This is a genomic window from Leisingera sp. ANG1, from assembly GCF_000203975.2.
Classification (GTDB): Bacteria; Pseudomonadota; Alphaproteobacteria; order Rhodobacterales; family Rhodobacteraceae; genus Leisingera.
This window is the reverse complement of the sequence record NZ_AFCF02000001.1, coordinates 450,038-505,599: the sequence shown is the minus strand read 5'-3', so window position 1 is coordinate 505,599 and position 55,562 is coordinate 450,038. Positions and strand designations below refer to the sequence as shown.

The window sequence follows — 55,562 nt, the reverse complement described above, 5'->3', positions numbered from 1 at the left end:
GTTCCCGCACCTGCGTCATATGGAGCTGCCGGTGCTGTGCAAGATCGACGAGATCGATTTCTCCGGCATCGACCTGTGCTTCTGCGCGCTGCCGCATAAAACCAGCCAGGAAGTGATCGCAGGCCTGCCCAAGACCCTGAAGATCGTTGACCTGTCGGCAGACTTCCGGCTGCGCGACCCGGCGGAGTATGAGAAGTGGTACGGCAACCCCCATGCCGCGCTGGAGCAGCAGGAAGAGGCGGTTTACGGCCTGACCGAATTCTACCGGGAGGAGATCAAGTCCGCGCGGCTGGTAGCGGGTACGGGGTGCAACGCGGCCACCGGCCAGTTCGCTCTGCGGCCGCTGATCGCGGCGGGCGTTATTGATCTGGACGACATCATTCTGGACCTGAAATGCGCCGTCTCCGGCGCCGGCCGCTCGCTCAAGGAAAACCTGCTGCATGCAGAGCTGAGCGAGGGCTACCACGCCTATGCCATCGGCGGCACCCACCGGCACCTGGGCGAATTTGACCAGGAGTTCAGCAAGATCGCAGGCCGCCCTGTGAAGGTGCAGTTCACCCCGCATCTGCTGCCGGTGAACCGCGGCATCCTGGCGACCGTCTATGTGAAGGGCGACGCCAAGGCGATACATGATACCTTTGCCAAGGCTTACGCCGATGAACCCTTCATCGAACTGCTGCCCTTTGGCGAGGCGCCAAGCACCCACCACGTGCGCGGCTCCAACTTCTGCCATATCGGCGTGGCGCAGGACCGGATCGAAGGCCGCGCCATCGTCATCGCAGCACTGGATAACCTGACAAAAGGAAGCAGCGGCCAGGCCTTGCAGAACGCCAACCTGATGTTAGGTGAGGAAGAGACCGAAGGCCTGATGATGGCGCCGCTGTTCCCCTGATCCGGGGGCGGCGCTGGCTTGGGCTTGAATTGAGGACACCATGAAGAACCTGAAGAAACAGCGCCGTATCCAGGTGATCGCCATTGCCGCGGTGGCCCTGATCGTAGCCACCGCCTTGATCGGCTATGCCCTGCAGGACGGGATCAACTATTTCCGTTCGCCCAGCCAGGTGGCGGAGGAACCGCCGAAACCCTCCGAGGTGTTCCGCATCGGCGGGCTGGTGGCCGAAGGCTCTTTGCAGCGCGGCCAGGGCATGACCGTGCGCTTTGACGTGACCGACGGCGGCGCTACGGTGCCCGTCGCCTATACCGGCGTGCTGCCCGATTTATTCGAGGAGAACCAGGGCATGGTCGGCACCGGCAGCTACGTCAATGGCGTGTTCGAAGCCACTGAAATTCTGGCAAAACATGACGAAACCTACATGCCCAAGGAAGTCATGGACGCGCTGAAGGAACAAGGCGTTTATCAGGAGCCCGAAACCTAAGCCCGGTCATGGAAGCAGAGCGCTCCCGCCCCAAGAACGCCTCCCTCACGGGGGGCGTTTTGCGTTGGGCCGGGCGCCGCGCAATGCGCGGCGCGGCAGCGCCTTGGGCAGGTGTTGCGTATCCTGCGTACGGTGGTGTCAGGAGATCTTAGGCCCTGTGCGGCAGTATTGCCCGAACCGGAAAGTGGTGAGGTGACATGCTGACAGTGACTGAGATTGCAGAACAGATCGTGGCGCGCGAAGGCGGCTTTGTGAATGACCCGGCTGACCCGGGCGGCGCAACCAAATACGGTGTGACCATCGGCACGATGCGGCGGCTGGGGCTGGACCTGACCGGCGACGGGCGGGTGGGAGTTGCGGATGTGCAGGCGCTCAGCCGGGCGCAGGCGGTGGAGATTTTCATCCGCCATTATTACGAGGCGCCCCGCATCGCCAGCTTGCCAGCCGGCCTGCAGGCGACTGTCTTTGACATGTATGTGAATGCAGGCAGCAATGCGGTGCGCATCCTGCAGCGGCTGTTGAATGAAATGGGATTTGGCGTGGTTGTGGACGGCGCCATCGGCCCGGAGACGGCATCGGCGGCCGAGCAGGCGGCATTGGTTGACGCGGGCGCCCTGCGCGACGCCTATGGCATAGCGCGCCGCAATTACTATTTCCGCCTTGCTGACCGCCGCGCCGCCAGCCGCAAATTCGCCCGCGCCCGTGATGGAACCAAGGGCGGCTGGATCAAACGGGCGGAGGAATTCATCTCTGCCCAGTACCACCTGAGCCGGCAAGCATTTCAGCGGAGGACGGCAGAATGGGGCTGATCACAGATATTCTGGGATTGATTTTCGGAACCCAGCGCAACGTGTTGCGGGAAACTGTTGAAGTTTTCCGGGAAAACGCCGAAGCCGGTGCAGAACGGGCGTACGCAATGCAGGGCGCCGCGCTGGAGCAATTGGCGGCTGAGTTTCAATATGGCGGCAAGAGCCGGTTCGACCGCTTCATGGACGGTGTGAACCGTCTGCCGCGGCCCTTGCTGGCGCTTGGAACTCTTGCGCTGATGGGGGCAGCTCTGACAGATCCGGTCTGGTTTGCTGCAAGAATGCAAGGGCTGGCGCTGGTGCCGGAACCCTTGTGGTGGCTGTTGGGCGTCATCGTCTCCTTCTACTTCGGTGCGCGCCATCAAATGAAAAGCCAGGAATTCCAGCAGGGGCTGGCCGCCAGCATGGCAAGGGCGCCGCAGGTGGCCCGCAATATCGCGGCACTTGAAGGTTTGCGGGCAGACTCACCGGCTGTCGCGGCAACCGGCACCGATGCCGCCGCCCGGCTGGATGCCACCGAAACGGAGGTCAACCCGGCCCTGAGGGCCTGGAAAACCAGCCGCGGCTGATCACAATTTGCCTTCTGCGGCGGCGTGGCGCGGCGTTTGCCATTGGCCCTCCCGGCAGACAGGCGTATAGGAAACCCATCCCTGAAGACCATGCATGGACAGACCGGCACATGATCACAGAACTCGGACATTTCGCCCTAATTCTCGCCTTCATGATCGCCATCGTGCAGGCCGTTATCCCCTTGATCGGCGCCCATAAACGCTGGCCCGGCTGGATGGCCGTGGCGGAACCGGCTGCACAGGCGCAGTTCCTGTTCACAGCCTTTGCCTTTGGCGCGCTGATGTGGGGGTTCATCACCTCTGACTTCTCGCTGAAGCTGGTGACGCTGAACAGCCATTCGGCCAAGCCGATGCTCTATAAAATCTCCGGCACCTGGGGCAACCACGAGGGTTCGATGCTGTTGTGGGTGCTGATCGTCAGCCTGTTCGGCGCCATGGCTTCGGTCTTCGGCGGCGGGCTGCCCCCGACACTCAAGGCGCGGGTGCTGTCGGTTCAAGCCGCCATTGGTGTGGCGTTTTTTGCCTTCATCCTGTTCACCTCCAACCCGTTCCTGCGCCTGACGGTGCCGCCGTTTGACGGCCAGGACCTGAACCCGCTGCTGCAGGACCCGGGGCTGGCGTTCCATCCGCCATTCCTCTACCTCGGCTATGTGGGCCTCAGCATGGCGTTCTCCTTTGCCGTGGCCGCCCTGATCGAAGGCCGCATCGACGCTGCCTGGGGCCGCTGGGTGCGGCCGTGGACGCTGGCGGCCTGGGTGTTCCTGACCATCGGCATCGCACTGGGGTCCTGGTGGGCCTATTACGAGCTGGGCTGGGGCGGTTTCTGGTTCTGGGACCCGGTAGAAAACGCCTCCTTCATGCCCTGGCTGCTGGCTGCCGCTCTGCTGCACTCTGCCATCGTGGTGGAGAAGCGGGAGGCCCTGAAAAGCTGGACCATCCTGCTGGCAATCCTCGCCTTCGGCTTCTCGCTGATCGGCACCTTCATTGTGCGCTCCGGCATCATCACCAGTGTACATGCCTTTGCCAACGACCCGGAGCGCGGCGTGTTCATCCTGTTCATCCTGGCCTTCTTCACCGGCGGCGCGCTGACGCTGTTTGCCGCCCGCGCCCAGGCGATGGAGGCCAAGGGGCTGTTTGGCATGGTCAGCCGCGAAACCGCACTGGTGGCCAACAACATCCTGCTGGCCGTCAGCTGCTTTGTGGTGTTCTTCGGCACCGTCTGGCCGATCATCGCGGAGATGGTCTTTGCCCGCAAGTTGAGCGTCGGCCCGCCGTTCTTCAATTCCGCCTTCACCCCGTTCATGGTGGTTCTGGGGCTGATCATGCCCATCGGGGCGATGCTGCCGTGGAAGCGCGGACGCATCGGCCGGGTGGCCTGGCAGCTGCGCTATGTTTTCGTGCTGGCGGTATCGCTGGGCGTCTTGGCCTGGGCGATGCAGACCGGCAAATCGGCGCTGGGGCCGGTGGGACTGTTCCTGGGTTCCTGGATGGTCTTTGGCGCGCTGGCTGACCTTTGGCTGCGCAGCGGCAAGGCGAACCGCCTTGGCCGGATGCTGCGGCTGCCGCGGGCGGACTGGGGCAAGGCGGTGGCCCATGGCGGACTGGGTATCACCATCTTTGCCATCGCGGGCCTCACGGCCTGGGAGCAGGAAGACATCCGTGTTGCCCAGCTGGGAGAGCCGTTTGATGTCGGGGCCTTCACCCTGAAGCTGACGGATGTCAGCCGCGAGCAGGGGCCGAACTATTTCACCACCAAGGGCCGCGTCGAAGTCACCCGCAATGGCCGCCCCGAGGCGGTCATGTTCCCGGAAAAACGCGACTACCCGGTTGCCAAGATGCCCACCACCGAGGCGGCGATTGATTACCGCGTGACCCGTGACCTCTATGTGGTGCTGGGGGATCAGCAGGCTGACGGCAGCTGGACCATGCGGACCTATATCAAGCCCTTTGCCAACTGGATCTGGGCAGGCTGCATCCTGATGTCGCTTGGCGGGCTCCTCAGCCTCAGCGACCGGCGGTTCCGGGTGGCCGCCGGCGCGCGCAAGACACCATCAGCGGGAGTGCCAGCGGAATGAAACAGATGCGTTTCCTGATCCTTGCCCTGGCGGCGCTGGTGGCTGTTGCATTCTTCGTTCCGGCCCCGGTGCTGGCGGTGGAGCCGGATGAGGTGCTGGAGGACCCGGCGCTGGAGGCCCGGGCCCGCGAGCTGTCCGAAGATCTGCGCTGCCTGGTCTGCCGCAATGAGAGCATTGATGACTCCAATGCCGACCTGGCCCGCGACCTGCGGGTCCTGCTGCGCGAGCGGTTGGTGGCCGGGGACAGCGACCGGGAGGCGATGGATTTCATCGTCGACCGCTATGGCGAGTATGTGCTGCTGAATCCCACGGCGCAGGGCGCCAACCTCCTGCTTTGGGCTGCGGGTCCATTGATGCTGCTGGCAGCGCTGGTGATCGGGATCTTCTATGTCCGCGGCCGGGCGCGCACGCCAAAGGCGGCAGAGCAATCCCTGAGCGCGGAAGAGCAGGAACGGCTCAAGAAAATCCTGGAGGATTGACGCCGGGTCTGTCTTTCCGGCCCGCGCGCTTTGCGTCACCATGCCTGCCAACCGGCTGCGCAGGCGGACAGATCGCGCGGCCCAAGGCTATTGTTAGATGGGGCACTCCGATGGAATACAAAGAAATCCTGTTTTCACTGCAGGACGGGCTGGCGGTGATCACGCTGAACCGGGAGGCGCGCAAGAATGCGCTGACCAGCCGGATGCGGTCGGAAATCACCCATGCGATGCGGCTGGCCGCAGCTGAGGCACGAGCAGTGGTGCTGACGGGCGCGGGCGATGCGTTTTGCTCCGGCCAGGACCTGAGCGATGCAGGCAGCACCGGCGGCGCGCTGGATCTGGAGCGCACCCTGCGGGATGAATACCTGCCGATGCTGCAGGCGATCTATGATTGCCCGGTTCCGGTAGTGGCCGCAGTCAACGGTGCAGCAGCCGGGGCAGGGGCCAACCTGGCGCTGGCGGCGGATGTGGTGATTGCCTGCGAAAGCGCGTTCTTCATGCAGGCCTTCACCAAGATCGGACTGATCCCCGATGCCGGCGGCACCTGGTTCCTGCCGCGCCAGATCGGCCTGGCCAAGGCGACGGGTGCGGCGCTGTTTGCCGACCGCATCAGCGCGCAGCAGGCCAGCGACTGGGGCATGATCTGGGAAGCCGTGCCGGACGCGGAATTCGACGCCCACTGGCGCGCGCGGGCGGCCTATCTGGCCGAAGGCCCGACCAAGGCGCTGGCGGCAACCAAAACCGCCCTGCGTGACAGCTATACCCGCACCCTGGCAGAGCAGCTGTCGGAGGAAGCGCATCTTCAGGGGCAGTGCGGCAAGACGCGGGATTTCCTGGAGGGTGTCACCGCCTTCATGGAAAAGCGCCCCGCGAAATTCGAGGGGCGCTGACAAGTTCTGATGAGCCGCTGCTGTGATTTTGTGCCTCAGCTTATCTGAGGCACATTTTTTCAGACCAGTGTTGATCCGCTGCCCCCCCGGTCGACGATGGAGACGTCGCCTAGGGAAAATTCTTCTCCGACACCAGGCAGGCGGGCAACCAGAACATTGTCAGCAAACAGAAGAGCTGTTCCCTCTCCATCGAAAAGATGGTTCACCGAAAGCTCAGGCGTCGGACCTTCTCCATCATGCGAGTACACAAGGACATCTTCGCCTGGGTCAAAATCGGTGACCGTCACCGGGTCATGATTTGAAACAACCCAATCGCCGACACCCAGAGTGTCGCTGCCGCTGCCAAGCGTCACTGTGTCTCCGTCGCCGGCAATGACCGTGTCGTCGCCAGCACCGCCGAAGACCTCGTCAGCCTGTGCATCCGTGTCGGTATCCGGCGTGTAATACTGATTCAATTCGGTGAAATCGGTGATGCTGCCATCGCTGACACCGCGGGCAAAGTTGACAATGCCTTCGCCATCAACCGCTGTCGTCGCGAAGATCAGGTCATTGCCGCCGTCACCGTAGATCGTATCAGAACCCGCATTGTCGACAAGCGTGTCGTCTTCCGACCCGCCTCGCAAGAAGTCGTCCCCTTCGCCGCCGACAATGACGTCCTCGCCGTCGCCACCAAAAATACGGTCGTCGCCGCCACGCCCTTCCGCAACGTCGTTGCCGCCGCGCAGGAAAATTGTTTCATCCTGATCGCTCGCTGTGAAATCGTCGTCACCGTCCGAGGTTGTGATGCTGCTGCCATCTTCCGTGAGGGACTCCGGCATGGGTTCGGAAGAGATGCTTTCTTCCTGCGCCTCATTATCATCATCATCCAGCGCAATCGCCACACCGCCGATGGTGAGGCCGATGCCGAGCAAGATCAAAAATTCCATGTCATCAATCCCGTAGTCAGCTGGCAGACGGCGTTCTGCAGTACCTCGCGCGGGGAGGCGGTCTGCCAAATTGAGTAAACTCCTCAGTTCAGTATGAGGTTGTGTGAGTTTAGTCAAATACTCTTAAATATTGAATTTTCAGAAGAAACAGTCCCGCGGGAAACCGGTTATTGTCCCGGATCGCCACCCTTCCCGCGGTCTGTCCCGCAGCGTTCGGGACGGCCGTGTGCGGAGTGAGCACAAAAGAAAACGCCCCGCAGTCAGCGGGGCGTTTGAAATGTTTTGAACCGGCGCTCAGCGCTGTTCGATGTCGACGTAGTCGCGCAGGGTTTCGCCCAGATACAGCTGGCGCGGGCGGCCGATCTTGTTCTGCGGATCGGCGATCATTTCCTTCCACTGCGAGATCCAGCCGACGGTGCGCGACAGCGCGAAGATCGGAGTGAACATCGAAGTCGGGAAGCCCATCGCCTCCAGGATGATGCCGGAGTAGAAGTCGACGTTCGGGAACAGCTTCTTTTCGATGAAGTAGGGGTCGTTGAGCGCGGTCTGCTCCAGCTCCTTGGCGACCTGCAGGAGCGGGTTGTCATCGACGCCCAGGAGCTCCAGCACTTCATCGGCGGACTGTTTCAGCACGGTCGCGCGCGGGTCGGTGTTCTTGTAGACGCGGTGGCCAAAGCCCATCAGGCGGAACGGGTCGTTCTTGTCCTTGGCGCGGGCGATGTATTCCGGAATGCGGTCGACGGTGCCGATTTCCTTGAGCATCTCCAGGCAGGCCTGGTTGGCGCCGCCGTGGGCCGGGCCCCAGAGGCAGGCGATGCCGGCTGCGATGCAGGCGAACGGGTTCGCCCCGGAGGAAGACGCCAGGCGCACGGTGGAGGTGGAGGCGTTCTGCTCGTGATCTGCGTGCAGGGTCAGAATACGGTCCATCGCCCGGCTGAGGATCGGGTTCACATGGTATTCCTCGGCCGGAACAGAGAAGCACATGTGCAGGAAGTTGGCCGCGTAATCCAGATCGTTGCGCGGATACACAAACGGCTGGCCGATCGAATACTTGTAGGCCATTGCGGCGATGGTCGGCAGCTTGGCGATCAGGCGCACGGCGGCAACTTCGCGCTGCCAGGGGTCGGTCACGTCCAGCGAGTCGTGATAGAAGGCCGACATTGCGCCGACAACACCCACCAGGGTCGCCATCGGGTGCGCATCGCGGCGGAAGCCGCGGAAGAAGTTGTGCATCTGCTCATGCACCATGGTGTGACGGGTCACACGGGTCTCGAAATCCTCGAGCTGGGCTGCGGTCGGCAGTTCACCGTAGAGCAGCAGGTAGCAGACCTCGAGGTAATGCGATTTGGACGCCAGCTGGTCGATCGGGTAGCCGCGGTGCAGCAGCTCGCCTTTGTCGCCATCAATATAGGTGATGGTGCTGTCGCAGCTGGCGGTGGAAGTGAAGCCCGGGTCGTAGGTGAACACACCTGCCTGCGCGTAGAGCTTGCGGATGTCGACAACATCGGGCCCGGCCGTCGGCGAGAAAATGGGCAGCTCAAAGCTTTCGCCATCCAGCGTGAGCGTGGCTGATTTCTGTGTGTCGGTCATAAATGTCCCTTCCTGTTGCAGGCACGAATACCGCCCGGTCCGGGTGCATTCATGCGGGCAGCGCCTGCGCGGTTTCGCGCAGGGGTTGTCGTATCAAAACAGGCTTTCCCGGGCGTTAAGACCGCAGTCAGCCTGTTGCGTCCTTGAGCCGGGCGAGGGTTTCCTCGCGGCCTAGAATCAGCATCATGTCGAACACCGAAGGCGTTACCGCCCGGCCGGCCAGCACTGCCCGCAAGGGGCCTGCCAGTTTGCCGAACTTGGTATCATGGGCTTCTGCAAATCCGTTCAGAAGCGCCTCCAGATCGTCACGGACCCAGCTAGCATTTTGCAGCTGCGGCGTCAATTCTTCCAGTATACCATCGGATACAGAAGTCAGAGCCTTTTCTGCCTTCGCGTCCCGGTCAAGAGGCCGTGAGGCAAGGATAAAATGCGCTTTTTCAAGCAGTTCAGGGAAGGTGCGCGCGCGGTCCTTGAGGCAATACATCGCACGCTCCAGACCTAGTGACTGCGCGTCAGTCAGGGCGGGTTCCCCGGCAGCCGCCAAATAGGCGCAGATTTCCTGCCGCAGTGCGGCATCTTCGCCGATGGCAATGTGCTGGCCGCAGAGATTCTCCAGCTTCTTGGTGTCGAACCGGGCCGGGCTTTTGCCGATGCCGCCGAGATTAAACCACTCTTTGGCCTGCGCGTCCGTAAAAAACTCGTCATCGCCGTGTGACCAGCCGAGACGCGCCAAGTAGTTGCGCATGCCGGCAGCCGGATAGCCCATCGCCTGGTATTCCTGTGCGCCAAGCGCGCCGTGGCGCTTGGAGAGCTTCTTGCCATCGGCGCCGTGGATCAGCGGGATATGCGCCCAGACCGGCACGTCCCACCCCATCGCCTGATAGATCATCATCTGGCGGGCGGCGTTGTTCAGGTGATCGTCGCCGCGGATCACATGGGTCACGCCCATGTCGTGGTCGTCGACCACCACCGCCAGCATATAGACCGGGGTGCCGTCGGAGCGCAGCAGAATCATGTCATCCAGCTGGTCGTTGCGGATGGTAACGTCGCCCTGCACCTCATCCTGGATCACGGTGGCGCCGTCCTGCGGCGCCTTGATGCGGATCACATAAGGCGCGTCCGGGTGGCTGGACGCGTCCGCGTCGCGCCAGGGAGAGCGATAGAGCGTCGATTTGCCCTCAGCCTTGGCCTGATCGCGGAAGGCGGCGATTTCTTCCTGGGTGGCAAAGCACTTATACGCCTTGCCTTCGGCCAGCAGCTGTTTCGCCACTTCGGCGTGGCGGTCCGCGCGTTCAAACTGGCTGATCACCTCGCCGTCATGGTCCAATCCCAGCCATTCCATGCCCTGCAGGATGGCCGCGGTGGCCTCCGGCGTGGAGCGTTCGCGGTCGGTATCCTCGATCCGCAGCAGGAACTTGCCGCCACGGCCGCGGGCATAGAGCCAGTTGAACAGCGCGGTGCGGGCGCCGCCGATGTGCAGATAGCCGGTGGGAGAGGGCGCGAAGCGGGTGACAACCGGTTGGGTCATGTGCAGGATTTACCTTTTGGAAACCATGTGAGGCGTAGAGTTTCCGCCTGTCTACCGGGCCAGAAGGCGGGGGGCAAGCATGGGGCTTGGAACTGCAGTCAGCGACGCTCTGCAAGGTCAGCGCGGCAACCTGTTTCCCTGGGTGCCGGTGTTTCTGGGTGCCGGGATCGGAGCCTATTTCAGCCTGAAAACCGAACCGGGCACCGCGGCAATAACCGCGTTGGGCTGTGCGTCGCTGCTGCTGGGGGCTTGCGCGCTGTTGCGGCGGCCTATGGCCTTTCTGTGCTGGGTTCCAGCGCTTCTGGCGGCGGGGATTTGCCTGGCGTTTGCACGCACCCATCTGGTGGCCGCTCCGGTACTGGACTTCCGCTATTACGGACCGGTTGAGGGTCGGGTGGTGACTGTCGACCGCTCTCCCACGGACGCGCTGCGGCTGACGCTGGATCAGGTGCGCCTGGACCGGGCTGCGCCGGAGGATACGCCCGCGCAGGTCAGGGTTTCACTGAAGGGGCAAGCGGACATACCGCCGCCAGGCGCGCGGGTGATGACCACCGCGCATCTCTTGCCGCCGCAGGGGCCGGCGGAACCGGGCGGTTTCGACTTCCGCCGCCATGCCTGGTTCAAACAGCTGGGCGGGCTGGGATATACCCGCGTGCCGGTGCTGCTGGCCGAAGCCCCCGGTGAAGACAAACCAGTTGAGCAGCTGCGCAGATCGCTGGCGCAGTATTTGCAAAAACAGCTGCCGGGCGAGGCCGGCGGGTTTGCCGCGGCTGTGACAGCCGGCGACCGCAGCGGCGTGGGTGAGGAAACACTGACCGCGCTGCGGCAGAGCAACTTGGCGCATCTGCTGGCAATTTCAGGCCTGCATATGGGGCTGCTGACGGGCTTTGTCTTTGCAGCGCTTAGAACTCTGATGTGCATGGTACCCTGGGTTGCGTTGCGCTGGCCGGTCAAGAAACTGGCCGCAGTTGCTGCGCTGGCCGCGGGGGCCGGGTATCTGCTGCTGTCGGGCGGCAATGTCGCGACAGAGCGCGCCTTTGTCATGGTGGCGGTGATGTTCGGCGCGGTGCTCTTGAACCGGCGGGCGATCACCCTGCGCGCGGTTGCGGTGGCGGCGGTGATCGTGCTGCTGAGGCGGCCGGAAAGCCTGCTGAGCCCTGGTTTCCAGATGAGCTTTGCCGCCACCGCAGCGCTGGTGGCCGTATTTGCCGCGCTGCGGGACGGGCAGGTGCCGCTGGGGCCGCGCTGGCTGCGGCCTGTCTTGGCGCTGGTTGTCTCCTCCGCGGTGGCCGGGGCGGCAACGGCCCCCTTTGCGGCGGCGCATTTCAACACCATTCCGCATTACGGCCTGCTGGCAAACCTTCTGTCGGTGCCGGTGATGGGCACGATTGTGATCCCCGCTGCGGTGCTGGCGCTGTGCCTGGCACCGCTGGGGCTGGAGTGGATCGGGCTGACAGTGATGCAATGGGGCTTGGACTGGATCCTGATGGTGGCCAGTACCGTATCCGGCTTTGACGGCGCAGTGTCGCATGTGGCGGCGCCAGTGCCCTGGGTGCTGCCGCTGCTGGCCGGAGGGTTCGTCTTTGCGGTGGCCTGGCAGGGGCGGTTGCGGCTGGCAGGTCTGCTGCCAGCCGCAGCAGCTTTTGCTCTCTGGACCTCATCCGGGCGTCCCGACATCCTGATTGCCGACTCCGGCGGGCTGATCGGGGTGATGGAAGCAGATGGCCGTGCGCTGTCGCGCGCCAAGGGGCAGGGGTTCACAGCGGAAATCTGGCTGGAGAATGACGGCGATCCGGCAACCCAGCCTGTTGCCGCTGCCCGCTGGGAGGAAGGGCTGGACCGGATTCCGGTCTGGCAGGGCGCGGGCTACCGTCTGCTGCACGCGCCGGGAAAGCGTAAGCTGGCGGCTGTAAGCGGCTGCAACGAAAGGGACATAATCATTTCCACTGTGCCGGACGACGGCAATTGCCTGCTGCTGACACCGGAGGTGATGCGGCAGACCGGCAGTATTGCCATGACACGCGAAGGTGAGATCCTGACAGCGCGGGAGGCTGCAGGCGAGCGGCCCTGGACCGGCTGGCAGCCGGAGGGGCGGGAAATCCGCCGCCTTCGGCAGCTGCTGAGTGGAGCTGGAGGTCAGTAGGTGCGGATCAGGCCGACCAGGCGGCCCTGGACCTGAACCATGTCTTCGGGATAGCGGCGGGTTTCATAGGCCGGGTTGGCAGCTTCCAGCGCGATCATCGACCCCTCGCGGTAGTAGCGTTTCAGCGTTGCCTCCTGGCCTTCGACCAGCGCCACCACGATGTCGCCGTTGTCGGCGGCAGCGCTTTCGCGGATCACCACGATGTCGCCATCGTTGATACCGGCCTCAATCATGGAATCGCCCTTCACTTCCAGCGCGTAGTGCTGGCCGCCTGTGGCAATCATGCCCCCTGGCACTGCGACCTGATGCGAGACCTGGCTGATCGCCTCAATCGGCACGCCGGCAGCGATGCGCCCCATCACCGGAAGTTCAACCGCCGCCTGACGCAGCGGGTCCGCCGAAGCGCGGGCAGGAGCGGTGGTTTTGGCCTGACCGCCGTCAATCACCTTGGGGGCAAATCCCTGCGGTTCGCCAGTGCCGCCAAGGCTTTCTGGCAGGCGGATAATTTCAATGGCACGCGCACGGTGAGGCAGGCGGCGGATGAAGCCGCGTTCCTCCAGCGCCGTGATCAGCCGGTGGATGCCCGATTTCGACCTGAGATCCAGTTCCGTCTTCATTTCGTCAAAACTGGGGGGCACGCCATCGCGCTGCAGGCGTTTGTGAATGAATTCCAGCAGTTGAAGTTGCTTCTTTGTGAGCATCGCCGCTCCCTCCGTGCCTCAGGTTTTCTTTTGTTCTACGCATGTTCACGTTTTGTGTCAACATGGCTGTATCTGAAGAATGGCAGCGGCAGGCCCGGAGGCTGCCGCCACCGGTTTGAGTATTAGTGCAAAGAAGAAGCGGGGTCAGACGGGCAGGTATTGCACCGCTTCGCCTACCGCACGGGCGCTGTCATCTGGTGCACGCACCAGGAGGGCGTTGGCCTCTGCTAGCACGGTGAGGAGCGAGCTGTCCTGGTTTTCAAAGGCTGTCAGCTGGCCGTTTTCGACCTGCGCCCGCATGTAATGCTCCCGCGGGCCGTTTTCCGGCAGGGCAGCCGCCAGGGTGGCCGTGCGCAGCTGCGCGGCCTCCGCCGGCAGTCCCAGCATGGTACGGATCACCGGCGCCAGGAACACGTGGCCGCAGACCATGGCGGAAACCGGGTTGCCGGGCAGGCCGACCATTGCAGCACTGCCCATGCGGCCGGCCATCAGCGGTTTGCCGGGGCGCATGGCAACCTTGTAGAAGCTGCGCTCCATCCCGAGGTCCTGCGCCACCTTTCCTACCAGATCGTGATCGCCGACCGAGGCGCCGCCGATGGTGACAACCAGGTCGGCGCCCTCTGCCAGTTCAAACGCGGTGCGCAGGGAGCTTTCGGTGTCGCGGGCGATGGGAAGGATGCGGGCGCGGGCGCCCAGTTCCTCGAGCATCGCCTTGAGGCCAAAGGTGTTGGAGGCGATGATCTGGTCCGGTCCTGGCGTGCCGCCGGGCATCACCAGCTCGTCGCCGGTGGAGATCAGCGCGACCTCCGGGCGGCGGGTGACGGGGACCGAGGGAATGTTCATCGCGGCCAGCAGGGCAATGTCTGCAGGCGTCAGCAGCCGCGGCGCGCTGACGGTCTGGCCATCGGTGAAATCGCCGCCGCGGGGGCGGATATTGTGGTTGCTGCCGGGCGCATCGGTGATGGTGATGAGGTCGCCGCTGCGGGTCACATCCTCTTGAATGACAACGAAACTTGCGCCCTCCGGCACCGGGGCGCCGGTGAAGATCCGCACCGCCTGGCCTGCGCCCACACGGCCAGCGAAAGCGTGGCCGGCTGCGGCCTCGCCGATCACCTTGAACATGGCGTGCAGCTCAACTTCGGCGGCGTTCACCGCGTAGCCATCCATGGCGGAGGCGGAGAACGGCGGCTGGTCGCGGCGGGCCTGGAGATCGCGGGCAAGCACCCGGCCTGCGGCCTCCGCAAGCGGAACTTCCTCGGTTTCAAGCTGGCTGACAAGCGCCAGAAGATGCGCGCGGGCTTCGCTGACAGGGATCATTTACGCCTCGTACCGGCCTGATTTTCCGCCATCTTTCAGAGTCACGCGGATTCCACCGATCTGCATTGCCTTATCCACGGCCTTGGCCATGTCATAGACCGTGAGCGCGGCAGTGGAGACGGCGGTGAGCGCTTCCATCTCGACCCCGGTCTGGCCGGTGGTTTTGACAGTGGCCTCGACCCGCACGCCGGGCAGGTCCGGGTCCAGCGTCAGTTCCACCGCGACCTTGGTCACCGGCAGCGGGTGGCAGAGCGGGATCAGATCCGGTGTCTTCTTGGCCCCCATGATACCGGCCAGGCGCGCCACCGACAGCACGTCACCCTTTTTGGCGCGGCCTTCGGCAATGATATCAAAGGTTTCCTGCGCCATGGTGATGTGGCCCTCGGCGGTGGCGATGCGCGAGGTCACTGCCTTGTCTGAAACATCAACCATATGGGCGTCGCCCTTGGTGTCGAAATGGGTGAGGCTCATGAGGCTCTCCTTACATCATGCCCGGCATCAGCGGGTTGGCGAGCAGCGCGCGGGTGGCGCCGGCCACATCATCCTGCCGCATCAGGCTCTCGCCGATCAGGAAGGTGCGGGCGCCGTAGCGGGCCATATCGCTGAGGTCCGCAGGGGTGAACAACCCGCTTTCGCAGACGATGGTGCGATCGGCAGGCACCATGCGGGACAGCGTGCGGGTGGTGTCCAGCGTGGTCTCAAAGGTCTTGAGGTTGCGGTTGTTGATGCCCATCAGCGGTGATTTCAGGTTGCAGGCGCGTTCCAGTTCTTCCGCGTCATGCACTTCCAGCAGCACATCCATGCCCCATTCAAAGGCACTTTCCTCCAACTCCTGCGCCTGGGCGTCGGAGACGGAGGCGAGGATGATCAGAATGCAGTCAGCCCCCAGCGCGCGGGCTTCGGCGACCTGGTAGGTGTCATACATGAAATCCTTGCGCAATGCGGGCAGGGAGCAGGCGGTGCGGGCCTGGGTAAGGAACTCCTTGGCGCCCTGGAAACTGGGAGTGTCCGTCAGCACCGACAGGCAGGTGGCGCCGCCGTCTTCATAAGCCTTGGCGAGTTCCGCAGGTTCAAAATCGGGGCGGATCAGGCCCTTGGAAGGACTCGCCTTCTTGATCTCGGCAATCAGGCCGTAGCCGGAGCGGTTAGCTTGCATCAGGCTTTTGGCGAAACCGCGTACCGGGGAGGCATTCTTCGCCTCGGCCTCGACCGCCTCAAGCGGTTTGGCGGCCTTGTCCGCGGCCACTTCCTCGAGCTTGTAGGCCTTGATCTTGTCGAGCACGTTTTCGGTCATTCCAGTTCCACTCATGCCTGGGCCTCCGTTCCTGCGTTCCAGTCTATGGCATCCTCGCCGCGGGCGGTAAGCCAATTGTTCACTTTTGAAAAGGGTCGGGACCCGAAGAAACCGCGCTGCGCCGACAGGGGCGAGGGATGGGCGGTTTTCAGGATCAGGTGATCGCCCGGTTTGATATGTTTTTCAAGCTTTTGTGCAGTATTTCCCCAGAGAATGTATGCGGTGGGGCGCACCGATGTCAGCTCCATCACCTGATGCACCAGGTGATGCCAGCCAAGGTGCTTGTGGCCGTTCGCTTCGCCTGCCGGGACTGACAGGGCAGTGTTCAGAAGAAGAACGCCCTGGCGCGCCCAGCCGCGCAGATCCGCGTTGGGTCGGGCGACGCCAAGATCGTCTGCCAGCTCCTTGTAAATATTGGACAAGGACCGGGGAAGGGGGCGCACATGCGGTTCTGCCGAGAAGGCCAGTCCGTGGGCGTGGCCGGGTGTGGGATAGGGATCCTGGCCCAGGATCACCACGCGGGTGTCCTGCGGCTGGGTCAGTTTCAGCGCCGCAAACCGCTGGTGCGCGGGCGGCAGAATGTCCCGGGCGTCCGCTGCGATCGCGGCGGCAATGCCCGGCCATTGATCCTGAAAGAACGGCAGGCTGGACCAGGCGCCCAGCCCTGCGGGCAGACCGGTCATGCGGCTGAGGTGATCCGGGCCAGCGCCTCGACCTTGGCCTTGGCGGCGCCGCTGTCGATCGACTCGGCGGCCAGCGCAGCGCCTTCTTTGAGGTCTGCGGCCTTGCCTGCGACGACCAGTGCGGCGGCGGCGTTCAGCAGCACAGCGTCGCGGTAGGCCGAGGGCGTGCCCTGGAGGAGCACACGGAAGGCCATGGCGTTTTCTTCCGGCGTGCCGCCGATGATCTTGTCAAAGGAATGCACCGGCAGGCCCGCGTCCTCCGGGTGCAGCTCCACGTCGCGGATGCTGCCGTCCTCCTCCAGCGCGGAGACCCAGCTGACGCCGGTGATGGTCAGCTCATCCGTGCCATCGGAGCCGTGGACCAGCCAAGCGCGATCTGAGCCAAGCGCCTTGAGGGTTTCCGCCATCGGGCGGATCATCTCGCGGCTGAAAGCCCCGGTCAGCTGGCGTTTGACGCCGGCCGGATTGGTGAGGGGGCCGAGGATGTTGAAGATGGTTCGGGTGCCGAGCTCTGCCCGGGTCGGCATCACATGCGCCACCGCCGGGTGGTGCATCGGCGCCATCATGAAACCGATCCCGGCCTCATTAATTGCCTTTTCAACCACTTCCGGGCCGACCATCACGTTGATTCCCATTTGAGACTGCATGTCGGCAGTGCCGGATTTCGAGCTGAGGTTGCGGTTGCCATGCTTGGCAACCACAACACCGGCGCCCGCTGCGACAAAGGCAGTTGCGGTGGAGATGTTTAGGGTATTCTTGCCGTCGCCGCCGGTGCCGACGATGTCCATGGCGCCTGCAGGCGCCTTAACCGGATTGCATTTGGCGCGCATCACGGCGGCGGCAGCGGCGTATTCATCAACGCTTTCGCCGCGGGTGCGCATCGCCATCAGCAGGCCGCCGATCTGGCTGGGCGTGGCTTCGCCCTCAAACAGCAGGGTGAAGGCTTTCTCGGCTTCTTCGCGGCTCAGGGAACGCTCGGCGGCTGCACCGATCAGCGGCTTCAGCTGGTCGCTCATGCCGGCACCTGCATCACGTCGAGGAAGTTTTTCAGCAGCGCATGGCCGTGTTCAGAGGCGATGGATTCCGGGTGGAACTGGACGCCGTGGATCGGCAGCTCCTTGTGCTGCAGGCCCATGATGGTGCCGTCTTCCAGCTCAGCCGTGATTTCCAGGCAATCGGGCAGGCTTTCGCGCTCCACCACCAGGGAGTGGTAGCGGGTTGCCTCAAAAGGTGTCGGTAAACCCCTGAAAACGCCGGTATCCTTGTGGTGCATCATGCCCATCTTGCCGTGCACGATCTCGTGGCAGCGGACCACCTTGCCGCCAAAGGCCTGGCCGATGGTCTGGTGGCCAAGGCAGACACCCATCAGGGGCGTCTTGGTCTCCGCCGCGGCTTCTGTCAGGGCGAGGCAAATGCCGGCCTGATCCGGGTCGCACGGGCCGGGCGACAGCAGAATGCCTGCGGGCTTCATCGCCATCGCTTCCTGCACGTTGATGGCGTCGTTGCGGTGCACTTCCATTTCGGCGCCAAGCTCGCCGAGGTAATGGACGAGGTTGTAGGTGAAGGAATCGTAGTTATCGATCAGCAGCAGCATCTTGCGGGCTCTTTTAAGGGTGGCGGGCGGGGTGCGCGCCGCAGTATAGTGGTTGCAACATACTTGTTCAGGGATACGGGGCAGCGTCAAGGGCAGGAAAGGCGAATGCAGGGGCGAACCGGCACAAGGATCGCGCAGGCAGGCTGATACGGCGCAGCACCTCAGAAAGATTGAGAGGCAAAACAGGCATGCGTGGATTTCTGGGCGGCGTGAGTGTCGGGGCATTACTGGCGGCTGGCGGGCTGGCGATGCTGTCATTGTCAGTGCCTTTGCCGCAGATGGCGGCCAAGCCGGAACAAGCGCCAGAGCCCGCCGAAGAGACCGCAGGCGGCACATCTGAACCAGCGGAAAATACGGGTTCAACGGAACTTGAAGCGGTTTCGCATGACCCCGGCGATGCGCCGCAGATGCCCAATGGCGGAAGCGGCGAAGCAGACGTCCCCGGCAATGGCCAAGGACGGGACGCAGACCTGGCTGAAGTTCAGCCAGAAGTGCCCATCAGCGGGACTGCACAGGATGATCTGAGCGCCCTTGCGGGTGCTGATACCGCGCCGGCGCAGAAACCAGCAGTTGGGCTGTCCACCTCCGCAGAAGGCTCGGAAAGCCTAGCATTGGCCGAAGCACCGGTCACGGCGGAAACTGCGTCTGTACCCCAGCCGCAGGCTGTGCTGCCTGCGGTGCCTGAAGCACCGCGCAGCGAAAGCGCGGTTGTGGCCGCGACGGAGCCTGCGCCGGAACCGGAAGGCAACGGTGAAACGGTGGTAACTGCGACGATTGGGGCCCAGGAACCTGAAACGGCGCCCAAGACAGTTGGAGCACCGGATACCCGTACCGTTCAGACCCCGGATATCGGTTCCGCTCCGCAGGCGACCACATTGCCGGTTATCAGCGCAGCCCCTGCTGTGCCAGACGCATCAGAGAACGGCAGCGGTGCGGCTGAACCCGGCGCAAATGAGCCGGAAGCTGCCGCAGAAGCCGCAGAACCTGCTTCGCTGACACCGAGCATCGGAACACCGGTTGTGCCGCTTACTGAGCGGGACGAGCAGGAAGCAGTTTCTGCTGCAGGCGGACCAGACGCCACCCCCTTTTCGGCCAATTCCGAACCGTTCTTCAATCCCGAGGACCGGCCCCTGATGTCGATCGTGCTCATTGACGATGCGGGCGCTGTCGGATCGGAGGCGCTGGCGGAATTCCCCTATCCCCTGAGCTTTGCCATTGATCCCGAAGACCCGGAGGCCGCCGGGAAAATGGCGGCGCGCCGGGCTGCCGGGTTTGAAGTTCTGATGCTGGCCGACCTGCCGCGCGAAGCCTCGCCGCAGGACGCGGAAACGGCATTTGAGGTCTGGAGGAGCAAGCTGCCCGAGGCCATGGCGATCCTGGAAGGGGTGGAGACCGGCGTGCAGGGCAACCGGGCGCTGGCGGATCAGGTGGCCGCATATGCCGCCGCTGCCGGCTATGGGCTGCTGACCCAGGACAGCGGTCTCAATACCGTGCAGAAACTGGCACTGCGCGATGGCGTGCCGGCCGGGGTGGTGTTCCGCGACTTTGACGGTGCGGGTCAGGATCCGCGGGCAATCCGGCGGTTCCTGGATCAGGCGGCGTTCCGGGCCGGGCAGGAAGGTGCAGTCATCATGCTGGGCCGTCTGCGCCCGGATACGATCTCAGCTTTGCTGTTGTGGGGGCTGCAGGACCGGGCAGAGCGGGTTGCACTTGCGCCAGTCTCGGCCAGCCTTGAGTCGCTGCTGCCCGGCAAGTGAGTACTGCCAAATGAAAACGGCGCCCTGAAAGGGCGCCGCTGCCTCCGGCGGGGGTATTTTCAACCAGAAAGAAGCCGCAGCGCGGCAAGCCTGTGCATCAGCTATTGCCGCTGCCAGTAAAGCGTGCGGCATCGGCGGCTGCGCGGCGGATGGCGTTGGATTTATGGACGGTCTCCATATATTCCGCCTCCGGGTCGCTGTCGTACACAACGCCGCCGCCGGCCTGGATATAGAGGTTCTGATCCTTGACGATGGCGGTGCGCAGGGCGATGCACATGTCCATGTCGCCGCCAGCCGAGAAATAGCCGACGCCGCCGCCGTAGATGCCGCGCTTTTCCGGTTCCAGTTCGTCGATGATTTCCATCGCCCGCACCTTGGGCGCGCCGGAGACGGTGCCCGCGGGCATACCGGCAAAGAAAGCGTCGAGCGCGTCTTTGTCCTCAGCCAGCTCGCCCACGACGTTGGAGACGATGTGCATGACGTGGCTGTAGCGCTCGATGATGAACTTCTCGGTCGGGCGCACGGTGCCGATCTTGGCGACCCGGCCGGTGTCGTTGCGGCCCAGATCCAACAGCATCAGGTGTTCGGCCAGTTCCTTCTTGTCGGCCAGCAAATCCGCTTCCAGCGCCTTATCTTCTTCGGGTGTGGCGCCGCGCGGGCGGGTGCCGGCGATCGGGCGGATGGTGACCTCCTGCCCGAAAACACGGACGAGGATTTCCGGTGATGCCCCGACAACCTGGAAGCCGCCGAAGTTGAAGTAGAACATGAAGGGCGACGGATTGGTGCGGCGCAAAGAGCGGTAGAGCGCAAAAGGCGGCTGGCGGAATTCCTGGGTCCAGCGCTGTGCCGGAACGACCTGAAAGATGTCGCCCGCGCGGATATATTCCTTGGCCTTCTCCACCGCGGCCATGTAGCCGTCCTTGGTGAAGTTCGAGACCGGCGGGGAAACTTCGTGCGCGTCGCCGAGGTCGCGGCTTTCGGCGGGCATGGCGCGTTCCAGATCGCGCACCGCGTCCATCACCCGTTCGGCGGCCTGGGCGTAAGCCGCCTTGGCGGTCTGGCCGTCGCTGGACCAGACGGGGGATACCACGGTGACCTCACCCTTGACGCCGTCCAGAACCGCAATGACCGAGGGGCGCAGCATCAGCGCATCGGGCAGGCCGAGCGGGTCGGGGTTCACGTCCGGCAGATGTTCCACCAGGCGGATCATGTCATAGCCCAAGTAGCCGAACAGCCCGGCCGCGGCCTGGGGCAGATCATCGGGCAGGTCGATCTTGCTCTCGGCAATCAGGGCCCGCAGATTGTCCATCGGGTTGCCGTCCTGGGGCGTGAAGTCATCCGAATCAAACCGCGCCGAGCGGTTCAGGGCCGACTGCTCCCCGTGGCAGCGCCAGACCAGATCCGGTTTCATTCCGATGATTGAGTAGCGCCCGCGCACCTCGCCGCCGGTGACGGACTCCAGCATGAAGGCGTCCTTCTGGGCGCCGGTCAGTTTGAGCATCAGCGACACCGGCGTGTCGAGATCTGCAGCAAGGCGGGTGTAGACGACTTGGTTTTCGCCGGCCTCATAGGCTTTGGCGAACGTGTCGAAATCGGGGGTCAGGGCCATGGATCTGGTGCCTTGATTACTGGAAGTTCGCCTGCGCTGCGTTCAGCGCCTGCTGGTCTACACGGGGTTCGGCGCGGGTCTGGACGTCCTGCGTATAGGCCTGGAACAGCTCCTGCGCCAGCGCTTGGTCCAGCTGCGCCTGAAGTGCCTGGGTCAGCAGGGTCATGTCGTCGCTTGCCTCAGGCGGCAGGATGGCGTCGAGGCGGACAACAACGGCGGATTCTGCATCCTGCACCAGGCGGAAATCGCCGGTTTCCATTTCGAAGACGCCTGCGACCAGACCGGCCGGCACGGTGTCGATATAGGCTGTGCGGGTGAGGCCGGTTTCTGTTTTCACTTCGGTGTCCTCAGCAAAACCATCTGCTGCCTCCGCCTGCGCCAGCAACGCTTCGCCTTGTTCTTTCAGCGCCACAGCAAGCCGGTCCGCCTGCCAGGCGGCCAGGATCTTGTCCTTGGCATCACCAAAGGGTTCCGGGCGTTCCGGCAGGGTGTCATCCAGGCGGAGGGCAAACAGGCTGCCGTCCTCAAGGAAGCCAACCTCGGGGAAGTCGTCTGCAGTGACGGCAGCGGCGGCGGTGCGGAAGCCCTCATAGGCTGCAATGTCATCGCTGCTGTCCTCGGTCCAATTGATCTGGGCCAGCTCCAGGCCGCTGTCGGTTGCCAGCTCCTCCAGCGTGGCGCCGCCGGCCAGCATGTCGTCAATGTCCTCGGCCTGAGTTTCCACCAGGCGGCGGGCGCGGTCGGAGGCCAGTTCCTCCACCAATTCCGGTTTGGCGTCTTCGAAGGTGGTGATCTGCGCCTCAAGCCGGCCGTTAACACGGTAGAGCGCCGGGCCAAGGTCAGAGGGCAGGGGGCCTGCCACGGTGCCCACCTCAGCAGCAAAGACATCAGTGCCGGCCGCGCCAAGGTCGCCCATGGTGACGTCGCCCATGTCGATGTCCTGAAGTGTCAGGCCGCGGGTCTCGACCAGGCTTTCGAAGGTGGCACCGCCGGTTTCCAGCTGCGCCTTGGCGCTGGCGGCAGCTTCCTCATCGCCAAACACCAGACGTTCGACCAGACGGCGTTCGGGAACCTGATACTGATCAGAGCGGTCCTCGAACAGGCGCTGCAGCTGGGCTTCGTCCACTTCGATCTCATCCAGCAGCATGGAAGGGCGCAGGGCGGCGTAGGTGATGACCTTGGTTTCCGGCAGCATGAACTGGTCCTGATTGGCCTCGTAGAAAGCTTCCAGGTCCGCGTCCGATGGCACCTCAGCTGTCAGGGCGATTTCCGCGGCATTGATCTGCACATAGGAGAAGCTGCGGCGGGCGCCGATGTAGCTGGTCAGGGTTTCGGTCAGGGTATCGGGCATTTTTGCGCCGGACAGTACCGCACTTTGCACGATGGTGCGGGCGGCCTCGCGGCGCAGGTCTTCTTCGAATTCCTTTTCAGTGAGGCCGGCATTGCGCAGAGCAAAGCTGTAGGCCTCGCGGTCGAACTGTCCGTTCACACCCTGGAAGGCGTCGATGGCGGCAAGTTCCTCGATCAGGTTTTCATCACCCAGCGACAGGCCAAGGCTTTTAGCCTCGTGATCCAATGCCGCGAGGGAAATCAGGCGGCCCAGAACCACCCGGTCGAGGCCGAAAGCGGTCATCTGCGCCATGGACATGGCCTGACCGGTCTGCGCCTGCAGGGCACGCTGCTCGCGCTGCAGCTCACGCACATAGGTGCCAATGCTAACATCCTCGTCACCGACCTGAGCGACGGAGGAAGAGGAGCTGGAGAAATTCACGGCGCCAAAGCCGGCAAGGCCGACAATCAGCATCCCCATCAGGATCCAGACGAAGGTTTTGGATAGATGTTTCATGCCTGCGGCCATGATGCCCTCTTTATTGTTCTGCCGCGCAAGGGGGTGCCTTGCAGCGGGAAATGCCGCTGACTGAATACGCGGCTGCCCGCAGAGGGGCAAGATGATTGCAGCGCAAACTGCTGGATGATCAGGGATTAAAGGCAGCTAGGCGTTCAAACAGCGTGTGAATGCCTGCGCGGTCCACATTGGCAAAGGCAATGCGGAACTGGCGGGCACCGTCCGGGTCGCCCTCGGGCATGAACATTGAGCCCGGCAGCATCAGGATGGACGCCTCCTTTACCAGCTTGCGAGCAATCTGGTCCGCGGGCTGGTCGAACGGGTGTTCGACATAAGCGAAATAGGCGCCGCAACCGAGGAGTTTCCAGCCGTTTGCGGCCAGCACCGGAAAGCCTTCCTCAATCGCGAGGCGGCGGTCGAGGATCTCCAGTCGTTCGCCTGCCAGCCAGTGATGCAGGTTTTCAATGCCCCACAGCGCGCCGGCCTGCCCCAATTGCGAGGGGCAGATGGTGACGGTGTCCAGAAATTTCTCCATCTCAAACAGGAGGTCCGCTGAGGCGGCGATGGCGCCGACCCGATGGCCGGTCAGCCGGTAGGCCTTGGAGAAGGAATAGAGGTGGATCAGGGTGCTGTCCCAGTCCGGCATCTGGAACAGCCCATGCGGGGCGCCGCCGCGGCTGTCGAAATCGCGGTAGGTTTCATCAACGATCAGCGCGAGGCCGCGGCTGCGGGCCAGGCTGAAGAAGGACTGAACCAGACCGCTGGGGTATTCCACGCCGCATGGGTTGTTGGGCGTGACCAGCACGACGGCGCGGGTGCGGTCCGTAATCAGCGCCTCTGCCGCGGCCAGATCCGGCAGCATGCCATCGCCCACATGCAGCGGCACGGCAGTAACGCCTGCCATGTCCAGCCACATTTTGTGATTGAAGTACCAGGGGACCGGGATGATCACCTCATCGCCCTCACCGCAAAGGGCGGCAATGGCGGCAGCAAATGCCTGGTTGCAGCCGGACGTGATGCCGACCTGCTGCGGCAAGACCTCTGCCTGATAGTGGCGGCACATCTGCTGCGCCAGTGCCCGGCGCAACGGGTCGTTGCCGAGGACGGGACCGTAGAGATGCGCGGAGACGTCATTGAGAGCGGCCTCCGCCAGCGCCTGACGCAGACCTTCCGGCGGCGCCTCTGCCGGGGCGGCCTGGCTCACATTCAACAGCGGGCGGTCCGGCGGGAAATCCGCCCCGGCCAGCCAGCGGCGCGATTCGACGATGGGCGAGACAAAGGTGGCTTGGGTGCGGGGCAGGGGCATGGGCGGCTCCGGGCTGCAGCGAAAGTTCAGGCGCATCCTGGTGCGCGCCGGGATATGTCTGGCACGGCGCCCGTTGCGGCTCAAGCGGGAAGGGCGCACGGGTTTGCCCTAAGGCCGGTCCAACCAACGAAAAAGGCGCGCTGTGACGCGCGCCTTTGGAATTCTGCAGGCTGGACCGCTTCAATCAGTGCCGCGATAGGGTTCGACGTACTGCAGGGCCATATCCCAGGGGAAGAAGATCCAAGTGTCCTGGCTAACCTCAGTAATAAAGGTGTCCACCATCGGCCGGCCCTTGGGCTTGGCGTAGACCGTTGCGAAATGCGCCTTGGGGTACATTTGGCGCACCAGTTCCAAAGTTTTGCCACTGTCGACCAGATCGTCAATGATCAGCACGCCCTCGCCGTCACCCATCAGGGCTGCATCCGGCGCCTTCAGCACCTCGGCCTCGCCCTGGGCCTGGTGATGGTAGGAGCGGACAGAAATGGTGTCGACGGTGCGGATGTCCAGCTCGCGGCTGACGATCATCGCCGGCGCCATGCCGCCGCGGGTGATCGCCACAACGGCGCGCCAGGCGCCATCGTCGGGGCCTTGCCCGTCCAGGCGCCAGGCCAGGGCACGGCTGTCGCGGTGGATCTGGTCCCAGCTGATGTGAAAGCCTTTTTCGTGCGGCAGACGATCAGTCATTTTATGTGCTCCCCGCGGTATCGCGTCAGCTTGCCGGAGCCCGGACCGATGCCCGGGCCTCCGTGTTTTCAGTTACTTGGAGATATCCGGTGCATCCACCGCCTTCATGCCGACGACATGATAACCCGCATCCACATGCAGGTTTTCGCCGGTGACGCCGGAGCTGAGGTCGGACAACAGGTAGAGCGCGGACTTGCCCACATCGTCGATGGTCACGTTGCGGCGCAGCGGCGAGTTGTACTCGTTCCACTTCATGATGTAGCGGAAATCGCCGATACCCGATGCAGCCAGGGTCTTGATCGGGCCGGCAGAGATCGCGTTGACGCGGATTCCGTCCTTGCCCAGGTCCTCGGCCAGGTATTTGACTGAGGCCTCGAGCGCGGCCTTGGCAACACCCATCACGTTGTAATGCGGCATCACTTGTTCGGCACCGTAATAGGTCAGGGTCAGCAGCGAGCCGCCGTCCTTCATCATCTTCTCGGCGCGGTTTGCCACGGCGGTAAAGGAGAATACTGAGATGTCCATGGTCATCTGGAAGTTGCTGCGGCTGGTGTCGACGTAACGGCCGCGCAGTTCATTCTTGTCGGAGAAGCCGATGGCGTGAACGACGAAGTCCAGCTTGCCCCATTTTGCTTCCAGTTCGGCAAACAGCGCGTCGATCGACACTTCGTCCGAGACGTCGCAAGGCAGGACGATGTTGCTGCCCAGTTGCTCTGCCAGCGGGTCGACCCGCTTCTTCAGCGCATCGCCCTGATAGGAAAAGGCAAGCTCGGCCCCGGCATCGGCGCAGGCCTTGGCAATGCCCCACGCAATGGATTTGTCGTTGGCCAGGCCCATGATGAGGCCGCGCTTACCGGCCATCAGTTGACTAGACATGCAGGTTCTCCGCCTGTGATCTGATAATTTAGCGGTGTTTATAATGCCGCGCGGGGCGCTTCAAGGGTGCTTACCCTTGTAGGCAGAAACGAAGCTGCCTAGGTTGCGTTCAAATTCCCGTTTGAGGTGCTCATGTCCGACCGCACAGGTATATTCGCAGGCGACGACCCCTTTGCCATAGCCAGGTCCTGGCTCGAAGAGGCAGAACGGTCCGAACCCAACGACCCGAACGCCATCGCGCTGGCCACGGTGGATGCGACTGGGCTGCCCAACAGCCGCATGGTGCTGCTCAAGGAAATAGAGGACGGCGCCTTTGTCTTTTATACCAACTATGAGAGCGCCAAAGCGCAGGAGCTGGATCATGCAGGCAAGGCAGCCTTTGTCATGCACTGGAAATCCTTGCGCCGCCAGATCCGGGTGCGCGGAACCATCACGCGCGAGGACGGGCCGCAGGCGGATGAATACTATAGATCCCGCTCACTCAAGAGCAGGCTAGGCGCCTGGGCCTCGAAACAGTCTCAGCCGCTGGACAGCCGCGGCACGCTGATGGCGGAGGTCGCGAAGGTGACGGCGATGAAGGGACCGAATCCGGAACGGCCGCCGTTCTGGGGCGGCTACCGTCTGGTACCTTTGGAAATCGAGTTTTGGGCCGATGGCGCCTTCCGGTTGCACGACCGGTTCCGCTGGCGCCGCGATGACGCATCTGCAGCATGGAATATTAATCGCCTTAATCCCTGACAGGAATCGTCAGTTTACCTTGGGTCAAGTCGTCTTTCGTGACATTTTCAAGACTTTTTAGCTTGAATTCCAAGGTCAGTTTGGCGCATCAGGGCAGCATCAAAAAAACAAGAAACGCGGTAGGGAAAATCCAGTGGCAGAAGATCTCAGCAGCTTGCAGCAAGTTCAGGGGCTGGTGAAGTGGTTCGACCCGGCGAAAGGGTATGGCTTTGTCGTTTCCGACGCTGGCGGCCCGGATATCCTTCTGCACGTGAATGTACTGCGTAATTTCGGGCAAAGCTCTGTCGCGGACGGCGCCCGGATTGAAATCGTAACGCATCAGACCGGCCGCGGCGTTCAAGCGGTTGAGGTCATCTCGATCCAGCCGCCGGAACGCGAAGACACCCCGGTGCTGAGCGACTTTGCCGAATTGGACATGGTCAGCCTGCAGAACGAACCGCTGGAGCCTGCGCGGGTCAAGTGGTTCGACAAGGGCAAGGGTTTCGGCTTTGCCAATGTGTTTGGCCGGGATGAAGATGTGTTCCTGCATGTTGAGGTTCTGCGCCAGTCCGGCTTGGCGGACCTGCAGCCGGGCGAAGCATTGGCGATGCGGGTGATTGACGGCAAGCGCGGCCGCATGGCGGTCGAAGTTCTTGCATGGGAAGCCGCATTGGCGGCCGGCAGCCAGGTCTGATCTGGTGCCGCGGCGTCTTCTTAGCTGGAGTTTCGCCGCCGCCGCATTTTCCGTGATTGCCGCCCCGGTCTTTGCCGGGGATTGCAAGCCCGGCAGGGTAGACCTGCGTGGCAGCTGGGGGCAGACCGGGTTCTCTGTTGAAATTGCCGATGACGAGCAGGAGCGCGCCCAGGGGCTCATGTTCCGCGAGACGATGCCGCGCGGGGCAGGGATGCTGTTCGTCTATGAGCACCCCCAGCCGGCGGCGTTCTGGATGAAGAACACGCTGATCCCGCTGGACATCATTTTCCTGGATGAAAGCGGACGGGTCACTTCGGTTCATGAAAATGCCAAACCCGGCGATCTGACGCCAGTCCCAGGCGGCGATGAAGTGTTTGCCGTTCTCGAAATAAACGGTGGATTGGCCCGCCGCTACGGTATCGCCCCGGGCAGTCAGATGCGGCATGAAATTTTTTCCGCCAGAGGCGCAGTTTGGCCCTGTTAGGGGTTTTCAAATCACTTCGCCGGAGATAGGAAGGCGCACGGTCCGGGGCGTGGCGCAGTCTGGTAGCGCACCTGTTTTGGGTACAGGGGGTCGTGAGTTCGAATCTCGCCGCCCCGACCACTTCTCTCCATAAAATTGCAGCGAATCTTTGCCAGGTAAAACCGCCTGAAGGATTCGGTTCCCGCTTTTGGGGAGGGTAATCGACTTGATGCAATCATGAGTGTTAATACTTTCTTAATGCACTGTTAACACTCCCTTAACCAACTGCCGCTGAACCGCATCAGTTTGTTAAGGACGCCACAGGGTCCAATGCTGCAGCGCCATGATACCATCGGAAGATCACCGTAAAGTTGTTTGTGCATGCCACTTGCCGCTGGCCGCTCAAGGGATGTGAATCATTGCCCGAATGAGCTGCCGCTCCGGCGCCTCTGCGACGCGGCAAGTTACTTGCTTGGCATAAGAAATCCGGGTTGCCCGCAAACTGGATTTTTACACCGCCGGACGTGGCAGCCTGTGGATGAATCAATGGCCGTCGCCGGACCCTTGAAACCGCGAATAGCGTCAACAGCAAAGATCGTTGCCAAGGGGTAAATTTAACGTTGACCCTTTGTGTGTGAATACGCCAAATTGTGGACACCGGTTGCGATGGCACTAAATCTGGTGGGTTAAGGGGCCACAGCAACAACGCTGAAGACAGCAGACAGTCCTTTGTAGAATGGCCGGCGAGGGCCGCAAGTGCGCCGTATGCGGCGTGCGCTGGGTATCTGCGTGTTGCGTGGCCGGGACATTTGGTGCGGGGGCACCGTGACACTTGACCGATGTGTGCTTGAGAAGGGGCAGAGCATGAAGATCGAACGGAAATTCACCAAACCCGGGCAGGATGCTTATGCCGATCTGGCTTTTGTCTCCGCCACCTCGGAGATCCGTAACCCGGACGGGACCATTGTTTTCCGGCTCGATAACATCGAAATCCCGTCTTCTTGGAGCCAGGTCGCAAGCGACGTCATTGCTCAGAAGTATTTCCGCAAGGCCGGTGTGCCGTCCCGGCTGAAGAAAGTCCGTGAAAAAGACGTGCCCGAGTTCCTGTGGCGCTCTGTCCCCGATAAGGGCGCGGAATTTGGCGGTGAGACGTCCTCCAAGCAGGTTTTCGACCGTCTGGCGGGCGCCTGGGCCTACTGGGGCTGGAAGGGCGGCTATTTCTCCTCCGAGGAGGATGCGCGCGCTTACTACGACGAGATGCGCTACATGCTGGCGACCCAGCGCTCGGCCCCGAACTCGCCCCAGTGGTTCAACACCGGCCTGCACTGGGCCTATGGCATCGACGGCCCGGCGCAGGGCCACCACTACGTCGACTACAAGACCGGCAAACTGACCAAGTCTGACAGCGCTTATGAACACCCTCAGCCGCATGCCTGCTTCATTCAGTCGGTCTCCGATGACCTGGTGAAGGATGGCGGTATCATGGACCTGTGGGTGCGTGAGGCGCGTCTGTTCAAATACGGCTCCGGCACCGGCACCAATTTCTCCCATCTGCGCGCCGAGGGCGAGCCGCTGTCCGGCGGCGGCAAATCCTCCGGCCTTATGGGCTTCCTCAAAATCGGCGACCGCGCAGCGGGCGCCATCAAATCAGGCGGCACAACCCGTCGGGCAGCAAAAATGGTGATCGTTGACGCCGATCACCCGGATATCGAAGACTTCATCCAGTGGAAGGTGATCGAGGAGCAGAAGGTCGCGTCCATCGTCGCGGGCTCCAAGATGCACGAGAAGATGCTGAACGGCATTTTCGAGGCGATCCGCAGCTGGGACGGGGCTGAGGCCGACGCCTACGACCCTGCGGTCAACGGCGGGCTGAAATCGGCCATCCGAGAGGCCAAGAAGGTGGCGATCCCGGAAACCTACATCAAGCGGGTGCTGGATTACGCCAAGCAGGGCCACACCTCGATCGAGTTCCCGACCTATGACACCGACTGGGATTCCGAGGCCTACAGCTCTGTCTCCGGGCAGAACTCCAACAACTCGATCCGGGTGACCAACGCCTTCCTGCATGCGGTCGAAAAAGACGCCGACTGGGAGCTGTTCAACCGCACCGACGGCAAGGTTGCCAAGGTGATCCGGGCGCGCGACCTGTGGGAGAAAGTCGGCCACGCAGCCTGGGCCTGTGCCGATCCCGGCATCCAGTTCCACGACACCGTGAACGAGTGGCACACCTGCCCGGAAGACGGTGAGATTCGCGGCTCAAACCCTTGTTCGGAATACATGTTCCTGGACGACACCGCCTGCAACCTGGCATCTCTGAACCTGCTGAGCTTCCTGAAGGATGGCCAGTTCCAGGCAGATGACTACATGCATTGCTGCCGCCTGTGGACGCTGACGCTGGAAATTTCGGTGATGATGGCCCAGTTCCCGTCCAAGGAAATCGCACAGCGCTCCTATGACTTCCGCACCCTGGGTCTGGGCTATGCCAATATCGGCGGCCTGTTGATGAACATGGGCTACAGCTATGACTCGGATGAGGGCAGGGCGCTTTGCGGTGCGCTGACCGCGCTGATGACCGGTGTGGCCTATGCGACCTCCGCCGAGATCGCCTCCGAACTGGGTGCCTTCCCGGGCTACGCGAAAAACGCAGATCACATGCTGCGTGTGATCCGCAATCACCGCAATGCTGCAAAGGGCAATGCTGACGGATATGAGGCGCTGTCCGTGAAACCGGTGCCGCTGGATATCGCCAGCTGCCCTGATGCGCTGCTGACCGATCTGGCCGCCAGCGCATGGGACGAAGCACTGGAACTGGGCGAAAAGCACGGCTACCGCAACGCCCAGACCACGGTGATTGCACCGACCGGCACCATTGGCCTGGTGATGGACTGCGACACCACAGGGATCGAGCCGGATTTTGCCCTGGTGAAGTTCAAGAAGCTCGCTGGCGGCGGCTACTTCAAGATCATCAACCGTTCGGTTCCGTCGGCGCTGGAGGGTCTGGGCTACAGCTCCTCGCAGATCGAGGAAATCGTGTCTTATGCGGTGGGCCATGGCTCCATCGGCAACGCGCCGGGCATCAACCACACCTCGCTGGCAGGCCACGGTTTTGGCCCGAACGAACTGGCCAAGGTGGATGCGGCGCTGGAATCGGCCTTTGACATCCGCTTCGTGTTCAACCAGTGGACCCTGGGTGAGGATTTCTGCACCGGCGTGCTGGGCATCCCGGCAACCAAGCTGAACGATCCAACCTTCGATCTGCTGCGCCACTTGGGCTTCACCAAGAAGGACATCGAGGCTGCCAACGATCACGTCTGCGGCACCATGACCCTGGAAGGCGCACCGCATCTGCAGGAAGAACACTATGCGATCTTTGACTGCGCCAATCCGTGCGGCAAGAAAGGCAAGCGTTTCCTGAGTGTTGACAGCCATATCTGCATGATGGCGGCGGCCCAAAGCTTCATCTCCGGCGCGATCTCCAAGACCATCAACATGCCGAACTCGGCCACTATCGAGGACTGCCAGAAAGCCTATGAGCTGAGCTGGAGCCTGGGCATCAAGGCGAACGCGCTCTACCGCGACGGCTCCAAGCTGAGCCAGCCGCTGGCAGCGGCGCTGGTCGAGGATGACGACGATGCGGCTGAGGTGCTGGAAAGCGGCGCGCCGCAGGAAAAGGCGGCGGTTCTGGCCGAGAAGATCGTCGAGAAAGTGGTCATCAAGGAGGTGCTGAAATCGCACCGCACCAAGATGCCGCAGCGGCGCAAGGGCTATACCCAGAAGGCAGTTGTCGGCGGCCACAAGGTGTACCTGCGCACCGGCGAATATGAGGACGGCAACCTCGGCGAGATCTTCATCGACATGCACAAGGAAGGCGCAGGCTTCCGGGCGATGATGAACAACTTCGCCATCGCGGTGTCGGTCGGCCTGCAGTACGGCGTGCCGCTGGAGGAGTTTGTCGACGCTTTCACCTTCACCAAGTTCGAACCCGCGGGCATGGTCCAGGGCAACGACTCGATCAAGAACGCGACCTCGATCCTCGACTATGTGTTCCGCGAACTGGCGGTGTCCTATCTGGACCGCACTGATCTGGCGCATGTGAAACCGGAAGGTGCCACCTTTGACGATCTGGGCCGGGGCGAGGAAGAAGGCGTGTCGAACCTGTCGGAGCTGAGCGAAAGCGCCGCGACCCGGTCGCTGGAAGTTCTGAAGCAAATTTCCTCAACCGGTTATCTGCGCAAGCGTCTGCCGCAGGATTTGGTGGTGCTGCAGGGCGGCCAAACCGACGCCGGCGTGCTGGGAACTGGAACTGATCCGGTGGCGGCGCTGCAAACCCTGGTTCCGGAGACCAGTGCAGCACCGGCGCAAAATACTAGCGGCATGGACGCGCGTACCAAGGCAAAAATGCAAGGCTATGAAGGCGAAGCCTGCGGCGAATGCGGCAATTACACGCTGGTGCGCAACGGGACCTGCATGAAATGCAACACCTGCGGGGGAACCTCCGGCTGCAGCTGAGGACCTTCGCTTGCGGCGCCGGTCTTACCCCCGACGGCGCCGCACCCAAACACTGCAGGCAGGCTGAGGGCTGCTTGTGACGACATCAGGAACGGGTGCGCCCGTTCTGAACACCGGGATGGCCCAGGTAAGAAAAAACTTTCGGGCAGTCAATGAAGGAGCCTGACCGGTGACAACTGGCTTCCTCTGGATCAGAGGGAGCCATTTTCTTTTTGGTTTCTCGTTAGGAACCGTTGCTATTCGCTGATCTGGATATCTTATAATCAGAATTATGGTAAATATGGCGGAAGACAAGACACGAAAGCCAATCACTTTCAAATAAGATCAACGCCTTATAGGCCGCAGTAAACCCTCCTGGGCAACACTGGCCACCAATTGTCCATCCTCGGAAAAGATAGAACCGCGATTGAACCCGCGAGCTTTGCCTGTAAATGGCGCGTCCATCGAATACAAATGCCAGTTCTGCAACTGCACCGGTGCATGGAACCACATTGCATGGTCCAGGCTGGCGGTCATCGCTTTCGGATTGTGAAACGTCAGCCCGTGCGGACGCATCGAGGATCCCAGCAGCCCGAAGTCCGACACATACGCCAGCAAAATGTGCTGCAGTTCAGGCCCTGCGCCCTGTGCCGCTTCCATCCGGATCCACATCTGGTTGGCATCACTGGTTTCTTCCGGTGACAAAGGATCGCGCGGCTCAACCTCCCGGATCTCAAACGGCCGTGCCCGCAGCAGTTCAGCCTGCCGCTCCGGTGCAAACCGGCTGGCGTTCCGCTTGAGGATCTCGTGCCGCGGCTCCAAACTGCCCGGCTCCGGAACATCCGGCATAGCGTGCTGAAAGTCCCAGCCGTCTTCTTCAGCATGAAACGACGCCGCAAGGTTGAGGATCTGTTTGCCGTTCTGCATAGCCACCACCCGCCGTGTGGTGAAGCTGCGGCCATCGCGAGCTGGATCGACTTCATAGATCACTGGTCTTGAAGGATCCCCGGGCCGGATGAAATATGCGTGAAGAGAGTGGCATAACCTTCCGGAAACACTGGCATATGCTGCTGCCAGTGCCTGGGCGATCACCTGGCCGCCGTAAATGCGTGTCGGAGTTTCGCCGCCGGATCCCGACCCGCGGTAGAGATTGGTGTCCAGCGTTTCGAGGTCCAGAAGATCCAGCAGGATTTTGGCAGTATCAGACATTTACAGTGTTTTCCTTTGACCGGCCGTCATTTTGGCAGGGTTTGCGCCCGGACGCTATTCTGTGAAGGCTCCATACACCAGCGCCTTGAGCTCTGGCCGTGACGGATAGGAGCTGGATGGCGCGAGCTGGGTCAGGAATACCACCGAGGTTTCAAGCTGCCGGTCGACCCAGAAAAAGGTCGATGCAATCCCGCCCCAGCTGAAATCACCGATGGAGCCTGGACAGCGCGCGCGCGCCGGATTGAGCACTACAGCACCGCCAAGGCCGAAACCCATACCCTCCATCGGCTGTTCAGCGAAACTGCTTGGCCCCATTGAAGCGATGTCGCCATCAAGATGGTTTTGCATCATAAAATCAGCGGTTTGAGGGCTGATAATGAAGCCATCTCCACAGCGCCCGCGGCGGCGGAGCATCTCAGCGAATTTCATGTAATCGTCAATTGTTCCGATCAGCCCGCCGCCGCCGGAATGCATAGTTACCTGTTCAAACGGCGAACTGCCGTAGCTGTCGGTCAGGCGCAGGCTGTCACTGCCGGCATCAGCTGAATTGAGCGCCATCGCGTCACCTGCCAGCGGGGTGTAGAGAGAGGCAAAGCGGTTCCCTGCCCCTTCAGGCACCTGAAACGCGGTTTCAGTCATGCCCAACGGCTCAAAGATTTCAGCAGCCAGAAAGTCGCCCAGGGGCTTGCCGGACACAACCTCAACAACCCGGCCCAACACGTCAGTTGCCACAGAGTATTCCCAGCGGCTTCCGGGCTTGAACGCCAGCGGCAGCTCCGCCAGACGTGCCACCATGGCGGACAGCGGTCCGTGGTCCGGTTTGAACAGAAGATCCTCTTGCTCCATTGCCTCCGGCAGCAGTCCGGGGTTGAACGGATAGCTCAACCCGCTGGTATGTGTCAGCAGCTGATGCAGCGTTGGTGTCTGGCACGGTTCAGTCTGATCTAAGTCAGTTGCCCCCGGCACCAACGCCCGCATGGTGCAGAATTCCGGGAGAAAGTCGCTTACGGGGGCATCCAGGTGAAACAGGCCCTGCTCAAGAAGTTTCATAACGGCAACTGATGTCACCGGCTTGGTCATCGAATAGAGCCGCACCAGGGTATCACGCGTGAACGGCAGGTTTTCTTCGACATTGCGCTGTCCGACTGCATGGAAATAAATTTCTTCGCTGCCGCGCCGGATCAACAAGGCGCTGCCTGGATATTTCCTTTGATCTACATAGCGCTGCTGCCAGGATTTGATCCTGTGACTGCGGTCGGATTTCATTGCTGCCCCTCTCTTCTTTGCGGCAGGCCGGCCGTCTCGGGTTCTCCGCAATATGCGCTGCCGCGCAGACCGGGTCGAGCGAAATACATGGTAACAGTGCTGGGAGTTCAGCCAGCGGCAGCGCAAAGGCTGTCCGCCATCCAATTCACCGCAAACGTTCAACCCTAAGCTGGTTACGCCAAGTTTTTTTCCTCCAAAGACGTTTGCCTATTCGCTTTCGAAACAAATTTGTCTTAGAAGTTCAAAGGGAAAGACGGTAAGGACATAAATCTTATGGCGAGTATTCTGGTATTGAACGGACCCAATTTGAACCTGCTTGGCACCCGCCAGCCGGAAGTTTATGGTTCTGTTACTCTGGCGATGGTAGAAGACGCCTGCACCGCCCACGCGCAAAAGCTGGGGCTGGAAGTTTCCTGCCTGCAGTCAAACCATGAGGGCGCGCTGATTGACGCCATTCATGACGCAAGAGGCAAGCACCAGGGTATCATCCTGAATGCCGGAGCCTATACGCACACGTCGATAGCGCTTATGGATGCGCTGATTTCCGTGGAAATTCCGGCAGTTGAAGTTCATCTCTCCAACATTCATGCGCGCGAAGACTTCCGCCATACCTCTTACATCTCCAAGGCAGCTCAGGGGCAAATCTGCGGTTTTGGCGCCCAGGGCTACTTGCTGGCGCTGGACGCATTGGCCGCGCGTTTGAAAGAGGCCGGCACGGCATGAAGCTCCAAAAGTATCTGAATTTCCTCTGCGGTGCGCAGAGCCTGGAGGAGCTATGGCATGGGCACGTCCAGCAGATGGCGGAATATGGTTTTGACCGGCTGATCTATGGATACACCCGCTATAAGACGGAAACTTCGCTTGGCGATCCGGACGACTTTGTCATCCTGTCGAACCACAACAACGCGTATCTTGAGGGTTTTTTGCACAGGGGGCTCTATTTTCACGCGCCGATGCTTCGCTGGGCGCTGGAGAATGAAGGCGCCGGCAGCTGGCGGATTGTGCAAGAAATGGCCGCCAATGGAACGCTGGGGCCTGAAGCCCGAAAGGTGCATGCGTTCAATCAGGAACTGGACATGACGGCTGGCTATACTGTCAGCTTCTATTCCACTTCCCCGCGCTATAAGGGGGCAATTTCGCTGGCGGCGCGGCCGGGCCTTTCTCAGGATCAGGTGGATGCCCTGTGGCAGGAGCTGGGCGAAGATATCGTGCTGATGAACAACGTTGCGCACCTGAAGATCCTCACTCTGCCCTATACGGCCCCGAACCGGAGCCTGACCAAACGGCAACGGGAGGTGCTGCAATGGGTTGGCGACGGCAAAACTACTCAGGATATTGCCCTGCTGATGGGGCTGACCCCTGCAACAATTGAAAAACACCTGCGGCTCGCCAGGGAATCCCTTTCTGTGGAGACCACTGCGCAAGCAGTTCTGAAGGCAGCCTTGCATAACCAGATGTATGTGATGGACACCTGAACCTGGCAGGCGGGCACACTGGGCACGGCCCAAACTTCACGGGCTTATAAATCTGGATCTTCTTCCAAAATTTGGTTTCAGTAAAACGCTTTAGCGTGGCTGCCTCCGGCTGCAATGTCCACACGACGCCAATTAGCGTCAAGAAGTATGGTATTCAGTACTACCGTTAAAGGATAATTCATTGCAATTTGCACATGTTCCGTGAGTGGTGGCTTTGGCCAAGGAACTTTGGGTATTGAACCTTGCGATTACAGGGCTCTCCTACCTGATCGGGGGCAGGCACGTATAGATCCGTGTCCTGCCCCGATATCTGAGGGGTCCTGCCCATCCCCATCAGCGGGGCCCCTCGCACCTTCTCCCGGACCAACAGACCAGACCAGACCATTACTGGCGCGTCCCGACGCGCGCTGCCAGGGTTCAGCCATTGCACCGGGCACAAAAAAACCGGCAGGAGTTCCTGCCGGTTTCAATTTTCAGACTGGAGGGCTGATCAGCCCTGAGCTGCCTTTGCAACTTCGGCTGCGAAGTCTTCCTTCTCAACTTCGATGCCTTCGCCGACTTCAACCCGGACAAAGCCGGTGATGGTGGCGCCAGCTTCCTTGGCGGCGGCTTCGACGGTCAGGTCCGGGTTCACCACGAACTGCTGGTTCAGCAGAGTGGATTCCGCCACGAATTTCTTCATGCGGCCTTCGATCATCTTTTCGATCACCTGCTCCGGCTTGCCGGATTCACGTGCGATGTCGATCTGAACCTGCTTTTCCTTCTCAACGATGGAAGCATCCAGGTCAGCCTCGGACAGCGCAGCCGGGTTCACAGCTGCGATGTGCATCGCAACCTGCTTGCCGATGGCTTCGTCGCCGCCGTTCATCGCAACCAGAACACCGATCTTGCCCATGCCTGCGGTGGCCGCGTTGTGGACGTAGGACACAACGGTCTCGCCTTCCAGCGCTTCCATGCGGCGCAGAGACATGTTTTCGCCGATGGTGGCGATCTTGTCGGTCAGAGTGTCGGCAACGGATTTGCCGCCCAGATCTGCTGCGGCCAGGCCTTCGATGTCTGCAGCGCCCAGAGCTGCGGTGGCGATTTTGCCAACCATTTCCTGGAACTCGCCGTTTTTCGCAACGAAGTCGGTTTCGGAGTTCACTTCAACAGCAACGCCTTTGCCGCCTTCGACGACAACGGCCACCAGGCCTTCTGCGGCGGTGCGGCCGGATTTCTTGGCGGCTTTCGCCAGGCCTTTGGTGCGCAGCCAGTCAACAGCGGCTTCCATGTTGCCGTCGTTTTCGACCAGCGCTTTCTTCGCGTCCATCATGCCTGCGCCGGTGGATTCGCGCAGTTCTTTCACCATTGCTGCAGTGATTGCCATCTCTTGGCTCTCCTCAATTCAAAAACAGATTTGGGGCAGGTGATACCCTGCCCCGCATGTCAGTTCCGTGACAGGACGGATCAGGCTTCGGCTGCTGCTTCTTCAGCAACGGCTTCTTCTGCCGGTGCTTCTTCCAGCGCGCCCAGGTCAACGCCTGCAGCGCCCAGCTGAGCCGACATGCCGTCCAGAGCGGCGCGGGCAACCAGGTCGCAGTACAGCGAGATGGCGCGCGAAGCGTCGTCGTTGCCCGGGATGATGTAGTCAACGCCATCGGGGGAGCAGTTGGTGTCGACAACAGCCACAACCGGGATGCCCAGTTTCTTGGCTTCGGCGATGGCCAGTGCTTCTTTTTTCACGTCGATGACGAACAGCAGGTCCGGCACACCGCCCATTTCGCGGATGCCGCCCAGGGAGGCCTGCAGCTTCTCCTGGTCGCGTTCCATGCCCAGACGCTCTTTCTTGGTCAGGCCTTCGGCGCCGCCAGCCATCTTCTCGTCGATTTCCTTCAGGCGGTTGATCGACTGGGAAACGGTTTTCCAGTTGGTCAGGGTGCCGCCGAGCCAGCGGTGGTTCATGAAGTACTGAGCAGACTTCTCAGCAGCTTCGGCAATCGGTGCAGCTGCCTGGCGCTTGGTGCCGACGAACAGGATGCGGCCGCCTTTGGCAACGGTGTCACGGACGACTTGCAGCGCCTGGTCCAGCATCGGAACAGTCTGGGTCAGGTCCATGATGTGGATGCCGTTGCGCGCGCCATAGATGAAGGGCGACATGCGCGGGTTCCAGCGCTGAGTCTGGTGGCCGAAGTGAACGCCAGCTTCCAGCAGCTGACGCATGGTGAACTCAGGAAGAGCCATGCTATTATATCCTTTCCGGTTTCTATCCTCGGCGGGGGTTCAGAGCGGATGCTCCAACCGGGGGTCCGTCAGGGATGTCTCCCCTGATCAGGCCAAACCCCGCCTGCGGGTTCGTAGGCGCGCCTATAGATCAGAAACCGCCAGCTGGCAAGAGGCGTCCCGCAGAAATCGGCGCCCTACCCCGGATTTCAGGCTTTCAAGGCGTCCTGATGGCCTTTGCGCACCATTTCCTCAGCCCGGGCCGCCAGCGCCTTGCGGTCCGGAAAGTCCGCTACTTTCAGAGGTGGGTGATAGATCAGCTCAACCGTGCCCTGGCGCGCGGCGGCCAGAACTTTAAGAAGGTGCGGCCCGAAGTCCATGTCGCCCCACCAGCCATAAAAGCGGGCGGGGGCGCCTTTGGGGGCGTGATACACCACCGAAACCGGCTGAACGTACAGGCCGTTGCGGAGCTGATCGGTGAAAAACGCGGCAAAAAGTGTTGTTTTGAAACGCAGAACGCGCAACCCGTCAGTCGACGTGCCTTCCGGGAAGAACAGAAGTTTATGCCCGGCCTGCAGCCGATGCTCGAACAGTTCCGCCTGCTCTCTGGCTTTCTTGGGATTCCGTTCGATAAATACGGTGCCGGTGGCCCGCGCCAGCCAGCCGATGCCGGGCCATCCGGCAACCTCGGCCTTGGACACGAAATAAATCCGCTTGCGCGCGTTCAGGGCAAAAATGTCCAGCCAGGAGGAGTGGTTGGCAACAACCGGCCCGCGCTGCCGCATCAGCGTGCCGCGGGTCTGATAGCGGATCCCCATAATCCGGAACGCATTGCGGCAAACAAACTGGGTTATAAACGGCGTGACCGGCCGCTGGAGCCCGAACAGCGGCCGCTCTGCCAGCCGCAGAAGCAGCAGTACCAGCAGCCCTCCGAAGACCAGCAGTGCCAGCGGCAGGCCGCGCAACAGCACCAGAACCCAGCCCAACGGGTTGATCCGGACCGGATCAGGCCTGTCCTCACTGTGCCAACTGATGCTCATCCGCGGCCTCCGGCATAGATCCGGCGCTGCCGCTCGTTCATCCTTGCCGTGTCAAGCACCAGGCAAACGTCAGTTGTGTTGAATGCCCTATCAATGTAGGCGCCTTCTCCGACAAAACCTCCGAGCCGCAGATAGGCTTTTATCAGCGCTGGAGTTTCGACCATGGCGCGCTTGCGATCGAGATCATCAATGACAACTAAGTCCATGCTTTGAAATGCTTTTGAACGCACGCGCAGATCCGGAGGTGCCAGATGGTTGTGATGCAGCATGGCCAACGGACTGGCCAGGGCCTGCGGATCCGTTCCATGAAAACTGGCAACACCGAACAACACCTCTATACCGTGCTGTTCGACGTAATCCGCCAAGCCGGACCAAAGGTGAAACATCGCCATACCGCCACGGTAGTCCGGGTGCAGGCAGGAACGACCCAGTTCCAGCAGCCGGCGGCCCGAGGCCTTCAATAAGGTCAGGTCATATTCATCCTCAGAATAAAACTGCCCCGCCCTTGCCGCCTGGTCATCCCGCAGCAGCCGGTAAACCCCAACTACCGCGCCCTTGGCCACATCCGTCACCAGCATGTGGTCGAAGTAAGGATCAAAACGATCCCGTTCCAGCCCGGCCTCATGATCGACCATCTCACCGCCACCGCCCAGTTCGCGCACGAACACGTCATAGCGCAGCGCCTGCGCAGCCCGCAGTTCTTCCTCTGTTTCCGCGATTTTCACGGAAAATTCCGGGATGGTGTCTGCCATTCGGTCACCTTCGTGTCGTTCAGGCTTGAGCGCTTTGCATCAATAAGGCAAAGAGCCCGAAGAAAATGGGATGAATTTGAGGGATTACGTTAACCCTTCATAAACCGTTATGGATCAAAGACGGGAATAAGGGAGACACGCGCTCCGTCAATCACAAGCTTGCCCTGATCGGGAAAGTTCACAGTGATCTTGCCGCCCGCGTTCGACTGCACCTGGCCAACGCCCCATTCAGGGTGATCCGGGTGCCGGACATACATGCCGGGGGCTAAAATAGCGTTGAGGTCATTCATAGGGGGATGGCCCAGTTCGGAGGAAGTAATAGTTATGGGTGTAGATAACGCCAATCTGGCCGCATTGGTAGGGTCGCGGATCTGTCATGATTTGATCAGCCCGGTCGGCGCCATCAACAACGGTCTGGAACTGCTGGGCATGGCCGGCAGCATGTCGGGGCCGGAGCTGGAATTGATTTCCGATAGCGTCGCCAATGCCAATGCGCGCATCCGCTTCTTCCGCATCGCTTTTGGAGCCGCCGGCGACCAGCAAACACCACGGGCCGAAGTCGTTTCCGTGCTCGAGGACGTCAGCAAAGGCGGGCGCATCAAATACCAATGGGCGCCGCTGGAGGGCTGCACCCGCAGCGAGGCACGGCTGGCGTTCTTGTCGGCGCTGTGCCTGGAAAGCGCCCTGCCCTATGGCGGCACGGTCAAGATATTCTGTGCCGACGGCAAATGGACGGTGGTGGGCGAAGGCCGCAAGGTCACGGTTGATGATGAGCTGTGGGCCCGCGTGAGCGGCGGCAGCTCAAACGCCGAGATTACCCCGGCATTGGTTCAGTTCGCCTTGCTGCCGGAGGCCGCCAAGGAAGCAGGCCGCACGGTGCGGCTGGAATTGAACCTGGAAAATATCACAATGCAGTTCTGAACACTGCATTCTGACCAAAGAAACGCCGGGCAATCCGCCCGGCGTTTTGCATTTCTGAGGGTCAGGCGCGTGTCGTTCCGTTGCCCCGTACCAGGTATTTGAAGCTGGTGAGCTGAGTTGCGCCGACGGGTCCGCGGGCATGCATCTTTCCGGTGGCAATGCCAATCTCTGCCCCCATCCCGAACTCGCCGCCATCCGCAAATTGGGTTGAGGCGTTGTGCATCAGGATGGCGCTGTCGAGTTCAGAAAAGAACTTCTGAACCGCCTCTTCATCCTCTGTAATGATGCAATCGGTGTGCTGGGAGTGATGCGTGCGGATGTGCTGGATCGCTTCATCTATGCCCGCCACCTGCTTTGCAGCAATGATAGAATCCAGGTATTCCTTACCCCAGTCATCGGCCGTAGCGGAGATCATGCCGTCCGGTCCGGGCAGCCCTGCCTCGGCGCGGATTTCAACGCCGGCAGAGGCCAGCGCGTCCAGAACCATCTTGCCCAGCGTCGGCGCAATGTCCTGATGAATCAGCAGGCACTCGGCAGCACCGCAGATACCGGTGCGGCGGGTCTTGGCGTTCAAGACCACATCCAGTGCTTTCTGCGGATCGGCAGCCTTGTCGAGGTAGATGTGCACGATGCCCTCAAGATGGGCAAAGACCGGCACCCGTGCCTCGCGCTGGACAAGCCCGACCAGCCCCTTGCCGCCGCGCGGCACGATGACGTCCACATAGTCCGTCATGGTCAGCAGTTCCTGCACCGCAGCGCGGTCGCGGGTCGGGACCAGTTGCACGGCGTCTTCAGGCAGACCTGCCGACTTCAGCCCCTCTGCCAGGCAGGCATGGATGGCTTGCGACGAATGGAAGCTTTCAGAGCCGCCGCGCAGGATCACCGCGTTGCCCGATTTCAGGCAGAGCGCGCCGGCATCCGCCGTCACATTGGGCCGGCTTTCATAGATCACGCCAATCACGCCCAGCGGCGTGCGCACGCGCTGGATCTTCAGGCCAGTGGGCTGCTCCCACTGCTCCATAACCTCGCCAACCGGATCGCGCTGTTCCGCTACCGCGCGCAGGCCATCAACGATGCCCTGAATGCGTGACTCGTCCAGCATCAGCCGGTCCATCATAGCGTCCGACAGGCCCTTGTTCCGGCCAAACTCAAGATCCTTGGCGTTGGCCGCGATGATCTCCGCCCGGCGGCTCCAGACCGCTTCTGCTGCACCAATCAGCGCTGCATGTTTGCGTTCAGCGTTGGCCGTCGCCAGGACTTGCGCCGCTTGCTTTGCACGTTTGCCAAGCTCCGCCATTACGGCGGGAATATTTTCATTGTCTTTCATATGTCTCGTGCCCTTGCCGGTCCCTGTCTGGCACTGGGTGCCGTCCCGGCTAGAATAAACTATCAGGTGGTACCGTCAAAGCGCCATATCATCGCGGTGGATCAGCGCAGCGCGACCGGGATAGCCCAGCGTCGACTCGATCTCCTGTGACTGGCGTCCCTGGATGGCACGGGCCTCTTCGGCGGTATAGCGCGACAGCCCTTGCCCCAGTTTGCGCCCGTCTGGGCCAAGGATGGCCAGCGGATCACCGCGGCCAAAGTCACCCTCCACATGACGGACGCCTGCGGGCAGCAGGCTTTTGCCGGACATCAGCGCGCGGGCCGCGCCTTCGTCGATGGTCAGAACACCGCGGGTCTTCATCGCCGCGATCCAGCGCTTGCGCGCGGCCTGCGGATCACCCTGCCCGGTGAACCAGGTGCAAGGCGTGCCTTCCTCCAGCGTTTTCAGAGGGTTCAACGGCGAACCTTCAGTGATCGCCATAGCACAGCCAGCGGCGGTTGCCATCTTGGCAGCCAGCAGCTTGGTGATCATCCCGCCCTTCGAGAGACCGGAGACGCCATCGCCCGCCATCGCCTCGATCTCAGGTGTGATCTCATCAATGCGGTCGTAGCGCTTGGCATCCGGGTCCAGCGCCGGGTTGGCACTGTAAAAACCATCCACATCGGACAGCAGAATCAGAGCGTCAGCCCCGACCGTCACTGCAACCTGCGCCGCCAAACGGTCGTTGTCGCCATAGCGGATCTCATCCGTGGCGATGGTGTCGTTTTCGTTGACGATGGGCACCGCACCCATTCCGAGCAGCGTTTCCAATGTCGCGCGGGAGTTGAGGTAACGGCGGCGGTTTTCGCTGTCTTCCAGCGTCACCAGCACTTGCGCGGTGGTGATCCGGTGCGGCGCCAGCGCCTCCTCATAGGCGCGGGCCAGTCGGATTTGACCTACGGCAGCCGCAGCCTGCGACTGTTCCAGAGGCAGGTCGGCGCGCGGCAGCCCCAGCACACCGCGGCCCAGAGCGATGGAGCCAGAGGACACCAGCACAACATCGGTACCGCGCGATTTCAGCCAGGCAACGTCGTTAGCCAGCGAATGCAGCCAGCCGGCGCGCAGCTCGCCGGTTTCCCGGTCCACCAGCAGCGCCGAGCCGATCTTGACGACAATGCGTTTTGCCGACGTCAGGGCTGCCAAGTTTCTTCCTCCTCGGCGGGTTTCATCCGCAAGCGGTCATCGTCAATCTCGTTGCGCAGCGCGCGCAAGACCTCGTTTACGCCCTGACGGCTAACGCCGGACATCAGATAAACCGGACCGCCAACGGCTGCTTCCAGGGCCTTGCGTTTCTCGTCCAGCTCCTCCGGATCGATGGCGTCGACCTTGTTGAGTGCCGTGATCCGGGTCTTGGTGGCCAGCACGCCGCCATAGGCCTCCAGCTCGCCGATGATGGTCTCGTAATCCTCAACCACAGTTTCGGAGGTGCCGTCGATCAGGTGCAGCAGCACCGCACAGCGCTCCACATGGCCAAGGAACCGATCGCCGATCCCTTTGCCCTCATGCGCGCCTTCAATGAGGCCCGGAATGTCTGCAACCACAAACTCGGTGTTGTCGATGCCGACCACGCCCAGGTTCGGGTGCAGCGTGGTGAACGGGTAATCCGCGATCTTGGGGCGGGCGTTGGAGGTCGCAGACAGGAAGGTCGACTTGCCCGCGTTCGGCAGGCCCAGAAGACCCGCATCCGCGATCAGCTTGAGCCTCAGCCAGATGGTGCGCTCGACGCCCTCCTGCCCTGAATTGGCGCGCCGCGGCGCCTGGTTGGTGGCAGATTTGAAATGCAGGTTGCCGAAACCGCCATTGCCGCCCTTGGCCAGCAGCACACGCTCACCCGGAACTGTCAGGTCCGCCAGAACAGTTTCCTGATCCTCGTCCAGGATCTCCGTCCCCACGGGAACACGCAGAATAATATCGTCGCCGTCCTTGCCGGTACGCTGGCGGCCCATGCCGGACTGACCGTTTTTGGCGAAGAAGTGCTGCTGATAGCGGAAGTCGATCAGAGTGTTCAGCCCCTCGGTGACCTCTGCCCAGACAGAGCCACCCTTGCCGCCGTCGCCCCCGTCCGGACCGCCGTATTCGATGTATTTCTCGCGGCGGAAGCTGACGCAGCCGTTCCCGCCGGCGCCCGAGCGGATGTAGACCTTTGCCAGATCGAGGAATTTCATGTCAGCTCCTTAATACGGCAGGCCCCTGCCCGTCCGCGCAGTATAAGTGTCCCGCCAAGGCCCGGAGCCTTGGCGGGACTGTTTCGATTGCCTTACCGCAAAGCGCGTGCCGCGCCAATCACAGTTTTCGGCTGTAGGTCCAGGTCGGGACAGAGGCGTCGCGCGCCACCGAATAGCTTTCGGCGTCGCCCAAATAGTCAAAGCCGCAATGGATCAGCACCCGGGCCGAGGCCGGGTTATCCTGAAACACAGAGGCAAACATCGCGTCGTTCTTCTGCGGGTTGGCATCGACCAGCGCCTTCAGCGCAGCAGAGGCCAGCCCTGTGTTCCAGAACGGCGGCGCAGTCCAATAGGACACTTCCGACTGGTTGCGGTCCATCCGCTTGAGCCCGATCACGCCCTTCAGCTCGGAGTCACCCTCGATGGTGCCGTCGATCACCCAGACGTCCTCATCCCGCTCTTCAGCCATGGCTCGGGTAACAAAGGCCTCAGCCGCGCCGGGCGGCAGCGGATGCGGCACCGAGCGGGTCATGCGGGCGACGCGTTCGTCGCTGACATAATGCTCAATCAGCCCGGCGTCTGACTTGCGCAGCGGGCGCAGAATAAATCGGTCTGTCTCAATCGCCTGCTGGTTCACGATTTGCTCCAGGTTCATGGAACTGCTCCTCCTCAGCCCTTGTTCTTGCAGCTGCAAGTTTGAAATGTGCCTGCACAGCTGCCACGGCAATAGATACCGCGTTCAAATTGTGCAAAATTTCCCGTTGGCCGGTTGTGAGCAATCCTTGCTCGTGTCCGAACGTCGGTATTTCCGGGCAAACTCATCACATTCTCACAGACAAAAACAGCAAAGGGGACCGGCTGTGTAGCCGATCCCCCTAAAGATTTCTTTACCCTTCGGGTCGGCTTACTCAGCGGCCTCCGCCACTGGGAGAACCGATACAAAGGTGCGGCCTTTCAGGCCCTTGCGGAAGCTCACAGCACCGTCAGCAGTTGCAAAGAGAGTGTGGTCTTTGCCCATGCCCACGCCTTCGCCGGCCCAGAATTTGGTGCCGCGCTGACGCACGATGATGTTGCCTGCGATGGCAGCCTGGCCACCGTACAGTTTCACGCCAAGGCGGCGACCAGCAGAGTCGCGGCCGTTACGGGAGGAACCGCCAGCTTTTTTATGTGCCATTCTCTCTCTCCTTAGCCTTTAGCCAGTTCTTTGGCCTGCTCAACCCACTCGGGCTTCACTTTGATCGCCTCGATACCAGCAATGTCGTCTTCGGACAAGGCTGCGATCTGAGCGAAAGTGGTCAGGCCTGCTTCTGCCAGTTTCTTGGCAGCTGCGGGACCAACACCGGTCAGGGCGGTCAGGTCGTCCGAACCTGCGGCAGCTTCAGCAGCCGGAGCAGCTTTGGCTTTGGCAGCAGCTTTCGGTGCGGCTTTGGTTGCGCCCGATGCCAGGATCTCGGTGACCCGGACCAGGGTCAGCTTCTGACGGTGGCCTTTGGTACGCTTGGAGGAGTGCTTCCGGCGGCGCTTGACGAAGTGGATCAGCTTTTCGCCTTTGATCTGCTCGATCACTTCAGCTTTGACGGCTGCGCCGTCAACCAGCGGAGCACCGACAACCGGAGCGTCGCCGCCCAGCATCAGAACTTCGTCGAATTGGATGGTGTCGCCGGCATCTGCAGCAAGTTTCTCAACGCGGAGCACGTCGCCCGCCTGAACCTTGTACTGCTTGCCGCCAGTCTTGAGGACCGCAAACATGTGCGTCTTTCCTTTTCTAACCGCGTCCTACGGCCCCCTTACGGGCGTTTCGGCATATGCCGCCTCGAACAGCGCGCCCTTGAATGGGCGTATGACAAATAAACCCCGGCGCACGGATTCCGGGCCGGGATGCGGGCTTATGGTTCGGATCGGCATGTATGTCAACCGTTTTCCACAGGCTTTTCAGGCGCTCTGCGGAAATCAGATGTCCTGTCCCGGTGTCAGCTCCGCCATGCGGTGGGCAAGTTCCTCGAACCGGTTGGCAGTGATCTCGTACTGGACCGCATTCAGCAGTTCATAGACCCGCTGCATTGGCTCCTCCTCCAGCGCCTCGACATAGGCCTGCACTTCTGCATCCGAGAACTCCTGATAGGTATAGGCAGAGGCCGCCAGGCTGGAGGCCTGCAGGCTGAGGCGCAAGTCGCCCTCCTGCTCTTTCATCAGCGCGCGCAGTTCGTCGGCGTCGAGATCCAGGTCGATCACGCCAGCCGCGGACGCTGCCATCAGGAAGCGGAACTGGATCTGCTGCAGCGCCTTTACACCATTGCCAGCAGCGTCAATTGCACTGCCCATACGCTGGTACATCGCCACCCGCTTGCTGCCTGCCTTGACCAAATCAGAGATGATGCGGTTGCCAGCCAATTGCTTCACCTCGTCATCCTCGATCAGATGCGAGGAATTCTCCGCCCGCACCAGCCGTTTCCCCAGATCACTGGCATAAAACTCGGAGGCGTGATCCAGAGCCTCATCGTCCAGAGTGTTTTCCAAGATATCCAAGGCCAAGCCGCGCATCTCTGCGGTATCAAAGACTTCTTCCGACATTTCGGTCCACTGGCTGCCGAAGGCGCCGGCATCAACGCCTAGCATGTCCGGAGCGCTGGAGGCAGACAGCGCGATGCTGTCAAGCGCCACGTCAAAGCCGGTGACCTCCAGAAACGCCTCCACCCGGGCACGGTCCGCAGCAGCGGCGGGCTGGGTGACAACCCAGCAGCCAAGCCACATCGCGGCCAGAAAACGCATCAGGAAAGCGGGGAGCGGAAGGATCATCTGCATAGTGCAAATCTAAGCAAAAACCTTTGGCTGGCAACGGAAATCGGGCTTTTTTTGCCAAAGGCGCAAATCGCCCCTTGCGCCGGTCCGGAATCAACCTTAAACGCTGCCCCACCAGACCCCCGCGGAGAGGTGCCGGAGTGGTCGAACGGGGCGGTCTCGAAAACCGTTGTGGGTGCAAGCCCACCCAGGGTTCGAATCCCTGTCTCTCCGCCATTTCCCTTCAGACCGCTTCCAAATCAGACCGAGAACATGCGGTATGATGCGTCTAACCCTCCTGTTTCCGGCAAACCCAAGCACCATCAAGCCGCTTGTGCAGCTTCATTCGCCTTACAACCGCGAAAACAAAAAAGACCGGGCATTTCTGCCCGGCCTTCGTGCTTAATTGCCAGTTCGGATCAGGCGCGGCGGCGGCGTCCGCCGGCGCGGCCGCCACGGCCACGGCCTTCTTCGCCCTCAGCAGCAGGCGCCTTGTTGAATTTGATCCACTCACCGCCATGCGGGTCGTTGTTGGTCAGGAAGTTGGCAGCGCGGATGGCCTCCATTTCCTTACCGGCGCGCGGCTTGGTGGAACCCAGGCCGAACATGGTGACAAACGCCTCGTCGTCCATGGCTTCCGGCAGGATGATGCCAGCAGCTTCGACAGCGGCTTTCTTCTCGGCAATAGCCTTCTGTGTCACTGGCAGCGCCACCGGGTTCATGATCGCAGAGGTCATGCCGGCACCCATTGCCATCGGCAGGAAAGCGTTGTTGATCCCGTGACGGTTCGGCAGGCCGAAGGAGATGTTGGACGCACCGCAAGTGGTGTTCACACCCAGTTCTTCGCGCAGACGGCGGACCAGGGCAAACACCTGCAGACCTGCAGTCGCCATGGCGCCAACCGGCATCACCAGCGGGTCAACCACGATGTCATGCGCCGGGATGCCGAAATCAGCAGCACGCTCGACGATTTTCTTAGCGACAGCAAAACGCACATCGGGATCTTCCGAGATGCCGGTGTCGTCGTTGGAGATCGCCACAACCGGCACGTTGTACTTCTTGACCAGCGGCAGGATCTGCTCCAGACGCTCTTCTTCGCCTGTGACCGAGTTCAGCAGCGGACGGCCTTCGCAGATTTCCAGACCGGCCTCGAGCGCGCCGGGAACCGAGGAGTCGATACACAGCGGCACGTCGACCAGCCCTTGAACCAGTTCAACGATCTTCCGCATCAGCGGCGGCTCGGTCTCGTTCGGGTTCGGGTTGGAGTTGTAAACCACGCCCGCGTTGATATCGAGAACGGTGGCACCGGCCAGAACCTGAGCCACGGCGTCTTTTTCAACGGTGGAGAAATCGCCGGCTTCCAGCTCGGCCGCCAGTTTCTTGCGGCCGGTCGGGTTGATGCGCTCACCAATCACACAGAACGGCTCATCAAAGCCCAGGACCGCGGTTTTTGTTTTTGATTCTACGACTGTACGGGTCATTGTGGATCCTTAGGAGTTAACCGGCTTGGCGGAATCGCCGCCGTTGTTGATGGCCCAGGTGGCATTGGTCTTGATGCCGCCCAGCGGGAAGAAGTGAACCTTCTCGATTGCAAAGTCGGGGTTGGCCGCCTTGTGCGCCGCCAGATCCGCCAGAACCTCACCCGGCTCGTGCGGCAGCAGCAGCTTGGAAACGTCCTTGGCACGCTTCTGCAGAACTTTCAGCGACGGACCGACACCGCAGGCGATGGCGAATTTGATCATGGTCTGCAGCTTGGCCGGACCAGCGATACCGATGTGGACCGGCAGGTTCATGCCGCGCTCGTTCAGCTCGTTCACCCAGTCGATCACCGGCTGCGCCTCGAAGCAGAACTGGGTCGCCAGCGCCATCTGTGCATCGGTGCGCTTGGAGAATTCCTGTTTCCAGTCCAGCGCCGCGTAGGTGTTGGCGCGGCCGCCGTTGGGGTCGATATCCAGGTTGGGTTCCGGGTGGCCAGCAACGTGCAGGTTGGTGAAACCCGCCTGGTCAAACAGGCCGGTTTCCAAAAGCTGCATCGAGCTGTCGAATTCGCCGTGCGGCTTGGCAACGCCGCCTGCCAGGATCAGGCCTTGCTTGACGCCGGCTTCACCCTGATAGCGGTTGATCCAGTCACCCAGGGTTGCTTTGTCCTTGATGATCCGCGCCGGGAAGTGCGGCATCACATCGTAGCCTTCGCCAGCAATGCGCTTGGCGGTCTCGACCATATCCTCGATCGGGGTGCCTTCGATGTGCGCGATGTAGACACGGGTGCCGGCGGGCAGCAGGTCGCGGAAGTCTTCCACCTTGGCAGCGGTACGGGGCATCACCTCGATGGAATACCCTTTCAGGAAGGCCTCCATCTCAGGGGTAGCGGATTGGCCTGCGCCAGAGTCGCGTTTTTTAAAGTTCAGCAAAGCCATCACGGCCTCCCAAAGTGGTCTGCGGGTCATGCCCATCCGTCATTCGCGATCAGCGCCTTCAAGCGGTCCTGATCATACTCAGTCTCCAAGCGCTTGGCCTCGGCTTCGGCAACCTCAGCGGCCTCGCCCTCAGCAGAGAAAGGAGCAGCCTTGCGCCATTCAGCCAGATAAGCGTCCGCGTCTTTCGCGTTCACCTTCATGGCTGCGCGGTCAATTGCCTGCTCGAACCGTTCTTCGAGCTGACGCTTGGCGCCGCGGCGGCCTTTGCCAACGATGACCTGCGCGGGGATATCGCGCCAGTATACGATCGTAACGTCGGGCATGCCTTGCTTTCCTCCTAGCCTGGATAGACCACTATCTAGTGCGGTGGCGCGCCGCAGGTTGGTCGATTTTCGACAACACGATGGGATTGAGCGACGTTTTGCTGCCGCGACACTAGCTTTGTGCACCTGTGAATGCCACAGCCTGGAACCGCCAAAATATTCATGTGGATTATGAGATTTCCGGGAAGCGGCGGAAATTGCTTCACTTCTGGCCGCACGGCGCTTGCGCCGCCGCATTTGCGCACCTATTGTCATTCTTAACACGATAATCGGAGGGCGTGAATCATGGCGCCCAGGCGCTCGAAAGGTGCGGGCGCGTTTCCCAAAGCGGTTGAGACCCCTGCACCGGCCCGTCCCGATCCTGATGCGCTCTACGCAGCGCTGGATCTGGGTACAAATAGCTGCCGCATGCTGATCGCCCAGCCCAAGGGCAGCGGTATCCATGTGGTTGACAGTTTCTCCAAGTCGGTGCAGCTCGGCGCCGGGCTGGAGCGGACCGGACGGCTGTCGCGGTCCTCGATGGCGCGTACCATCCAGGCGCTGCGGATCTGCCAGCAGAAACTTAAACGCAACAAGGTCAAACGGATGCGGCTGGTGGCGACCGAAGCCTGCCGCCGGGCCAAGAACGCACGCGATTTCATCCGCCAGGTAAAGCGGGAAACCGGCCTGACGCTGGAAATCATTCAGCCGGAGGAAGAAGCGCGTCTGGCCGTTATCTCCTGCGCGCCGCTGGTCTCCACCAAGACCGAACAACTCTTGGTTGTTGATATCGGCGGCGGCTCGACCGAGCTGGTTTGGATCGACGTCTCCTCAGTGCCGCGGCGCGACCGCCCGGCAGCCATCATGCGGCTGCACAACGGGTTCCGCCCGGCTGAGGGCCCCTTCCCCGCCGCCAAAGTGGTGGACTGGATTTCAGTCCCGCTGGGTGTCGCCACGCTGCGCGACCAGTTCAACGATGTGGAGGACGATGCTGCGCGGTTTGCCCTCATGAGCTGGTTCTTTGAAGAAAACCTCGCCGATTTCGCCCCCTACAAAGATGAGCAGGCACGCGCCGGCTTCCAGATCGTCGGCACCTCCGGCACGGTAACTACGGTTGCAGCCTCGCATCTGGGTCTCAAACGCTATGACCGGACAAAGGTGGACGGGCTGCGGATGACCAGCGATCAGATTGACAAGGTGATCCGGGGGTATTTGGAGCTCGGCCCTCAAGGCCGCCGCCGCGACCCCCGCATCGGCGAGGACCGGCAAGCCCTGATTATGTCCGGCTCGGCAATCCTTCAGGCGTTGCTGCGTTGCTGGCCAACCGACCGGCTGTCCGTCGCCGACCGCGGCCTGCGCGAAGGCCTGCTTTATGCGCAGATGAGCGCAGATGGTGTTCTGGAGGACGGCCCTTACTAACCGCTCAACAGAAGTTTCAGGGCGTCTTACATGTATTCGACCATCGCCATAGCTTACCGGCTAAGCACCGTCTCAGTGGCGGTTTCTGCACTGGAGGCTGCGGGTTTCCGGGTATTTTGCCCAGGGCTCAACACAATTACTCTGCTACCGCATCACAGCCTGGCGTTTGGCGGGGTTCCTATCAGGGTTCCGTCTGAAAATGCAGCGGAGGCTTCGGAGTATCTTCACGCAATTCAGTGTGGTCATCTGACGTCATTGGCCACCGAAGACACCATAGACGAAGACCCGCCCGAGCCGGTCGTGAAGATTAGTTTTTGGGGCAAGGCTGCAAACCTTCTAGGATACCTGATATTCGGTGTATCCGCCCCATGGCAGGAACTTGCGCTATCCAAGAAAAAAGCATCGCCTTGATCCAGACGGGCCAAGAGGTTATCTGCAGCCCTCACTGTCGGAGAAAACGCACATGGCAAAGACCCCCACTGGTAAAAACACTTCCGGCCGCGGGCAGCGGGATCTGAAGGTCAATGTGAAGACAGCGCGCGGGCGCAAGCTCAGCTCAACCCGCTGGCTGCAGCGGCAGCTGAACGACCCCTATGTGAAACGCGCCCAGGCCGAAGGCTACCGCGGGCGTGCAGCCTACAAGATCATGGAACTGGACGACAAGTACCGTTTCCTGGTGAATGGCGCCCGGGTTGTCGACCTGGGCTGCGCACCGGGAGGCTGGGCACAGGTGGCAGTGAAGCGGATCAATTCGCTGGGTGAGAAACAAGGCAAGGCCGTCGGCCGCATCATTGGTATCGACCTGCAAGAGGTCGAGCCACTGGCAGGTGCTGAGTTCCATCAGCTCGATTTCATGGATGACGGAGCTGACGAGCAGGTCAAGGAATGGCTGGGCGGAAAGGCCGACGTGGTAATGTCAGACATGGCGGCTGCCAGTTCCGGCCACAAGCAGACCGACCATTTGCGGATCATTTCTCTCTGTGAAACCGCGGCCTATTTTGCCTTTGACGTGCTGGAGGAAGGCGGCACCTTTGTCGCCAAGGTTCTGGCTGGTGGCGCCGAGGGCGAACTGCAAAAGCTTCTGAAACAGAAATTCACCAAAGTGATGAACATCAAGCCGCCCTCCTCGCGGTCGGACAGCTCTGAGAAATTTGTGGTGGCCACGGGTTTCCGCGGCTGAACCGGGTCAGACCCGGCGATTATGAGGCGTGGTCAGCGACCGCGCGGCCAAGGTGCGCAGCAGAATGGCCTCTTCGCCTTCTTCATCAGTCAGGCGGGACACCCGCAGCTTGCAGCCGGCATTGCTGCCTATCCCGCGCTGCCGCATCAGCTCAAACAGACGCATGCGGCGCAGTTTGTTTTGCAGTTTTGTCATGATGGCCCCTTCTGGTTCCGCTGCTTTTCTGCAGTTCTAGAGGCCGATCGGGCTGAGATCGGGGCGCAATTGTGGCGAAGCTGCCTTATTGTTGAATAAATGGAAACAGTTGCAACGAAGCCGCAGGCGCTATGTCCGGCCCATGCTGTTTGCCATGTCAATCAGGGCGCCATTGAATTCCGCGCCTAGGATCAGAATGGCAGCGTTCAGATACAGAAAGATCATCGCTGCCATGGCGCCTGCAAGGCCCGCGTAGGTGGCAGAGTATTGGGCAAAAGACCCAACATAGATGGCAAAGCCGCTGCCGCAGATCAGCCAAAGCAGCAATGTCAGGATCGCACCCGGCAAGATTCGCCGGATTCGGTGCACCCGCCCCGGCAGCAGCACATGAAATGCCAGCACCGCGCCTGCTGGTAGCGCCAGGGCCAGAAGCCCTCTTAACCCCTGCTCCCAGCCTTGCGGCACGGTCGCAAAAGGCAGGAGTTTGGTAATGTGGCGAACATACAGGGGCATGATGACTTCGAATACGGTGACCGCCAGAATGCCAGCCCCGCCAAGAATAACCAGTGCGATGCACAGTGCCCGCGACCGCCAGTAAGGCCGGGTATCCTTATCGTGATAAGCTTGGACCATGGCCGTGCGAACGGCATCAACCCCGTTTGAGGCAAAATACAGCGCGAACAATCCGCCCAGAGTGACCAATTGGGTGTTTGATGTCCGCAGTACCGCCTTAAGTTCAGTCAAAATGGGCCGGGCCACCGCATCAGGCCAAACGCTGAACACCTGTTCCGTCATCGCCTCCACCTCAACCTCCTGTGACAGCAGGCCCGCAACCGTGCCCGCAAGCGCGACGGTGAACAGCACAAAAGGAAACAGCGCCAGCATCATCGACATCGCGATGTGGCTGCTCATCACCCAGCCGTTTTTTCTGTTGAACCGGCCGGCGGCGGTCATCAAGGCGGCTGGCCACATGCGGATTGGCGGAAGGATCGGCATACCGGTAACGTCCCACAACTTCAGGGCAAACGCCAGCCGCAATGCGTGGTCTGTTCCGTGACAACCTAAGTGCTGCCCCGTCCGGGTATGGCGGCAAGCCAGGTTCAGTATTAGTCTGACACATCGACAGTTTTTGGAGCCCGCAATGTTCTGGATTGTTCTCAGCACCGCTGTACTTGCTGCAACCTGGACGGCTGCCGGCCTGGCTGCGCTCAGTGCGGCGCGCACCGCGCGGACACCTCAAGGAGCCATTGGCTGGGTTGTTTTCCTGCTGGCTGCGCCGGTCCTTGCCCTGCCCGCTTACATGATCTTTGGACACCACCGGTTCAAAGGATACTGGACAGCCCGCGAGGCCGCGGAACAGGCCGTCATCCCAAAGCGGAACTACACCAGCGCCCAATCAAAGGATGCATCAGCACTGGCCGTCAACACAGCGCCGTTTGAGGCGATCGCAGGTCAGAACATTTGCCGCGGAAATGGGGTGGATCTCCTGGTCAACGGCACCGAGACTTTCAAAACAATCTTCGAAGCCATTGAAAATGCGCAAGACTACATCCTTCTCCAGTATTACATACTGCGCGCCGATAACCTAGGAATGCAATTGCAGTCCCGGCTGATCGCCGCAGCAGAGCGTGGCGTAACGGTCTGGTTCATGACGGACAGCATTGGCAGCCGCAAGCTGTCCCAGGACTACAAACACGCGCTGGTGGCTGCTGGCATAAACATGATTGATCCAGCGGTTCAGCGCGGTCCCTGGCACCGGTTACGGATTAATTTCCGCAATCACCGGAAAACTGTGATTGTGGACGGTCACACAGGTTTTACCGGAGGGCTGAACGTCGGGAATGAATATCTGGGACAGAACCCGGAGTTTGGTCCGTGGCGGGATACGCATGTACGGCTGGTTGGGCCTGTGGTGCTGCAGCTTCAACTGTCCTTTGCCGAAGATTGGCACTGGCGCACCCAGGAGCCGATCCTGGATCTTCTCAACTGGGAACCCGAGCCGTCGCCTCAGAATCTGCCCGCGCTGATCGCCTCCACCGGCCCCGGAGACACGACCGGAAACGGTTCAATGCTCTATTTTTCTGCCATCACTGCGGCGCAGCGCAGAGTGTGGCTGGCGTCCCCGTATTTTGTTCCTGACCAAGACGTTTTTGCAGCTCTGAAACACGCTGGTCTGCGAGGCATCGATGTCAGGGTGCTGCTGCCGGAGACCATCGATCACCATCTGCCGTGGCTTGCCAGCTTTGCATTTTTTGATGAACTTCGCGAAGCCGGTGTCCGCATCCTGCGCTATCAGGGCGGTTTCATGCATCAAAAGTGTTTTGTCGTCGACGACACCATTGCCGGAATCGGAACCGCAAATCTGGACAACCGGTCTTTCCGGCTGAATTTTGAAACCATGGCCTTGTTTTTCGATCAAGAGACGGCCGGCAAGGTTGCAAACATGCTTGCCAAGGACTTTCGGAAT

General features: G+C 61.5%; 54 protein-coding genes and 2 tRNA genes (2 of these 56 running past the window's edge). 22 read left to right on the top strand and 34 right to left on the bottom strand.

The annotated features are described in order from the left end of the window. The 7 genes from argC to GC1_RS02430 all read left to right on the top strand — a co-directional run. A protein-coding gene (gene argC, locus GC1_RS02460) for an N-acetyl-gamma-glutamyl-phosphate reductase (RefSeq protein WP_019297765.1) crosses the window boundary here: on the top strand, positions 1-892 show its 3' portion. The gene continues 137 nt to the left of window position 1, outside the view; only the last 892 of its 1,029 coding nucleotides appear in the window; the start codon falls outside the window, past its left edge; its stop codon occupies positions 890-892. Between the two features lie 40 nt (positions 893-932). After that, positions 933-1,376, top strand: coding sequence for a cytochrome c maturation protein CcmE (gene ccmE, locus GC1_RS02455; protein ID WP_019297766.1), 444 nt, complete (start codon positions 933-935; stop codon positions 1,374-1,376). A 197-nt stretch (positions 1,377-1,573) separates the two neighbouring features. Beyond that, on the top strand, positions 1,574-2,185 hold the full coding sequence (locus GC1_RS02450; protein WP_019297767.1) for a holin-associated N-acetylmuramidase: 612 nt from the start codon (positions 1,574-1,576) through the stop codon (positions 2,183-2,185). Next, positions 2,176-2,751, top strand: a complete 576-nt coding sequence (locus GC1_RS02445; RefSeq protein WP_019297768.1) for a holin family protein — start codon at positions 2,176-2,178, stop codon at positions 2,749-2,751. Before GC1_RS02450 ends, GC1_RS02445 begins: the two co-directional genes overlap by 10 nt. A gap of 110 nt (positions 2,752-2,861) precedes the next feature. Further along, a complete protein-coding gene (locus GC1_RS02440; protein WP_019297769.1) occupies positions 2,862-4,826 on the top strand; it encodes a heme lyase CcmF/NrfE family subunit in 1,965 nt (654 codons plus the stop codon). Positions 4,827-4,831: 5 nt separating this feature from the next. Beyond that, positions 4,832-5,305, top strand: coding sequence for a cytochrome c-type biogenesis protein (locus GC1_RS02435; protein ID WP_029204980.1), 474 nt, complete (start codon positions 4,832-4,834; stop codon positions 5,303-5,305). Positions 5,306-5,415: 110 nt separating this feature from the next. Continuing rightward, positions 5,416-6,195, top strand: a complete 780-nt coding sequence (locus GC1_RS02430; protein WP_019297771.1) for an enoyl-CoA hydratase-related protein — start codon at positions 5,416-5,418, stop codon at positions 6,193-6,195. Between the two features lie 59 nt (positions 6,196-6,254). Here the strand turns inward: GC1_RS02430 and GC1_RS21825 are convergent, their stop codons facing one another. The 3 genes from GC1_RS21825 to gltX all read right to left on the bottom strand — a co-directional run bounded on the left by GC1_RS21825 (position 6,255) and on the right by gltX (position 10,239). Next, complete coding sequence (locus GC1_RS21825; RefSeq protein WP_019297772.1) at positions 6,255-7,121, bottom strand: calcium-binding protein; 867 nt, start codon at positions 7,119-7,121, stop codon at positions 6,255-6,257. A gap of 294 nt (positions 7,122-7,415) precedes the next feature. After that, positions 7,416-8,711, bottom strand: a complete 1,296-nt coding sequence (locus tag GC1_RS02420) for a citrate synthase (protein WP_019297773.1) — start codon at positions 8,709-8,711, stop codon at positions 7,416-7,418. Between the two features lie 127 nt (positions 8,712-8,838). Next, entirely contained in the window at positions 8,839-10,239 is a 1,401-nt protein-coding gene (gene gltX / locus GC1_RS02415; RefSeq protein ID WP_019297774.1) for a glutamate--tRNA ligase, read from the bottom strand. A 79-nt stretch (positions 10,240-10,318) separates the two neighbouring features. On the opposite strand from gltX, the gene GC1_RS02410 reads away from it, so the two are divergent. After that, positions 10,319-12,382, top strand: a complete 2,064-nt coding sequence (locus GC1_RS02410; protein WP_019297775.1) for a ComEC/Rec2 family competence protein — start codon at positions 10,319-10,321, stop codon at positions 12,380-12,382. On the opposite strand, the gene lexA is transcribed toward GC1_RS02410, so the two are convergent. The 7 genes from lexA to GC1_RS02375 form a co-directional block, all read right to left on the bottom strand. Then, a complete protein-coding gene (gene lexA / locus GC1_RS02405; protein WP_019297776.1) occupies positions 12,376-13,083 on the bottom strand; it encodes a transcriptional repressor LexA in 708 nt (235 codons plus the stop codon). The two genes, GC1_RS02410 and lexA, sit on opposite strands and share 7 nt — an antisense overlap. A gap of 144 nt (positions 13,084-13,227) precedes the next feature. Next, complete coding sequence (locus GC1_RS02400; protein WP_019297777.1) at positions 13,228-14,400, bottom strand: molybdopterin molybdotransferase MoeA; 1,173 nt, start codon at positions 14,398-14,400, stop codon at positions 13,228-13,230. Continuing rightward, complete coding sequence (gene moaC, locus GC1_RS02395; RefSeq protein WP_019297778.1) at positions 14,401-14,871, bottom strand: cyclic pyranopterin monophosphate synthase MoaC; 471 nt, start codon at positions 14,869-14,871, stop codon at positions 14,401-14,403. It lies immediately after the preceding gene. Between the two features lie 10 nt (positions 14,872-14,881). Then, the gene (trpC, locus tag GC1_RS02390) at positions 14,882-15,694 is read right to left on the bottom strand and encodes an indole-3-glycerol phosphate synthase TrpC (RefSeq protein WP_019297779.1); all 813 of its coding nucleotides are present in this window, start codon (positions 15,692-15,694) and stop codon (positions 14,882-14,884) included. A gap of 11 nt (positions 15,695-15,705) precedes the next feature. Then, positions 15,706-16,377, bottom strand: coding sequence for a uracil-DNA glycosylase (locus tag GC1_RS02385; protein WP_019297780.1), 672 nt, complete (start codon positions 16,375-16,377; stop codon positions 15,706-15,708). After that, entirely contained in the window at positions 16,374-17,393 is a 1,020-nt protein-coding gene (gene trpD / locus GC1_RS02380; protein WP_019297781.1) for an anthranilate phosphoribosyltransferase, read from the bottom strand. Before trpD ends, GC1_RS02385 begins: the two co-directional genes overlap by 4 nt. Continuing rightward, a complete protein-coding gene (locus tag GC1_RS02375) occupies positions 17,390-17,971 on the bottom strand; it encodes an anthranilate synthase component II (protein WP_019297782.1) in 582 nt (193 codons plus the stop codon). Before GC1_RS02375 ends, trpD begins: the two co-directional genes overlap by 4 nt. 188 nt (positions 17,972-18,159) lie before the next feature. On the opposite strand from GC1_RS02375, the gene GC1_RS02370 reads away from it, so the two are divergent. After that, complete coding sequence (locus tag GC1_RS02370) at positions 18,160-19,728, top strand: divergent polysaccharide deacteylase family protein (RefSeq protein ID WP_019297783.1); 1,569 nt, start codon at positions 18,160-18,162, stop codon at positions 19,726-19,728. Positions 19,729-19,825: 97 nt separating this feature from the next. Here the strand turns inward: GC1_RS02370 and trpE are convergent, their stop codons facing one another. The 5 genes from trpE to fabI all read right to left on the bottom strand — a co-directional run bounded on the left by trpE (position 19,826) and on the right by fabI (position 26,049). Then, a complete protein-coding gene (gene trpE, locus GC1_RS02365; protein WP_019297784.1) occupies positions 19,826-21,337 on the bottom strand; it encodes an anthranilate synthase component I in 1,512 nt (503 codons plus the stop codon). A 16-nt stretch (positions 21,338-21,353) separates the two neighbouring features. Then, complete coding sequence (locus GC1_RS02360; RefSeq protein WP_019297785.1) at positions 21,354-23,195, bottom strand: peptidylprolyl isomerase; 1,842 nt, start codon at positions 23,193-23,195, stop codon at positions 21,354-21,356. A 118-nt stretch (positions 23,196-23,313) separates the two neighbouring features. After that, positions 23,314-24,489 (bottom strand): aminotransferase, encoded by a 1,176-nt coding sequence (locus tag GC1_RS02355; protein WP_029204981.1) that lies wholly within the window; start codon positions 24,487-24,489, stop codon positions 23,314-23,316. Positions 24,490-24,669: 180 nt separating this feature from the next. Beyond that, entirely contained in the window at positions 24,670-25,173 is a 504-nt protein-coding gene (gpt, locus tag GC1_RS02350; RefSeq protein ID WP_019297787.1) for a xanthine phosphoribosyltransferase, read from the bottom strand. A 72-nt stretch (positions 25,174-25,245) separates the two neighbouring features. After that, entirely contained in the window at positions 25,246-26,049 is an 804-nt protein-coding gene (gene fabI / locus GC1_RS02345; RefSeq protein WP_019297788.1) for an enoyl-ACP reductase FabI, read from the bottom strand. 132 nt (positions 26,050-26,181) lie between these two features. On the opposite strand from fabI, the gene pdxH reads away from it, so the two are divergent. The 5 genes from pdxH (at position 26,182) to GC1_RS02320 (ending at position 32,432) form a co-directional block, all read left to right on the top strand. Continuing rightward, positions 26,182-26,787 carry a pyridoxamine 5'-phosphate oxidase gene (gene pdxH, locus GC1_RS02340; RefSeq protein WP_019297789.1) on the top strand — a complete coding sequence of 202 codons (606 nt, stop codon included), beginning with the start codon at positions 26,182-26,184 and terminating at the stop codon, positions 26,785-26,787. Between the two features lie 133 nt (positions 26,788-26,920). Beyond that, positions 26,921-27,460, top strand: coding sequence for a cold-shock protein (locus GC1_RS02335; RefSeq protein ID WP_019297790.1), 540 nt, complete (start codon positions 26,921-26,923; stop codon positions 27,458-27,460). Between the two features lie 4 nt (positions 27,461-27,464). Beyond that, the gene (locus GC1_RS02330; protein ID WP_443136560.1) at positions 27,465-27,944 is read left to right on the top strand and encodes a DUF192 domain-containing protein; all 480 of its coding nucleotides are present in this window, start codon (positions 27,465-27,467) and stop codon (positions 27,942-27,944) included. Between the two features lie 43 nt (positions 27,945-27,987). Beyond that, positions 27,988-28,064: transfer RNA gene (locus GC1_RS02325), tRNA-Pro, on the top strand. A 723-nt stretch (positions 28,065-28,787) separates the two neighbouring features. Beyond that, positions 28,788-32,432, top strand: a complete 3,645-nt coding sequence (locus tag GC1_RS02320; RefSeq protein WP_019297792.1) for a vitamin B12-dependent ribonucleotide reductase — start codon at positions 28,788-28,790, stop codon at positions 32,430-32,432. 324 nt (positions 32,433-32,756) lie between these two features. On the opposite strand, the gene GC1_RS02315 is transcribed toward GC1_RS02320, so the two are convergent. Continuing rightward, on the bottom strand, positions 32,757-33,620 hold the full coding sequence (locus GC1_RS02315) for an acyl-CoA thioesterase (protein ID WP_019297793.1): 864 nt from the start codon (positions 33,618-33,620) through the stop codon (positions 32,757-32,759). 54 nt (positions 33,621-33,674) lie between these two features. Next, the gene (locus GC1_RS02310; RefSeq protein ID WP_019297794.1) at positions 33,675-34,886 is read right to left on the bottom strand and encodes a serine hydrolase domain-containing protein; all 1,212 of its coding nucleotides are present in this window, start codon (positions 34,884-34,886) and stop codon (positions 33,675-33,677) included. Between the two features lie 273 nt (positions 34,887-35,159). Between GC1_RS02310 and aroQ the strand changes: the two genes are divergently transcribed. Both aroQ and GC1_RS02300 read left to right on the top strand, forming a co-directional pair. Continuing rightward, positions 35,160-35,609, top strand: coding sequence for a type II 3-dehydroquinate dehydratase (gene aroQ / locus GC1_RS02305; RefSeq protein ID WP_019297795.1), 450 nt, complete (start codon positions 35,160-35,162; stop codon positions 35,607-35,609). Beyond that, positions 35,606-36,361 carry a LuxR family transcriptional regulator gene (locus GC1_RS02300; RefSeq protein ID WP_019297796.1) on the top strand — a complete coding sequence of 252 codons (756 nt, stop codon included), beginning with the start codon at positions 35,606-35,608 and terminating at the stop codon, positions 36,359-36,361. The genes aroQ and GC1_RS02300 overlap by 4 nt, the downstream gene beginning before the upstream one ends. A 490-nt stretch (positions 36,362-36,851) precedes the next feature. Here GC1_RS02300 and tsf read toward each other — a convergent pair whose 3' ends face one another. The 5 genes from tsf to GC1_RS02275 all read right to left on the bottom strand — a co-directional run bounded on the left by tsf (position 36,852) and on the right by GC1_RS02275 (position 40,642). Continuing rightward, positions 36,852-37,727, bottom strand: a complete 876-nt coding sequence (gene tsf / locus GC1_RS02295) for a translation elongation factor Ts (protein WP_019297797.1) — start codon at positions 37,725-37,727, stop codon at positions 36,852-36,854. Between the two features lie 80 nt (positions 37,728-37,807). Continuing rightward, positions 37,808-38,581, bottom strand: coding sequence for a 30S ribosomal protein S2 (rpsB, locus tag GC1_RS02290; RefSeq protein WP_019297798.1), 774 nt, complete (start codon positions 38,579-38,581; stop codon positions 37,808-37,810). A 188-nt stretch (positions 38,582-38,769) separates the two neighbouring features. Next, positions 38,770-39,600, bottom strand: coding sequence for a lysophospholipid acyltransferase family protein (locus GC1_RS02285; protein ID WP_019297799.1), 831 nt, complete (start codon positions 39,598-39,600; stop codon positions 38,770-38,772). Continuing rightward, a complete protein-coding gene (locus tag GC1_RS02280) occupies positions 39,597-40,352 on the bottom strand; it encodes a GNAT family N-acetyltransferase (RefSeq protein WP_019297800.1) in 756 nt (251 codons plus the stop codon). The genes GC1_RS02285 and GC1_RS02280 overlap by 4 nt, the downstream gene beginning before the upstream one ends. Positions 40,353-40,459: 107 nt before the next feature. After that, positions 40,460-40,642, bottom strand: a complete 183-nt coding sequence (locus tag GC1_RS02275; protein WP_019297801.1) for a DUF3553 domain-containing protein — start codon at positions 40,640-40,642, stop codon at positions 40,460-40,462. A 34-nt stretch (positions 40,643-40,676) separates the two neighbouring features. On the opposite strand from GC1_RS02275, the gene GC1_RS02270 reads away from it, so the two are divergent. Continuing rightward, a complete protein-coding gene (locus GC1_RS02270) occupies positions 40,677-41,273 on the top strand; it encodes a histidine phosphotransferase family protein (RefSeq protein ID WP_019297802.1) in 597 nt (198 codons plus the stop codon). 61 nt (positions 41,274-41,334) lie between these two features. On the opposite strand, the gene GC1_RS02265 is transcribed toward GC1_RS02270, so the two are convergent. The 7 genes from GC1_RS02265 to GC1_RS02235 all read right to left on the bottom strand — a co-directional run bounded on the left by GC1_RS02265 (position 41,335) and on the right by GC1_RS02235 (position 47,606). Beyond that, positions 41,335-42,600: a glutamate-5-semialdehyde dehydrogenase gene (locus GC1_RS02265; protein ID WP_019297803.1), complete on the bottom strand. Its 1,266-nt coding sequence runs from the start codon at positions 42,598-42,600 to the stop codon at positions 41,335-41,337. Between the two features lie 75 nt (positions 42,601-42,675). Beyond that, positions 42,676-43,782 carry a glutamate 5-kinase gene (proB, locus tag GC1_RS02260; RefSeq protein WP_019297804.1) on the bottom strand — a complete coding sequence of 369 codons (1,107 nt, stop codon included), beginning with the start codon at positions 43,780-43,782 and terminating at the stop codon, positions 42,676-42,678. Further along, positions 43,770-44,804 carry a GTPase ObgE gene (gene obgE, locus GC1_RS02255; protein WP_019297805.1) on the bottom strand — a complete coding sequence of 345 codons (1,035 nt, stop codon included), beginning with the start codon at positions 44,802-44,804 and terminating at the stop codon, positions 43,770-43,772. Before obgE ends, proB begins: the two co-directional genes overlap by 13 nt. Positions 44,805-44,922: 118 nt before the next feature. After that, positions 44,923-45,459 (bottom strand): GNAT family N-acetyltransferase, encoded by a 537-nt coding sequence (locus tag GC1_RS02250; RefSeq protein WP_019297806.1) that lies wholly within the window; start codon positions 45,457-45,459, stop codon positions 44,923-44,925. Positions 45,460-45,708: 249 nt separating this feature from the next. Continuing rightward, positions 45,709-45,978, bottom strand: coding sequence for a 50S ribosomal protein L27 (gene rpmA / locus GC1_RS02245; protein ID WP_019297807.1), 270 nt, complete (start codon positions 45,976-45,978; stop codon positions 45,709-45,711). Positions 45,979-45,989: 11 nt separating this feature from the next. Beyond that, positions 45,990-46,553 (bottom strand): 50S ribosomal protein L21, encoded by a 564-nt coding sequence (gene rplU / locus GC1_RS02240; protein ID WP_019297808.1) that lies wholly within the window; start codon positions 46,551-46,553, stop codon positions 45,990-45,992. A 201-nt stretch (positions 46,554-46,754) separates the two neighbouring features. After that, positions 46,755-47,606: a DUF2059 domain-containing protein gene (locus GC1_RS02235; protein ID WP_019297809.1), complete on the bottom strand. Its 852-nt coding sequence runs from the start codon at positions 47,604-47,606 to the stop codon at positions 46,755-46,757. A gap of 123 nt (positions 47,607-47,729) precedes the next feature. Here GC1_RS02235 and GC1_RS02230 point away from each other — a divergent pair. Then, a tRNA-Ser gene (locus GC1_RS02230) sits at positions 47,730-47,819 on the top strand. Between the two features lie 182 nt (positions 47,820-48,001). Here the strand turns inward: GC1_RS02230 and GC1_RS02225 are convergent. Genes GC1_RS02225 through GC1_RS02215 form a run of 3 tightly spaced genes read right to left on the bottom strand, consistent with a single transcriptional unit; the run spans position 48,002 to position 50,322 of the window. Further along, on the bottom strand, positions 48,002-49,063 hold the full coding sequence (locus GC1_RS02225) for a methyltetrahydrofolate cobalamin methyltransferase (RefSeq protein ID WP_019297811.1): 1,062 nt from the start codon (positions 49,061-49,063) through the stop codon (positions 48,002-48,004). Between the two features lie 9 nt (positions 49,064-49,072). Beyond that, positions 49,073-49,999, bottom strand: a complete 927-nt coding sequence (locus tag GC1_RS02220; protein ID WP_019297812.1) for a methylenetetrahydrofolate reductase — start codon at positions 49,997-49,999, stop codon at positions 49,073-49,075. Between the two features lie 26 nt (positions 50,000-50,025). Beyond that, positions 50,026-50,322, bottom strand: coding sequence for a virulence factor (locus GC1_RS02215; RefSeq protein WP_019297813.1), 297 nt, complete (start codon positions 50,320-50,322; stop codon positions 50,026-50,028). A gap of 285 nt (positions 50,323-50,607) precedes the next feature. On the opposite strand from GC1_RS02215, the gene GC1_RS02210 reads away from it, so the two are divergent. From GC1_RS02210 to GC1_RS02205, 3 genes are read left to right on the top strand one after another with little or no spacing between them, the layout of a single operon-like run. Beyond that, positions 50,608-51,720 carry a Ppx/GppA phosphatase family protein gene (locus tag GC1_RS02210; protein WP_019297814.1) on the top strand — a complete coding sequence of 371 codons (1,113 nt, stop codon included), beginning with the start codon at positions 50,608-50,610 and terminating at the stop codon, positions 51,718-51,720. 30 nt (positions 51,721-51,750) lie between these two features. Next, positions 51,751-52,131, top strand: coding sequence for a hypothetical protein (locus GC1_RS22310; RefSeq protein ID WP_152612172.1), 381 nt, complete (start codon positions 51,751-51,753; stop codon positions 52,129-52,131). Between the two features lie 52 nt (positions 52,132-52,183). Further along, positions 52,184-52,900: an RlmE family RNA methyltransferase gene (locus tag GC1_RS02205; protein WP_019297815.1), complete on the top strand. Its 717-nt coding sequence runs from the start codon at positions 52,184-52,186 to the stop codon at positions 52,898-52,900. Between the two features lie 6 nt (positions 52,901-52,906). Here GC1_RS02205 and GC1_RS02200 read toward each other — a convergent pair whose 3' ends face one another. Then, a complete protein-coding gene (locus tag GC1_RS02200) occupies positions 52,907-53,095 on the bottom strand; it encodes a hypothetical protein (protein WP_019297816.1) in 189 nt (62 codons plus the stop codon). 129 nt (positions 53,096-53,224) lie between these two features. Then, a complete protein-coding gene (locus tag GC1_RS02195) occupies positions 53,225-54,091 on the bottom strand; it encodes a YihY/virulence factor BrkB family protein (protein WP_029204982.1) in 867 nt (288 codons plus the stop codon). Between the two features lie 145 nt (positions 54,092-54,236). On the opposite strand from GC1_RS02195, the gene cls reads away from it, so the two are divergent. Beyond that, positions 54,237-55,562 carry the 5' portion of a cardiolipin synthase gene (gene cls, locus GC1_RS02190; protein WP_019297818.1) on the top strand. It continues 90 nt past the right edge of the window, so only the first 1,326 of its 1,416 coding nucleotides appear in the window; the start codon lies at positions 54,237-54,239; the stop codon falls past the right edge of the window.

Excerpts from the sequence above, each read along its gene's own strand:
- GC1_RS02215 (WP_019297813.1), bottom strand. The coding sequence starts at position 50,322 with ATGCCCGACGTTACGATCGTATACTGGCGCGATATCCCCGCGCAGGTC.
- GC1_RS02225 (WP_019297811.1), bottom strand. The coding sequence starts at position 49,063 with ATGACCCGTACAGTCGTAGAATCAAAAACAAAAACCGCGGTCCTGGGC.
- GC1_RS02210 (WP_019297814.1), top strand. The coding sequence starts at position 50,608 with ATGGCGCCCAGGCGCTCGAAAGGTGCGGGCGCGTTTCCCAAAGCGGTT.
- GC1_RS02450 (WP_019297767.1), top strand. The coding sequence starts at position 1,574 with ATGCTGACAGTGACTGAGATTGCAGAACAGATCGTGGCGCGCGAAGGC.
- pdxH (WP_019297789.1), top strand. The coding sequence starts at position 26,182 with ATGTCCGACCGCACAGGTATATTCGCAGGCGACGACCCCTTTGCCATA.
- GC1_RS02430 (WP_019297771.1), top strand. The coding sequence starts at position 5,416 with ATGGAATACAAAGAAATCCTGTTTTCACTGCAGGACGGGCTGGCGGTG.
- GC1_RS02360 (WP_019297785.1), bottom strand. The coding sequence starts at position 23,195 with ATGGCCGCAGGCATGAAACATCTATCCAAAACCTTCGTCTGGATCCTG.
- GC1_RS02300 (WP_019297796.1), top strand. The coding sequence starts at position 35,606 with ATGAAGCTCCAAAAGTATCTGAATTTCCTCTGCGGTGCGCAGAGCCTG.
- moaC (WP_019297778.1), bottom strand. The coding sequence starts at position 14,871 with ATGAGCCTCACCCATTTCGACACCAAGGGCGACGCCCATATGGTTGAT.
- GC1_RS02195 (WP_029204982.1), bottom strand. The coding sequence starts at position 54,091 with ATGCCGATCCTTCCGCCAATCCGCATGTGGCCAGCCGCCTTGATGACC.
- GC1_RS02220 (WP_019297812.1), bottom strand. The coding sequence starts at position 49,999 with ATGGCTTTGCTGAACTTTAAAAAACGCGACTCTGGCGCAGGCCAATCC.
- rpmA (WP_019297807.1), bottom strand. The coding sequence starts at position 45,978 with ATGGCACATAAAAAAGCTGGCGGTTCCTCCCGTAACGGCCGCGACTCT.
- GC1_RS02440 (WP_019297769.1), top strand. The coding sequence starts at position 2,862 with ATGATCACAGAACTCGGACATTTCGCCCTAATTCTCGCCTTCATGATC.
- GC1_RS02435 (WP_029204980.1), top strand. The coding sequence starts at position 4,832 with ATGCGTTTCCTGATCCTTGCCCTGGCGGCGCTGGTGGCTGTTGCATTC.
- GC1_RS02370 (WP_019297783.1), top strand. The coding sequence starts at position 18,160 with ATGCGTGGATTTCTGGGCGGCGTGAGTGTCGGGGCATTACTGGCGGCT.
- ccmE (WP_019297766.1), top strand. The coding sequence starts at position 933 with ATGAAGAACCTGAAGAAACAGCGCCGTATCCAGGTGATCGCCATTGCC.
- tsf (WP_019297797.1), bottom strand. The coding sequence starts at position 37,727 with ATGGCAATCACTGCAGCAATGGTGAAAGAACTGCGCGAATCCACCGGC.
- GC1_RS02200 (WP_019297816.1), bottom strand. The coding sequence starts at position 53,095 with ATGACAAAACTGCAAAACAAACTGCGCCGCATGCGTCTGTTTGAGCTG.
- GC1_RS02320 (WP_019297792.1), top strand. The coding sequence starts at position 28,788 with ATGAAGATCGAACGGAAATTCACCAAACCCGGGCAGGATGCTTATGCC.
- GC1_RS02375 (WP_019297782.1), bottom strand. The coding sequence starts at position 17,971 with ATGCTGCTGCTGATCGATAACTACGATTCCTTCACCTACAACCTCGTC.
- GC1_RS02400 (WP_019297777.1), bottom strand. The coding sequence starts at position 14,400 with ATGATCCCTGTCAGCGAAGCCCGCGCGCATCTTCTGGCGCTTGTCAGC.
- GC1_RS02315 (WP_019297793.1), bottom strand. The coding sequence starts at position 33,620 with ATGTCTGATACTGCCAAAATCCTGCTGGATCTTCTGGACCTCGAAACG.
- aroQ (WP_019297795.1), top strand. The coding sequence starts at position 35,160 with ATGGCGAGTATTCTGGTATTGAACGGACCCAATTTGAACCTGCTTGGC.
- GC1_RS02275 (WP_019297801.1), bottom strand. The coding sequence starts at position 40,642 with ATGAATGACCTCAACGCTATTTTAGCCCCCGGCATGTATGTCCGGCAC.
- trpE (WP_019297784.1), bottom strand. The coding sequence starts at position 21,337 with ATGGCCCTGACCCCCGATTTCGACACGTTCGCCAAAGCCTATGAGGCC.
- gpt (WP_019297787.1), bottom strand. The coding sequence starts at position 25,173 with ATGACTGATCGTCTGCCGCACGAAAAAGGCTTTCACATCAGCTGGGAC.
- trpD (WP_019297781.1), bottom strand. The coding sequence starts at position 17,393 with ATGAGCGACCAGCTGAAGCCGCTGATCGGTGCAGCCGCCGAGCGTTCC.
- GC1_RS21825 (WP_019297772.1), bottom strand. The coding sequence starts at position 7,121 with ATGGAATTTTTGATCTTGCTCGGCATCGGCCTCACCATCGGCGGTGTG.
- GC1_RS02270 (WP_019297802.1), top strand. The coding sequence starts at position 40,677 with ATGGGTGTAGATAACGCCAATCTGGCCGCATTGGTAGGGTCGCGGATC.
- GC1_RS02250 (WP_019297806.1), bottom strand. The coding sequence starts at position 45,459 with ATGAACCTGGAGCAAATCGTGAACCAGCAGGCGATTGAGACAGACCGA.
- GC1_RS02445 (WP_019297768.1), top strand. The coding sequence starts at position 2,176 with ATGGGGCTGATCACAGATATTCTGGGATTGATTTTCGGAACCCAGCGC.
- fabI (WP_019297788.1), bottom strand. The coding sequence starts at position 26,049 with ATGTCTAGTCAACTGATGGCCGGTAAGCGCGGCCTCATCATGGGCCTG.
- GC1_RS02420 (WP_019297773.1), bottom strand. The coding sequence starts at position 8,711 with ATGACCGACACACAGAAATCAGCCACGCTCACGCTGGATGGCGAAAGC.
- GC1_RS02385 (WP_019297780.1), bottom strand. The coding sequence starts at position 16,377 with ATGACCGGTCTGCCCGCAGGGCTGGGCGCCTGGTCCAGCCTGCCGTTC.
- GC1_RS02235 (WP_019297809.1), bottom strand. The coding sequence starts at position 47,606 with ATGCAGATGATCCTTCCGCTCCCCGCTTTCCTGATGCGTTTTCTGGCC.
- GC1_RS02205 (WP_019297815.1), top strand. The coding sequence starts at position 52,184 with ATGGCAAAGACCCCCACTGGTAAAAACACTTCCGGCCGCGGGCAGCGG.
- rpsB (WP_019297798.1), bottom strand. The coding sequence starts at position 38,581 with ATGGCTCTTCCTGAGTTCACCATGCGTCAGCTGCTGGAAGCTGGCGTT.
- gltX (WP_019297774.1), bottom strand. The coding sequence starts at position 10,239 with ATGACCCAACCGGTTGTCACCCGCTTCGCGCCCTCTCCCACCGGCTAT.
- rplU (WP_019297808.1), bottom strand. The coding sequence starts at position 46,553 with ATGTTTGCGGTCCTCAAGACTGGCGGCAAGCAGTACAAGGTTCAGGCG.
- GC1_RS02310 (WP_019297794.1), bottom strand. The coding sequence starts at position 34,886 with ATGAAATCCGACCGCAGTCACAGGATCAAATCCTGGCAGCAGCGCTAT.
- trpC (WP_019297779.1), bottom strand. The coding sequence starts at position 15,694 with ATGACCGAAAACGTGCTCGACAAGATCAAGGCCTACAAGCTCGAGGAA.
- GC1_RS02355 (WP_029204981.1), bottom strand. The coding sequence starts at position 24,489 with ATGCCCCTGCCCCGCACCCAAGCCACCTTTGTCTCGCCCATCGTCGAA.
- GC1_RS02285 (WP_019297799.1), bottom strand. The coding sequence starts at position 39,600 with ATGAGCATCAGTTGGCACAGTGAGGACAGGCCTGATCCGGTCCGGATC.
- GC1_RS02265 (WP_019297803.1), bottom strand. The coding sequence starts at position 42,600 with ATGAAAGACAATGAAAATATTCCCGCCGTAATGGCGGAGCTTGGCAAA.
- GC1_RS02410 (WP_019297775.1), top strand. The coding sequence starts at position 10,319 with ATGGGGCTTGGAACTGCAGTCAGCGACGCTCTGCAAGGTCAGCGCGGC.
- lexA (WP_019297776.1), bottom strand. The coding sequence starts at position 13,083 with ATGCTCACAAAGAAGCAACTTCAACTGCTGGAATTCATTCACAAACGC.
- GC1_RS02280 (WP_019297800.1), bottom strand. The coding sequence starts at position 40,352 with ATGGCAGACACCATCCCGGAATTTTCCGTGAAAATCGCGGAAACAGAG.
- GC1_RS22310 (WP_152612172.1), top strand. The coding sequence starts at position 51,751 with ATGTATTCGACCATCGCCATAGCTTACCGGCTAAGCACCGTCTCAGTG.
- obgE (WP_019297805.1), bottom strand. The coding sequence starts at position 44,804 with ATGAAATTCCTCGATCTGGCAAAGGTCTACATCCGCTCGGGCGCCGGC.